Annotated in this window: 54 protein-coding genes and 1 tRNA gene (2 of these 55 cut by a window edge); 38 read left to right on the top strand and 17 right to left on the bottom strand. The window is 42.3% G+C overall.

What is annotated here, in order from left to right; genetic code table 11:
* The 9 genes from BuS5_RS10770 to BuS5_RS10730 all read right to left on the bottom strand — a co-directional run.
* Positions 1 to 693, bottom strand: partial view of an acyl-CoA dehydrogenase family protein gene (locus BuS5_RS10770; protein ID WP_027354476.1) — the 5' portion only. Its footprint begins 459 nt before the window's first position; 693 of the gene's 1,152 nt are visible here — the first part of the coding sequence; its start codon is at positions 691 to 693; its stop codon lies beyond the left edge, outside the window.
* A gap of 328 nt (positions 694 to 1,021) precedes the next feature.
* Positions 1,022 to 1,735, bottom strand: coding sequence for a dethiobiotin synthase (gene bioD / locus BuS5_RS10765; protein WP_027354475.1), 714 nt, complete (start codon positions 1,733 to 1,735; stop codon positions 1,022 to 1,024).
* 3 nt (positions 1,736 to 1,738) lie between these two features.
* A complete protein-coding gene (gene bioF, locus BuS5_RS10760) occupies positions 1,739 to 2,929 on the bottom strand; it encodes an 8-amino-7-oxononanoate synthase (protein ID WP_027354474.1) in 1,191 nt (396 codons plus the stop codon).
* A gap of 10 nt (positions 2,930 to 2,939) precedes the next feature.
* The gene (bioA, locus tag BuS5_RS10755; protein WP_027354473.1) at positions 2,940 to 4,301 is read right to left on the bottom strand and encodes an adenosylmethionine--8-amino-7-oxononanoate transaminase; all 1,362 of its coding nucleotides are present in this window, start codon (positions 4,299 to 4,301) and stop codon (positions 2,940 to 2,942) included.
* Positions 4,301 to 5,281, bottom strand: coding sequence for a biotin synthase BioB (gene bioB / locus BuS5_RS10750; RefSeq protein ID WP_027354472.1), 981 nt, complete (start codon positions 5,279 to 5,281; stop codon positions 4,301 to 4,303). Before bioB ends, bioA begins: the two co-directional genes overlap by 1 nt.
* A gap of 56 nt (positions 5,282 to 5,337) precedes the next feature.
* Entirely contained in the window at positions 5,338 to 6,117 is a 780-nt protein-coding gene (locus BuS5_RS10745; protein WP_084446131.1) for a Mut7-C RNAse domain-containing protein, read from the bottom strand.
* 24 nt (positions 6,118 to 6,141) lie between these two features.
* Positions 6,142 to 6,924: an ATP-binding protein gene (locus BuS5_RS10740; RefSeq protein ID WP_027354471.1), complete on the bottom strand. Its 783-nt coding sequence runs from the start codon at positions 6,922 to 6,924 to the stop codon at positions 6,142 to 6,144.
* Positions 6,921 to 8,468, bottom strand: a complete 1,548-nt coding sequence (locus BuS5_RS10735) for a class I adenylate-forming enzyme family protein (RefSeq protein ID WP_051374976.1) — start codon at positions 8,466 to 8,468, stop codon at positions 6,921 to 6,923. The genes BuS5_RS10740 and BuS5_RS10735 overlap by 4 nt, the downstream gene beginning before the upstream one ends.
* A 118-nt stretch (positions 8,469 to 8,586) precedes the next feature.
* Positions 8,587 to 9,597, bottom strand: coding sequence for an integron integrase (locus BuS5_RS10730; protein ID WP_051374975.1), 1,011 nt, complete (start codon positions 9,595 to 9,597; stop codon positions 8,587 to 8,589).
* Between the two features lie 428 nt (positions 9,598 to 10,025).
* On the opposite strand from BuS5_RS10730, the gene BuS5_RS10725 reads away from it, so the two are divergent.
* Together BuS5_RS10725 and BuS5_RS10720 are read left to right on the top strand one after the other, a co-directional pair.
* The gene (locus tag BuS5_RS10725; RefSeq protein ID WP_027354470.1) at positions 10,026 to 10,280 is read left to right on the top strand and encodes a type II toxin-antitoxin system HicA family toxin; all 255 of its coding nucleotides are present in this window, start codon (positions 10,026 to 10,028) and stop codon (positions 10,278 to 10,280) included.
* Positions 10,280 to 10,504 (top strand): type II toxin-antitoxin system HicB family antitoxin, encoded by a 225-nt coding sequence (locus BuS5_RS10720; RefSeq protein ID WP_027354469.1) that lies wholly within the window; start codon positions 10,280 to 10,282, stop codon positions 10,502 to 10,504. Before BuS5_RS10725 ends, BuS5_RS10720 begins: the two co-directional genes overlap by 1 nt.
* Positions 10,505 to 10,603: 99 nt before the next feature.
* Here BuS5_RS10720 and BuS5_RS10715 read toward each other — a convergent pair whose 3' ends face one another.
* The 3 genes from BuS5_RS10715 to hutH form a co-directional block, all read right to left on the bottom strand.
* Positions 10,604 to 11,608: a transposase gene (locus BuS5_RS10715; RefSeq protein WP_274427652.1), complete on the bottom strand. Its 1,005-nt coding sequence runs from the start codon at positions 11,606 to 11,608 to the stop codon at positions 10,604 to 10,606.
* A gap of 159 nt (positions 11,609 to 11,767) precedes the next feature.
* Positions 11,768 to 12,031: a transposase gene (locus tag BuS5_RS10710; RefSeq protein ID WP_274427651.1), complete on the bottom strand. Its 264-nt coding sequence runs from the start codon at positions 12,029 to 12,031 to the stop codon at positions 11,768 to 11,770.
* A 367-nt stretch (positions 12,032 to 12,398) separates the two neighbouring features.
* Positions 12,399 to 13,928 (bottom strand): histidine ammonia-lyase, encoded by a 1,530-nt coding sequence (gene hutH / locus BuS5_RS10705; RefSeq protein ID WP_027355083.1) that lies wholly within the window; start codon positions 13,926 to 13,928, stop codon positions 12,399 to 12,401.
* A gap of 1,163 nt (positions 13,929 to 15,091) precedes the next feature.
* Between hutH and BuS5_RS10700 the strand changes: the two genes are divergently transcribed.
* Positions 15,092 to 16,126: an IS1 family transposase gene (locus BuS5_RS10700; protein ID WP_274427650.1), complete on the top strand. Its 1,035-nt coding sequence runs from the start codon at positions 15,092 to 15,094 to the stop codon at positions 16,124 to 16,126.
* A gap of 146 nt (positions 16,127 to 16,272) precedes the next feature.
* Here the strand turns inward: BuS5_RS10700 and BuS5_RS10695 are convergent, their stop codons facing one another.
* Both BuS5_RS10695 and murJ read right to left on the bottom strand, forming a co-directional pair.
* Positions 16,273 to 16,554 (bottom strand): FtsB family cell division protein, encoded by a 282-nt coding sequence (locus BuS5_RS10695; protein WP_027353283.1) that lies wholly within the window; start codon positions 16,552 to 16,554, stop codon positions 16,273 to 16,275.
* Positions 16,551 to 18,149 carry a murein biosynthesis integral membrane protein MurJ gene (murJ, locus tag BuS5_RS10690; RefSeq protein WP_035264612.1) on the bottom strand — a complete coding sequence of 533 codons (1,599 nt, stop codon included), beginning with the start codon at positions 18,147 to 18,149 and terminating at the stop codon, positions 16,551 to 16,553. Before murJ ends, BuS5_RS10695 begins: the two co-directional genes overlap by 4 nt.
* A gap of 369 nt (positions 18,150 to 18,518) precedes the next feature.
* On the opposite strand from murJ, the gene BuS5_RS10685 reads away from it, so the two are divergent.
* The 11 genes from BuS5_RS10685 (at position 18,519) to BuS5_RS10635 (ending at position 29,520) form a co-directional block, all read left to right on the top strand.
* Positions 18,519 to 19,829 carry an aminotransferase class I/II-fold pyridoxal phosphate-dependent enzyme gene (locus BuS5_RS10685; protein ID WP_027353281.1) on the top strand — a complete coding sequence of 437 codons (1,311 nt, stop codon included), beginning with the start codon at positions 18,519 to 18,521 and terminating at the stop codon, positions 19,827 to 19,829.
* A 69-nt stretch (positions 19,830 to 19,898) separates the two neighbouring features.
* The gene (locus tag BuS5_RS10680; RefSeq protein ID WP_051374629.1) at positions 19,899 to 21,707 is read left to right on the top strand and encodes a chloride channel protein; all 1,809 of its coding nucleotides are present in this window, start codon (positions 19,899 to 19,901) and stop codon (positions 21,705 to 21,707) included.
* Positions 21,708 to 21,727: 20 nt separating this feature from the next.
* Entirely contained in the window at positions 21,728 to 22,744 is a 1,017-nt protein-coding gene (locus BuS5_RS10675; RefSeq protein ID WP_051374628.1) for a hemolysin family protein, read from the top strand.
* Positions 22,741 to 23,994: a hemolysin family protein gene (locus BuS5_RS10670; RefSeq protein WP_027353279.1), complete on the top strand. Its 1,254-nt coding sequence runs from the start codon at positions 22,741 to 22,743 to the stop codon at positions 23,992 to 23,994. The genes BuS5_RS10675 and BuS5_RS10670 overlap by 4 nt, the downstream gene beginning before the upstream one ends.
* Positions 23,951 to 24,967 carry a hypothetical protein gene (locus BuS5_RS10665; protein ID WP_157487333.1) on the top strand — a complete coding sequence of 339 codons (1,017 nt, stop codon included), beginning with the start codon at positions 23,951 to 23,953 and terminating at the stop codon, positions 24,965 to 24,967. Before BuS5_RS10670 ends, BuS5_RS10665 begins: the two co-directional genes overlap by 44 nt.
* Before the next feature lie 44 nt (positions 24,968 to 25,011).
* Positions 25,012 to 26,316 carry a hypothetical protein gene (locus tag BuS5_RS10660; RefSeq protein ID WP_027353278.1) on the top strand — a complete coding sequence of 435 codons (1,305 nt, stop codon included), beginning with the start codon at positions 25,012 to 25,014 and terminating at the stop codon, positions 26,314 to 26,316.
* Positions 26,313 to 27,701: a hypothetical protein gene (locus tag BuS5_RS10655; RefSeq protein WP_027353277.1), complete on the top strand. Its 1,389-nt coding sequence runs from the start codon at positions 26,313 to 26,315 to the stop codon at positions 27,699 to 27,701. Before BuS5_RS10660 ends, BuS5_RS10655 begins: the two co-directional genes overlap by 4 nt.
* A gap of 17 nt (positions 27,702 to 27,718) precedes the next feature.
* Complete coding sequence (locus BuS5_RS10650) at positions 27,719 to 28,087, top strand: hypothetical protein (protein ID WP_157487332.1); 369 nt, start codon at positions 27,719 to 27,721, stop codon at positions 28,085 to 28,087.
* A complete protein-coding gene (locus tag BuS5_RS10645; protein ID WP_027353275.1) occupies positions 28,062 to 28,532 on the top strand; it encodes a hypothetical protein in 471 nt (156 codons plus the stop codon). Before BuS5_RS10650 ends, BuS5_RS10645 begins: the two co-directional genes overlap by 26 nt.
* Positions 28,533 to 28,744: 212 nt before the next feature.
* Complete coding sequence (locus BuS5_RS10640) at positions 28,745 to 29,017, top strand: DUF1016 N-terminal domain-containing protein (protein WP_274427649.1); 273 nt, start codon at positions 28,745 to 28,747, stop codon at positions 29,015 to 29,017.
* Positions 29,018 to 29,088: 71 nt separating this feature from the next.
* Positions 29,089 to 29,520 (top strand): ATP-binding protein, encoded by a 432-nt coding sequence (locus tag BuS5_RS10635; protein WP_027353273.1) that lies wholly within the window; start codon positions 29,089 to 29,091, stop codon positions 29,518 to 29,520.
* Between the two features lie 142 nt (positions 29,521 to 29,662).
* Here BuS5_RS10635 and BuS5_RS10630 read toward each other — a convergent pair whose 3' ends face one another.
* Entirely contained in the window at positions 29,663 to 31,120 is a 1,458-nt protein-coding gene (locus tag BuS5_RS10630; protein WP_027353272.1) for a catalase, read from the bottom strand.
* 245 nt (positions 31,121 to 31,365) lie between these two features.
* Here BuS5_RS10630 and BuS5_RS10625 point away from each other — a divergent pair, with 245 nt between their 5' ends.
* The 9 genes from BuS5_RS10625 to BuS5_RS10585 all read left to right on the top strand — a co-directional run bounded on the left by BuS5_RS10625 (position 31,366) and on the right by BuS5_RS10585 (position 41,096).
* Entirely contained in the window at positions 31,366 to 31,959 is a 594-nt protein-coding gene (locus BuS5_RS10625) for a DUF1326 domain-containing protein (RefSeq protein WP_084445688.1), read from the top strand.
* 64 nt (positions 31,960 to 32,023) lie between these two features.
* Positions 32,024 to 33,760: an aldehyde ferredoxin oxidoreductase family protein gene (locus tag BuS5_RS10620; protein WP_027353270.1), complete on the top strand. Its 1,737-nt coding sequence runs from the start codon at positions 32,024 to 32,026 to the stop codon at positions 33,758 to 33,760.
* Positions 33,761 to 33,781: 21 nt separating this feature from the next.
* Positions 33,782 to 34,390 carry a hypothetical protein gene (locus tag BuS5_RS10615; protein WP_027353269.1) on the top strand — a complete coding sequence of 203 codons (609 nt, stop codon included), beginning with the start codon at positions 33,782 to 33,784 and terminating at the stop codon, positions 34,388 to 34,390.
* Between the two features lie 130 nt (positions 34,391 to 34,520).
* Positions 34,521 to 35,240 (top strand): EI24 domain-containing protein, encoded by a 720-nt coding sequence (locus BuS5_RS10610; RefSeq protein ID WP_027353268.1) that lies wholly within the window; start codon positions 34,521 to 34,523, stop codon positions 35,238 to 35,240.
* A 56-nt stretch (positions 35,241 to 35,296) separates the two neighbouring features.
* On the top strand, positions 35,297 to 35,917 hold the full coding sequence (locus tag BuS5_RS10605) for an RNA polymerase sigma factor (protein ID WP_051374626.1): 621 nt from the start codon (positions 35,297 to 35,299) through the stop codon (positions 35,915 to 35,917).
* Position 35,918: 1 nt separating this feature from the next.
* Positions 35,919 to 36,827, top strand: coding sequence for an anti-sigma factor family protein (locus BuS5_RS10600; protein WP_027353266.1), 909 nt, complete (start codon positions 35,919 to 35,921; stop codon positions 36,825 to 36,827).
* Between the two features lie 134 nt (positions 36,828 to 36,961).
* Positions 36,962 to 39,328, top strand: a complete 2,367-nt coding sequence (locus BuS5_RS10595) for a VIT domain-containing protein (protein WP_027353265.1) — start codon at positions 36,962 to 36,964, stop codon at positions 39,326 to 39,328.
* 81 nt (positions 39,329 to 39,409) lie between these two features.
* Positions 39,410 to 39,823 carry a YkgJ family cysteine cluster protein gene (locus tag BuS5_RS10590; RefSeq protein ID WP_051374625.1) on the top strand — a complete coding sequence of 138 codons (414 nt, stop codon included), beginning with the start codon at positions 39,410 to 39,412 and terminating at the stop codon, positions 39,821 to 39,823.
* Between the two features lie 181 nt (positions 39,824 to 40,004).
* Complete coding sequence (locus tag BuS5_RS10585; protein ID WP_084445685.1) at positions 40,005 to 41,096, top strand: aldehyde ferredoxin oxidoreductase N-terminal domain-containing protein; 1,092 nt, start codon at positions 40,005 to 40,007, stop codon at positions 41,094 to 41,096.
* A 173-nt stretch (positions 41,097 to 41,269) separates the two neighbouring features.
* Here the strand turns inward: BuS5_RS10585 and BuS5_RS10580 are convergent.
* Positions 41,270 to 41,345: transfer RNA gene (locus tag BuS5_RS10580), tRNA-Arg, on the bottom strand.
* A gap of 310 nt (positions 41,346 to 41,655) precedes the next feature.
* On the opposite strand from BuS5_RS10580, the gene BuS5_RS10575 reads away from it, so the two are divergent.
* The 12 genes from BuS5_RS10575 (at position 41,656) to clpA (ending at position 52,410) form a co-directional block, all read left to right on the top strand.
* Complete coding sequence (locus BuS5_RS10575) at positions 41,656 to 42,396, top strand: MotA/TolQ/ExbB proton channel family protein (RefSeq protein ID WP_027353264.1); 741 nt, start codon at positions 41,656 to 41,658, stop codon at positions 42,394 to 42,396.
* Positions 42,393 to 42,821 (top strand): protein TolR, encoded by a 429-nt coding sequence (tolR, locus tag BuS5_RS10570; protein ID WP_027353263.1) that lies wholly within the window; start codon positions 42,393 to 42,395, stop codon positions 42,819 to 42,821. Before BuS5_RS10575 ends, tolR begins: the two co-directional genes overlap by 4 nt.
* A gap of 73 nt (positions 42,822 to 42,894) precedes the next feature.
* On the top strand, positions 42,895 to 43,728 hold the full coding sequence (locus BuS5_RS10565; RefSeq protein WP_027353262.1) for an energy transducer TonB: 834 nt from the start codon (positions 42,895 to 42,897) through the stop codon (positions 43,726 to 43,728).
* 41 nt (positions 43,729 to 43,769) lie between these two features.
* The gene (gene tolB, locus BuS5_RS10560; protein WP_051374623.1) at positions 43,770 to 45,092 is read left to right on the top strand and encodes a Tol-Pal system beta propeller repeat protein TolB; all 1,323 of its coding nucleotides are present in this window, start codon (positions 43,770 to 43,772) and stop codon (positions 45,090 to 45,092) included.
* A 9-nt stretch (positions 45,093 to 45,101) separates the two neighbouring features.
* On the top strand, positions 45,102 to 45,686 hold the full coding sequence (gene pal, locus BuS5_RS10555; protein ID WP_027353260.1) for a peptidoglycan-associated lipoprotein Pal: 585 nt from the start codon (positions 45,102 to 45,104) through the stop codon (positions 45,684 to 45,686).
* Positions 45,687 to 45,870: 184 nt separating this feature from the next.
* The gene (gene ybgF, locus BuS5_RS10550) at positions 45,871 to 46,713 is read left to right on the top strand and encodes a tol-pal system protein YbgF (protein WP_051374622.1); all 843 of its coding nucleotides are present in this window, start codon (positions 45,871 to 45,873) and stop codon (positions 46,711 to 46,713) included.
* A 10-nt stretch (positions 46,714 to 46,723) separates the two neighbouring features.
* Positions 46,724 to 47,206, top strand: a complete 483-nt coding sequence (locus BuS5_RS10545; protein WP_027353259.1) for a crossover junction endodeoxyribonuclease RuvC — start codon at positions 46,724 to 46,726, stop codon at positions 47,204 to 47,206.
* Between the two features lie 18 nt (positions 47,207 to 47,224).
* The gene (gene ruvA / locus BuS5_RS10540) at positions 47,225 to 47,845 is read left to right on the top strand and encodes a Holliday junction branch migration protein RuvA (RefSeq protein ID WP_027353258.1); all 621 of its coding nucleotides are present in this window, start codon (positions 47,225 to 47,227) and stop codon (positions 47,843 to 47,845) included.
* Positions 47,842 to 48,858: a Holliday junction branch migration DNA helicase RuvB gene (gene ruvB, locus BuS5_RS10535; RefSeq protein WP_027353257.1), complete on the top strand. Its 1,017-nt coding sequence runs from the start codon at positions 47,842 to 47,844 to the stop codon at positions 48,856 to 48,858. Before ruvA ends, ruvB begins: the two co-directional genes overlap by 4 nt.
* A 90-nt stretch (positions 48,859 to 48,948) precedes the next feature.
* Entirely contained in the window at positions 48,949 to 49,755 is an 807-nt protein-coding gene (locus BuS5_RS10530; protein WP_027353256.1) for an SAM hydrolase/SAM-dependent halogenase family protein, read from the top strand.
* Positions 49,756 to 49,851: 96 nt separating this feature from the next.
* The gene (gene clpS / locus BuS5_RS10525; RefSeq protein ID WP_027353255.1) at positions 49,852 to 50,166 is read left to right on the top strand and encodes an ATP-dependent Clp protease adapter ClpS; all 315 of its coding nucleotides are present in this window, start codon (positions 49,852 to 49,854) and stop codon (positions 50,164 to 50,166) included.
* 3 nt (positions 50,167 to 50,169) lie between these two features.
* Positions 50,170 to 52,410 (top strand): ATP-dependent Clp protease ATP-binding subunit ClpA, encoded by a 2,241-nt coding sequence (gene clpA / locus BuS5_RS10520; protein ID WP_027353254.1) that lies wholly within the window; start codon positions 50,170 to 50,172, stop codon positions 52,408 to 52,410.
* 12 nt (positions 52,411 to 52,422) lie between these two features.
* Here the strand turns inward: clpA and BuS5_RS10515 are convergent, their stop codons facing one another.
* Positions 52,423 to 53,502 (bottom strand): KamA family radical SAM protein, encoded by a 1,080-nt coding sequence (locus BuS5_RS10515; RefSeq protein ID WP_027353253.1) that lies wholly within the window; start codon positions 53,500 to 53,502, stop codon positions 52,423 to 52,425.
* Positions 53,503 to 53,636: 134 nt separating this feature from the next.
* On the opposite strand from BuS5_RS10515, the gene BuS5_RS10510 reads away from it, so the two are divergent.
* The 3 genes from BuS5_RS10510 to BuS5_RS10500 form a co-directional block, all read left to right on the top strand.
* On the top strand, positions 53,637 to 54,863 hold the full coding sequence (locus tag BuS5_RS10510) for a DNA polymerase IV (protein WP_274427648.1): 1,227 nt from the start codon (positions 53,637 to 53,639) through the stop codon (positions 54,861 to 54,863).
* Between the two features lie 11 nt (positions 54,864 to 54,874).
* Positions 54,875 to 56,419, top strand: a complete 1,545-nt coding sequence (locus tag BuS5_RS10505) for a class I adenylate-forming enzyme family protein (protein WP_051374621.1) — start codon at positions 54,875 to 54,877, stop codon at positions 56,417 to 56,419.
* A gap of 230 nt (positions 56,420 to 56,649) precedes the next feature.
* On the top strand, positions 56,650 to 57,671 hold the 5' portion of the coding sequence (locus BuS5_RS10500; protein WP_027353251.1) for a DUF2786 domain-containing protein. The gene runs 109 nt beyond the window's last position; only the first 1,022 of its 1,131 coding nucleotides appear in the window; the start codon lies at positions 56,650 to 56,652; the stop codon falls past the right edge of the window.

The following is a 57,671-nucleotide window of genomic DNA, read 5'->3' as shown; positions in this document are numbered from 1 at the left end:
GATGGGTCCGACCAGATTATCTTTGGGAACCCGGCAGTCATCAAAATATAATTCATTAGTATTGGAAGAGCGCCACATCATCTTTCCATGCATAATCTTTGTAGTAAATCCTGGTGTGCCGTTCTCGACAATTATGCAGGAAAGCTCGGGCTTGCCATCATCACGGGTCCCGGTGCGGCATAATATCGTAGAACCCAAGGTAATATCCGTTCCGGCATTGGTAATGAAAATCTTGTTTCCATTTATTACCCATTCATTTCCATCCAGGACAGCCGTTGTTTCGGTATTCCCTGCATCAGATCCGGCGTTGGGTTCGGTTAAACCGAAACCCCAGAGAGCTTCTCCACTGCAAAGTTTGGGCAGGTACTTTTTTTTCTGTTCATCATTGGCAAAATAATAGAGCGGGCCGATGCCCAGGGAGTTTCCGGCAACAACCGTAGCTGCATGGGAAGCATCCACCCTGGCCAACTCTTCACATGCGATTATATATGAAATATAATCAATACCCTGTCCGCCGTATCCCGGAGAAACAAACATACCGAACAATCCCAGTTCGGCCATCATTTTCATTGTTTCATAGGAGAACTCCTCTTTTTCGTCAAGCTCTTGAACAAGCGGTTTGATAGCGGTTTCAGCAAAATCACGCACCGCTTTACGCAGCATCTTCTGTTCCGTTGTAAGCTTAAAATCCATAAAACTTCTCCTTTTTTTGGGTTGACAGTCATGATCAGCGGATTGGAACACTCAAATGACAGAATATAGAAGCCGCAAGATTTAGCCCATACATCCTTTATATAGTTTATTGCTGCAGATTGTCATATAATAACCCTATTTTAAAATTTGGCACAAGATCGTCGGAGTAGGGGTTCAAAATTTTGAACCCCTACTCCGACGACCGATAATGCAGTGAAATTATTTATGTGACAATTTATAAATTACGAAAGTACTTGAAGTTTATCAAGCATAAAAGGAGGAACGAGGAGGAAAAAAAAGGAATAAAAGTCAAAAATCATGATTTTCGTTAGCGCAGTATCTGTTCCAGATCCAAATGTTTTTCAGTTAATTCCACAATGTCTCCCATGACAAGTTTTTCCATATTTACTTTGGGATCAAAAGGAAGAATTCCAAGCAGAGTCTTGCCGGATATTTTTTTGATGATTTCAGGGTTTGCCTTTTCGGCATCTCCGGCCTGGTTAAAGTCCATTCCGTTTATAATAAACCCCTTAACTTCAATGCCTCTTTTTTCGGCTTCATTTATGGTCAAGAGTGTATGGTTGATTGTGCCTATGCCAGGCCTGGCAACAATAATCAGGGGAAGGCCCATATCTTTTATTAAATCTGCTATGGAATAGACCTCCGTCAGCGGGACCAGGATCCCTCCTATCCCTTCAACCAGAAGAAAATCATGTTTTTGACGCATTATATCAAAAGCTTTAAAAATTTTTTCCGGTTCAACCGGGATATTCTCCAGCATTGATGCAGCCAGCGGGGCCAGCGGGGGCTCAATTGTCAACGGAGCTGCAATGTTATGGTCATACTGAATGTTGATCGACTTTAAAAGAAAGGCCACATCATTCGATATGAGCCGGCCGGCATGCCTTGCGGCCCCTGAAGCTGCCGGCTTCATCACGCCCACATTGAAACCTCTGGCCTTGATTGCTCCTGCAAGCCCGGCAGTTACAACGGTTTTGCCTACATCCGTATCAGTGCCGGTTATGAATAAACCTTTAGTCATTTTCTAAATTATTTCCAACCGCTTACCTTCCTCCTCAAAAACAGAAAGCGCTGTGTCGATCTGGTCTCCCGTGTGTGATGACATCAGGCTTACCCTGATTCTGCTTTGATTTTCAGGAACAGTAGGCGGCCTTATACCGGGAGCATAGATCCCTTTTTTTAATAATGTATCCGCAAATTCCATGGTCAGATCCGCATCTCCGATTATAATCGGTATGATCGGAGTCTCTATTTCCACGGAACCGTATCCAATCTCTGTTATTCCTTTTTTGAATCTGTCGATGTTATGTTGCAGGGATTGCAGCAGCGCTTTGTCTTTTTCCAGAATATTTATGGCGGCAATTGAGGAAGCTGATACGCTGGGAGGCAGAGCGGTTGAGTATATAAAACTTCTGGCCCTGTTCCTGAGGAACTCTATAATTAATTCATGGCCGGCCACATAGCCGCCCAGGCTTCCCATGGCCTTGCTGAAAGTGCCGATCTGGATTAAATGTTCATTGTCGGCAAGATCGAAATATTCGGCTGTTCCGCCTCCATTTTTCCCGATTACACCGGTGGCATGGGCATCATCAAGGATTACAAAGGCATTGTACCGGTCTGCGATTTTCAACAGGTCAGGCAGGGGCGTGATATCACCGTCCATACTGAAAATACCGTCGGTAATAAAAAAAATGTTATTATACCCGCCCTTCTCATGACGGCTAAGGGCCTGCCTCAGGATTTTTTCAAGCGCTGCAAGATCCTTGTGGGGATATATTTTTGTTTCCGCCGTACTCAACCTGCATCCGTCGATAATACTGGCATGGTTGAGCTGATCGCTCAGGATAAGATCATTCTTACCTGCCAGAGAAGTAATGGCTCCTATATTTGCCATATAGCCTGTGGAAAAGATAATGGCAGCGCTGCATTTTTTAAAAGCTGCGATCCTTTGCTCCAGTTCCTCATGGATTTCCAGATTACCGGAAATCAGCCTGGAAGCGCCGGCGCCGGAACCATAATTTTGTAAAACAGAAACAGCCGCTTTTTTTAAAGCAGGATGATTTGCCAGCCCGAGATAATTATTTGAAGAAAAAAGAATTACTTCCCGGCCGTTTATAGTTACGGTGGTATCAACCGGGCTGGTTACTTTTTTTAGGGTTCGGTAGAGCCCTTTCTCTTTTAATCGGTTCAGTTCATTTTGAAAGTGTGCTAACATAATCAGGCGCTTACTCTCCGGTTACATTTCTGATCGATTCAAAGGTTATTTCCAGTAATTCATTCAGCTCTGCCGGACTTATGGCCAGGATCGGCATCAGGACGATAACATCTCCCAAAGGTCTTATGATCAAGCCGCGTTTTCTGGCTTCCCGGATTACCCTGACACCTGTCCTGGCTCCGGCAGGGAAGGGCGCTTTTCTCTTTTTGTCGGCCACCAGCTCTATTCCGGCCATAAATCCGAATTGCCTTATATCTCCCACATGGGACAGTTTTGAAAACCGTTTTAATCCTGCTTTTAAGACAGCGATTTTTTCCTGGAGATTATCCAGGGTTTCGTCTTTTTCAAAAATATCGAGGTTTGCCAGGGCGGCCGAGCATGCAAGGGGGTTTCCTGTATAGGTATGACCATGAAAAAAGGCCTTGAATTCATCAAATTGCCCTAAAAAAGCATTATATATTTTATCAGTGGTCATTGTAACCGCCAGTGGGAGGTAGCCTCCTGTAAGTCCTTTTCCCAGGGTGATAATATCCGGTTGGACATTTTCATGTTCACAGGCGAACATTTTGCCGGTTCTGCCAAAGCCCACCGCCACTTCATCGGCGATCATTAGAATATTATATTCAGTGCATAGCTCCCTGACCCTTTTTAAATAACCGGGCGGAGAGATAAGCATGCCGGCTGCTCCCTGAACAAGAGGTTCAATAATCAGCGCGGCAGTCTTATGGTGGCGTTTTTTGACAGTATCTTCCAGTTGCTCAAGACATTCAAGGCCACAGCCGGGCCAGGCTTTGCCATCACTGCACCTGTAACAATCAACCGCTGCAACCTTGTACGTGTCAAAAAGTAAGGGGTGATATATTTTATGGAAGAGGTCAATGCCGCCTACACTCACACTTCCTATTGTGTCGCCATGATAAGCATTGCTGAGAGAAATAAATTTTTGCTTCGAGGTATTGTCAATAGACTGCTGCCAGTATTGAAATGCTATTTTTAAAGCAATTTCTACTGCCGTTGAGCCGCTTTCCGAGTAAAAGACCTTATTGAGTCCCCCGGGTGTTATTTCCACCAGCCTTTTTGCCAGTTCAATTGCTTTTGGGTGTGACAGACCAAGCAGTGTGGAATGTGATACCATGGCCGCCTGGGCGGCAATCGCGTCGTCTATTTCTTTCCGGCCGTGCCCGTGAGTAGTAACCCATAAAGATGATATGCCGTCTATATATTTATTTCCATAAATATCCCACAGATATGAGCCCTTACCCTTTTCTATGATAAGGGGCTTTTCTTTTTCATAGTTCATCATCTGGGTAAAAGGGTGCCAGATATATTTTTTATCATCATGTTCAAATTGTAGATTTTTATTGGTATCCATTAAATCCTCTCCAGCATAAGGTCTTCGATCATCTGCATATCATCATTAACATTACTTCCTGCAGTTGTGAGGTAGTTGCCGGTCATGAGCCCGCTTGCGCCGGCAGCAAATATTAAAGACTGGACGCTCCTCAGGTTTTTATCTCTTCCGCCGCATACGCGGATTCCTTTGGTGGGGTTAACAAAACGGAACAGGGCTATTATTTTTAATATTTCCATGGGATGGAGAGGCTTGGCCTTCTCAAGGGGGGTGCCGGGAATTGGATTCAGGAAATTCAGAGGAATGGAATCGACGTCCAGCTCTTTTAAGGTAAAAGCCAATTCGATCCTATGGGCTCTTGTCTCGCCAAGGCCGAAAATACCGCCGCAGCATACGGACATACCGGCTTCTTTGGCCGCCTTTACTGTTTCTGCCCTGACTTCGTAAGAATGGGTTGTACATATAGATGGAAAGAAGCTTTCTGAAGTTTCAAGATTATGATGATACCTTTTGAGACCTGCCTTTTTTAAATCTCCTGCGGATTCCTTGGTAAGTGTACCGAGAGAAGCGCAGATATCCACCCCTGCAATGGAGCGCATTTCATCAATGGTTCCACAGATAGATTCCCATTCAGCGGAATTTTTGACATCCCTTCCGCTGACTACGATGCTGAATCTGTTGATACCGTATTCATCCGCCCGCCTTGCCCCGGCGATAATTTCATCTTTTTCGAGCAAAGGATATTTATCGATTGTCGTGCTGTAAAGGGAGGATTGGGAACAAAACCTGCAATCTTCACTGCATCGGCCGGATTTTGCATTTATAATCGCGCAAACATTAATAAGCGATCCCTTAAACTTATCCCGGATGCTGTTGGCAAAACCGGTTAAATGGATAATATCGCGCTGTTTATCAGTCTCCATCAGGCGTGAGGCTTCCTCACAAGTTATCTCACCGCCCCTGAGAACCCTGTCCGTTAATTCTTCGAAAAATTTTAACACGTTAAAAAAAACCTCCAATATTTTTGGCGGGAGCCTATAACTTTTGCAGATAAATGTCAACCATTATCAATTGTATGGTTGACCAATGAAGGGGTTGTTGAAATACCAATGCGGGAGAGTCTTTTTTTCATTTCTTCATGATGAGTTCCCTGCCAGTAAATACGCTCACAGCGAGGACATATTTTAAAATGATCGAAATATTTAATAGTAAGAGGCTCCAGTCGGTCAATAATATCTTCTTTATTTACTATTAATGTTTTCCTGTTGCAGAGCAGGCATAATGAAAAGAGGTCAAAAGGCCCTTTCAGACCAAAATGATCAAGAACTTCTTTTAACTGGTCATCAGGAAAGATCGCCCTGACATGCCTGCCGAATATAATATTCTTTCTTTTAAGGAGCCCTATGTCCTTGCTCAGAAGGATTCTCTTTTCTTTCTCAACCTTTAAAGCAATCTCCTTATCGTCAAGATCAGGGGCGGACTCCGTGTCAAGGCCCAGAATTCTCAATAAAAGAGCAAGCTTGCCCACATTAAGATCCACAAAAAAAGAAACCCTGCTCAATGGTTCAGGCCGGAGCAGGGAAGAGATGGTTACATCAAACGGCACATCTACAGGATATACTTTAACTGCATCACGGCTTTTTGGGATAAAAGTGAAATCCACCTCTTTATCTTGAACGGATATACGGCCTATTTCCGTGTGGGGGACTCCGAGGGATTCTATTATATCTTTGATGGAAGCATTCCTGTCTCCAGGATAATCTATACTCCTGTTACGGTTTCCGGGTGACAGGAAACAGAAAAAAGCTTCAGAGAGGTTTATTGAAATAAACGGCATATTGCCTTCTGCTTTGATCAACCGTTAACCGTGAGTTTCAACCCTTCTTTTTTCGATCAAACTGCATACCGGATCGATTTCCGGGATATGTTCGGTAAGTTCCCGGCCTTCAAGACTTTTCAGAAAAATGGATTTGTTTTGGGGTATTTTTGTAATCACCCTCTCCTGGTCAATACCCGCAGTCATGGCTTCAATTACATTATCATCCACTTTATTCAAAATAAAAAATAAATCTATCTCTGCCTGATCCGCCATATCCCCCATCTTTTTTGCCAGCATGAATGATTCAAAGGAAGGGTCAACAATACTTAGAATTAAATCGCACTTTAAATCTATACCCCGGCCGAAATGCTCGACCCCTGCACCCGTATCAATGAGAATTATATCATGATCGCCAAGGGCAAGTTTGGAAAGAATCATTTTGGACAACACCCCCATGGGACACGCACATCCTTCGCCTGAAGTGTGAATTTTCCCTATGGAGAGCAGTTTGATGCCGCCGCTGATGTCACTCCTTTGTGTAACGCAATCAGCGGGAATTTCGTCTATTTTCATGTTATCCCTGAATAATTCACCAATACCCCCTGAAAGCGGGCTGTTCATCTTCTTTTTAAACTCTTTTTTCCCTCCAAGATTGTCCATAATGTTAACGGGCGCAGAAATGCCCATCAGCCGGTGCAAACCAAGATTTGATTCATCTGCATCAATCAGAACAACGTTAAACTTTCTCTCCTGAAGCGCCTGTGCAAGCAAAGCTGTTATTGTGCTTTTGCCGCTTCCGCCTTTGCCGCAAATTATAATTTTCATATTTTTTTACTCCTTGCGTATATTTTTTTTATTTCTTCTTTCATAATTTTTCCCATGGCATTTTTAGGCAGTTCTTTTAAAAAAAATATCTCCTTGGGGCATTTCCAGTCATGGAAATGTTTCCTGCAAAATTGCTGAATCGTTCCGGCATCAAGGCTTGTGTCGGATTTTACGACAACCGCAGCCATTACTCTTTCACCCCATTTTTCATCCGGCATGCCGATTACCGAGGACTCCAGGACATCCTCCAGCAGGTTTATAATTCCTTCTATCTCTTTGGGAGAGATATTTTCCCCTCCGGATATGATAATATGTTTGCATCGATCTGTTAGATAATAGTACCCGTTTTTATCAATTCTACCCAAATCACCTGTTCTGAACCAGCCTTTTTCAAATGCTTGTGCTGTTTCGTCGGGTTTGCGCCAGTAACCAGGGGTGATTGAAGGACCCTTAAGCCAGATTTCGCCCTCTTCACCAGGTGAAACATCTTTAAATGTTTCAAGATTTACAATCCTTACTTCAAGCCCCGGCATGGGCAACCCTATAGATCCAGGCTTCCTGGTACCGTGCAGGGGATTGGAAAAATTCATGCCGGTTTCAGACATACCCTCACGCTCAACCGGCTCCTGACCGAACAAAGCTTTTATCCTCTCAAAATCTTTTGCCGGCAGCGGCGCTGAACCTGATGTCCATAATCGCATATGGCTGAAATCGTATCTCTTGTTTCTTATAAAGTCCATCATTTTCACGTACATGGAAGGAACGGCCATAAAAATCGAGCAAACATGCCGGCCCTCTTTTTTGGAGAGCAGATTAATGACATTGTCGGGAGAGAATTCGTCCGGAATCAGCACATGTGAGCCTGCGACCAGTGCGGTATGAAGCGCGAAACAGAGACCATGCACATGAAAAAGGGGCAGGGCATGACAAAGAACATCGGTTTCGGATATTTCCCATTTTTTGATGATATTGCAGGCATCATGAATAAGGTTGCGCTGGGTGAGCAGGGCCCCCTTGGGTTTGCCGGTTGTTCCCGAAGTATAGATTATAAGCCCGTGATCATCCGGCCCTGGTTCAGGTTTCGGATCTGTAAGCATTATGGATGCCGGCCGGAACAGATCCAGATCCTGGTAAGGAATGGCAGTGTTTAGGAGCAGGGTTTTTATTTCATGATCTATCTCCTTGATCATTTTTTCATGCCTGATACCGCACAGAATCAGTTTGGTCTCTGTATCTTTAATAAAATAATAGAGTTCATTTTTTTTAAAACCCGGATTAAGGGGCACCGTAACGGCTCCAAGCCTTTGGAGCGCAAGATGCGCAACAACGAAAACTATTGATTTATCAAGATAAATGATGACCCGGTCCCCTTTTTCAATCCCCAGGTTAATCAAAGCGCCGGCCATACTGCTTGAATCCTGAATTAATTCCTTATAGGAAATTACGGTCTCAACAGAATTGCCCCTGAAAAAAGTCAGGGCGGTTTTGTTTCCGTGCTTGGAGAAATTATCTAAAAAAAAGCTGTTAAGCGAGTTATTTTTCATTTTGCTTTATTCAATTGCCCTTCGTACTGCAATGCTGATATTTATCAATTTTTAGATAAATAGTGCCTGAACCTGGTTTTCGTTCGGGCACTGCTCTGTGGAAATCTATATACTCGGTTCAATCGTTATCCAGATTATCCAGCGGACTTCCCAGGGTTTCGAAATTTGTAATCATCACATTGGTATAGATCATGGTTGTCCGCACGTCCGCGTGCCCTAAGAGTTCCTGCACTCGCCGAATATCCTTGCCAGCTTCCAGCATATGGGTTGCAAACGAATGACGGAGAACATGCGGGCCCACCCGCTTATTAATGCCTGCCTTTTTCGCGGCATTTGCAACCGCTTTCTGTAAACCGGTTTCATGGGCATGGTGTCGACGAATTTTTTTAGTCCTTGGATCTTTTGAATAATTCTTCGCGGGGAAAACCCATTGCCACAGCCACGACTTTCCAGCCCCCGAATATTTCTTTGCCAATGCATGCGGCATATATACATCCGCCCGTCCCTCCGCCAGGTCTTGCTCAAAAAGCTTTCGGACCCCTTTTAGATGCAACCGCAAGTCTTCCCGGATAGGCTTTGGCAAAACGGTTGCCCTGTCTTTTCCTCCCTTTCCGTCCCGCGCAATAATCTGATGATTTTCAAAATCTACATCCTTTACTCGAAGCCGTATACATTCCATCAGGCGCAAGCCTGAACCGTACAAGAGCTTTGCCATCAATTCCTTGGTTCCGCTGATGTGTTTAAAAAATTCACTGATCTCCGACTGACTCAACACCCTCGGCAGTCTTTTCTGCTTTTTCGAACGGGTCGCGTCGATGTAATCGTTAAGCGGCATGTCCAAAACATATTTGTAAAGAAAAATAATTGCATGAAGCGCCTGATTCTGTGTTGAAGGCGCCAGCTTTCTGTTAACAGCAAGATGACTTAAAAACCGCTCGATCTCCGGTTTACCCATTTCCCGAGGGTGCCGGGTCCCATTAAAACGGATATAATCCAATATCCATTTTATATACGTTTTTTCTGTCCGGATTGCGTAATGATGATAGTGCATTACCTCACGCACTTGATCTAAAAGCTTACCTGGTTTTGGGCGAAACCTCTCCTTTACATGTTCTTTCTTATATGCCATAATATATTCCTGTTAAATCTGTATTAATCAACAATATATCACATTATAAAGAGAATATATAGTGTTAACTCAACTTTCGGACTTGATGCAGATATATAATTTTATATAACTTCAAGATGTTATGTAGAAATATCTCTAAAATATAGTTTATAAAAACTCTTTTTAATGCTATAAAATTTGCGATTTTAGATATCTAACATATTGAAATTATTGAAGCACATTTTAACCCCGAAAGTTGAGTTTATAAAAGCTTTTTAGCCTTGAAAGGGCACAATATAATATTTCCCAGGGCGTTGCCCTGGGCTGGTATATTTAACCCCTTCAGGGTTTTGACTACCGAATTAACCGCAAACCAGAAAGTTGAAGTGTTAATATACAGATTTTTTTCTGCATATTACAATAGTTCGGTTTGGAAAAGTTCAAAATAAATGAACAGGAAAAAAATACTTCAAAAAATACTTTCTGGATCGAAAAACATAAAATTTTCTGATATGGTAAATCTTGTTAAAGGTTTTGGCTTCAATCTTTCAAGAACTGATGGAAGCCACCACATTTTCGTTCGACCAGGCATCCCGGAGCTTATTAATCTTCAAAATTTAAAAGGTCAGGCAAAACCATATCAAATTCGTCAATTTTTGAAACTTATCGAAAAGCATAATCTGAAATTGAAGGAGAATGAATAATGCGTGACTATCATATCAACATTTTCTATTCTGATGATGACGGTGGTTATATTGCTGACATCCCTGATCTTGAAGCATGTTCAGCATTCGGAGATACACCTGATGAGGCACTATGTGAAGTCCAAAAGGCCAAATCGCTATGGCTTGAGGCTGCCAAATCAAAGGGTAAGTCAATTCCACAACCTAAATATCGCCCGATTATTTATCAGGCACTATCTGCTTAATGATATAAAAGTAATTGATAAAATAAAATAACCGAACCAAGGCATAGAGAGGGACTGGGAAAAGGGCAGGTATGGGGACGTCTATGATATTATGTGTTTTTACCCTATCAACTCAAATCTGTTTTCTCTTTCAATTTTTTCACCCCTTATGGATGAACGACTTACCGCTGATTGGCATATATTCAGCTTTTTTCCAATTTCAATGGTTGTCATGCCGAGCTTTCGATGAGCCCAAAAACATAAAAGACTTCGCGCTTTAACTGTTGGCGGTGATTTCCCGAAAGCCGTTACCTGCTCAATCTCCATGCCCATCACTTCGGCAACCCGCTGTATTACCCGATTGAAATCATAACCTTTGGCTCTTAATTCATATTTCTGCTCAAATTCTTCTTCGGCGGCCTTTAAAACATTTTCAACAAAATCACTGTCACCTAAAATGCGTTCATCTCCCTTAACACGTATGCCTGCTTTGCGAAAATCTTTGAGAACCGACCAGCCGCCTATACTCCTTAATAATCCACCACCGGTAAGATCCTGCCGTTTACCTGCGCTTATACCTTTTTCCACAAACGCTCGATACCCTTTTATTGCCAATCTTTTTTTGCCGGAAAACAGTTTATAAACATAATCGATATTCTGCCATTCCTCACTGGCTTTATTCATCAGAACACTGTGACCGCACCACTTATATTTATCCAGGCTTTTCATATCTTCCACAAGACCCGCCCTCAACGGGTTTAAGTGGATATAACGCACCAATTCCTTTAGATATATATCTTCCTGGCATAAAATCGACTTGTACCTGTTTTGAAAAAGTTGACCGTGGCGACGGTATTTCTTATTGAACCATACCGCGTATCCGGTGAGCAAACGACTCATTAACACAGAAACCGGAATCAATCCGGTTTTTAATAATAAGTGGACGTGGTTTGGAATCAATACCCATGCAAAACACTCGGTTTGTGTTTCAGGAATCAAATTATTGAGCCGATTTAAAAAGTTTCTCCGATCATAATCTGATCTGAAAATTTTCTTACGTTCTATCCCCCTGACAATTATATGATGCAGTGCTCCAGGTGCATCTATTCTCGCTTTTCGTGCCATGTTTAAGATGTATCATATAATTATTTCTAAGTAAAGCATAATATCATAGACGTCCCTATACTTGTCCCTTAGACACCTGCAACAACTCACATTGCTTGTTGATACTGATATCGGGGTGACCCATATCTATCAGGTGTCTATGGTCAGGAACGGATTGTTTCAACCTTTTTTTAGCCAGTCATTCTCTACTTCGAGTTGACTGATCTTTTGGTATAGGACTTCTATCAATTTTTGATCATCATTTCCCTTCTTCTTTGTTGTCGAAAGGATTCCTGGTAATCTTTCTATGGCCTCCTTTTTCCATCTTGTGAGCAGTGAGCGATGAATCTCATACTTAGATGATAATTCTGCTACTGTCTCCTGTTCTTTCATAACATCAACGACAACTTTGGTTTTAAATTTTCCACTGTAATTTTTTCTCATGGACCTCCTTTTCTGGTGTCAAATTGAACCTGCCTTTACCACTTGTTTTGTAGCTTAGCAACTGGTTCAAATTTTGGGGTCCATTATAAATCATAACAACTTATCAACAATATACAAAGAACGTTATTGGCCTCCGATTTATGAATTAACGACAAAATAAAACTATAAATAACAAGTATATATCAATAAGTAGTGCCTGAAAGTATATGACTGGTTTTCCAATCCATATTCCTACTGCTGTTTATCTTTTCCCTCGGTATAGGATCTGCGTTTGGGCTTTCCAACATTGATCGGCTGGAGGTAAAGGCGGAAAATGCGATCTCCTAAAGTGCTTTCAGACCGCACCTCAGCCTTTTTTGAGCGAACCCTAAGCAATTGCCCCCACCTCTGCTTCCACAGCTTCCAGAATCTTTTCATTCTGTATAAGCTGTTTTAATGCTTCAATATCCTTGTATAGAATACGATCGTTATCCAGATGTTTTACCGTACTCCTGATTGCTCTGTATGCGGCCATAGTGCCTTTACCTGGTTTTATATTTGTAAAAAGGTCCATCGCCTGAGCGCCGCACAGCAATTCAATAGCAACGACATGCTCAGCATTCTTAACTATTTCCCTGCATTTTCTGGCTGCAATGGTTCCCATGGAAACATGATCTTCCTTATTGGCAGAGGTTGGAATGGAATCCACACTTGCAGGATGCGACAACACCTTGTTTTCGGAAACAAGCGCTGCAGCGGTATATTGAGCGATCATAAAACCGGAATTAAGTCCTCCGTCATTTACAAGAAACGCCGGCAGGCCGCTCAGCTTGGGGTTTACAAGACGTTCTATCCGCCGCTCTGATATATTCGCCAGTTCGGAAACGGCGATACCGAGAAAATCCATTGCAAGGGCTACCGGCTGACCGTGGAAATTTCCGCCCAGCAGAAAATCGCCGGATTCAGGAAAGATAAGGGGATTGTTTGTGGAAGAATTTATTTCTGTCTCAATTGTTTTCATCGCATATTCAATCGCATCCCGGCTGGCGCCATGCACTTGTGGCGAGCATCGTAATGTATATGCATCCTGGATACGCCCGCAGTCTTTGTGCGAGCTGATTATTTCACTATCATGAATAATTCGATCCATATTGCCGGCAGCCGTAATCTGCCCGGGATGGGGCCTGAGCTTATGTATTCTGGCGTCGAATTCCGTTCTGCTGCCCAGGAGTACTTCCAGGCTCATGGCCGCAGCAATATCTATAATCTTTGCCAGTCTCAGGGAGTCGTATACAGTCAGGCCCCCAATCCCGGTCATGACTTGAGTTCCGTTTAGAAGTGCAAGGCCTTCGCCTGCTTCAAGACTTAACGGCGACAGGCCGCATAACCGGAGGGCTTCTTTCCCCGACATACTGCAGTTTTTGTATCTTGCTTCTCCCAGGCCGATCAATACAAGTCCGAGATGTGCCAGGGGCGCAAGGTCGCCGCTGGCGCCCACTGACCCTTTTTCAGGAATCAAAGGGCAAACACCGCGGTTCAGAATCTCAACCAGAAAATTGACGGTTTCAAGCCGGATGCCTGAATTCCCCCGGGCCAGGTCTTTGATACGAAGTGCCAGCACAGCCCGGACAATCTCTTCATCAAACGGATTCCCTACACCGCATGCATGGCTCATAAGAATATTTTTTTGGAGCTTGCGGGTATCCAGACGTGATATCCTCACATCACTCAGGGCACCGAATCCGGTGGTAATTCCGTATACCGCCTTTTCTTCTTTTAACCATTGTTCCACCAGGTTGCGGGATGCAAGAATCCGTTTTTTTGAACCTTCAGTCAGTTTTACCTTAACCTGGTCCCTCGCGATGGATGCGAGTTCTTGTAATGACATCCCTTCCAAACCTATAAATTTTTTTTTCATATCCCCGCCGTCATATTATTTGTCGATCAATCATATTAAAACAAGTTAAATTTGCAGTTAAATCCAGCATATGATAAATTGATTAAACTTAATTATATTCCTTTATGTCAACAATTTTGAAGGTTGAAAAATGATTAATCATATTGATATATCAAGCGCAATGTTAATTCAACTGGAAGAAATTTTCAATAAACTGCCTGATCTCCCTGAATTTTCAATATCTTTGTTATTGCCGTTTTGAAAAGGAGGCTCATCTTTGCGATGAAACTCTTACCACTTGATCAACTGTGCCTTCATGAATTACCCATCTGCCCAAAGCATGGATTGACGAGAATAAAACCAAAACCGGTTATGAAATCAATTTCACCAAATATTTTTATGAGTTCAAGCCCCTGCGCTCGCTGGCGGAAATCAAGGCTGATATTCTGGCACTGGAAGAGAGTTTTCTGGTACTGAAAAAAACCGTTCTGGAGGATTGATAATGGATAATAGCATTAGCTATACACTATGCAGACAATTGAAATGGTATGATCGCGATTAATCGCGTCTCTATGGTGGGTTTAATGATGAAAAAATTCAAAAACCAGTAGGGAATGTTATTTCGGTGCAATAGAAAATGGAAATATGATAATTTCCGAAATCGGTCATATTGCCGGTAAATATTGGGCAGAAATCCCTAATCATTTTCCGTTTGTTCAATTGGGTAAATTTATCATTATGCCCAATCATGTTCATGGGATAATAATAATTGATAAATTGGATAATGATGGAAACGCTGTAGAGACGCAAAATTTTGCGTCTCTACCCCGACGACCGATAAGGCAGTGAAATTATTTATGTGACAATCTATGAATTTATTGATCCTTTTGTCTAAAAAAATGGGTAGTCCCTACAAAACAATGCAGGTGATTAAAAAGTGTCTCTGAAAACATGAATAAAAAAGATTTTTACTAAAAATTAAGATTGCTATAGACTAAAAAAGGGTGTTGCAAAGATTGCTATTATCGGTAGTTAAAACAAATAGTTACGCCATAATGGAAAAATGGGGTTTTTCTGGGTTAACTAATTGATTTTATTATCAAAGTTTTTTTATTTTGCAACACCCTTTAAAAGCAATATATTTTGTAGAGCACGGTTAAAACTCTATTCAAAGGATCGCAACCATGCAAAATACAGCAAATACAGCCCTAACACTTTTTTGTCCCAGGAAAAGCTGCAAATGTTATCAATCAACCGAGAACAAAATCACCAAGGATGGAGTTTACATAACAAAATCCGATTTTGAGCCAAGACAAATGTTTTACTGCAATGGTGGCAAACATAGATTCTCAGAAACAGGATATTCCGATCTTTTTGGAAAGCATGGCAGTTTTAAAGAATATGAGCAAACGGCAAAGCTAAACTCTTACGGCCTTGGCACTGATGCAATTGCCGATGTACTTCAAAAAGATCGAAGGACAATTGAACAACGGCAAAAAGCTATTGGGCAAAAAGGCCAGCAATTTCACCTATTTCTTTGTTTTACTATCGGACTTACCATTGTATTTCTCCAGATGGATGAACTATGGTCTTACCTTAAAAATAAAAGTCAACAATTATGGGTTTTTATCGCTCTTGAATCCACAACAAAATTCTGGATCGGTTTCGAGTTGGGTTCAAGAACAACTTACACTGCAAACCGTTTAGTAAAGGGCATTAAAAAGTTGGGCAAATGGGGAAAAGATAATATATTAAAGGTCGCTACAGATAAATTAGCGGCTTACAAAAATGCGCTCGAAAACATTATGTCTGAAATTCCTTATGCTTACCTGCAAATTGTTAAGCGCCGAATAAAGCGTCGGCTTGTAACAGTTAAAAAATATTTTGTAAAAGGTACTGTAAAAGATTTCCCTGGAAAAAGCCAAAACACCTCATTTATTGAGAGACTGAACCTTACCCTGAGGCAACATATCTCCTATCTTCAGAGAAAAACCCTGGGGTATTGCAAGAACAAGCTGAATTTTAGTAATGTAATGTGGATTAACTTATTCAACTATAATTACATACAATTTCATAAGAGCTTACGAATACGAATTAACAATGAAAACGAGAAATTTATAAAAAAGTATAACCATAATACACCGGCAATGCAGATGGGACTTACGAATTCTCCACTAAACTGGAGATATCTCATTACAGTCCCAATACCTTGTAAGTAGCTGATTTTTCGAACCTGCATTGTTTTGTAGGGACTACCGAATACTTCGAGTATTCAACCTTTAATGCGCCTTGCAGATGAACCAAAATCCTTCATAATCTTTGTCCAATTTATTTAATCTCCGATCCTAAGTTAATGACGGTTTTTTTAAGGTTTTACTTTTAATATGATATCATCTTTTCCTATCAGGCCCAATTCGTGTCTGGCCACAGATTCAATATAATCCTTGTCATACTTTAAGCGTTCAATTTCGCGGTAAAGGGCCAGGTTCCGGTTTTGAATTATATTATTTTTTTTAATAATCGTGTCCCGCTCTTGTTTAAGCAGGTTTAGCTCAAGCAGTCCGTTACTTCCAAATATGGCGGCCAGCATCAATACAAGGAGAAAACATATTATTAAAGGTAAAAAGATTTTTTTTGTTCCGTTCAATTTTTTCCATACCTTTGTTTTACTATTTCGAATACGGAAGCAAGTTCCCGGCTTTTAAGAAAAAAGGCTGATAATCCAAAGACAATAGCGCCCATTGTCACGGATACCGCAATTCCAGACAGAAGTTCTGTCAAGGTACTGTCTTGGGCTGATATAAGATGGATAGAAACATACCATACAATAGCTCCCATTATTATGGAAGATAGAGTTGTTTTGCAGGCTGAAACAGAAATGCTGCGCCAACCCAATGAACCGAGTTTTCTTTTTAATATTAGCAAGAGCAGACCGAGATTCAGCATTGATGATAGAGCTGTGGCCAGAGCCAGTCCTCCATGGGCAAGAGGTCCCATAAGAATGATTCCTAAAACAAGATTTGCAATAATCGAATAAACAGCCATTTTTGCAGGAGTTTTAGTATCCTGCAGAGCATAAAATGTGGAAACAACAATTCTTACCGAAGAAAAGGCCCATAATCCGGTGGAATAACATAAAAGAGCGAAGGCGGTTAATCGAACCGCCTCCGGACTGAAAGCCCCTCTTTTAAAAAGCAGCGCTACTATTGGCTCTCTTAAAACAATAAGACCGATCATAGACGGAATCGTTATAAAAAGTACCAGTTTCATGGCAAAGGTAAATGTTTTTTTAAAGTCCTTCATATCATTTGCAGCAGCCTGCCGGGAGAGACTGGGCAGTACGGCGGTGGCGGTGGCGATTGCAAAAATTCCAAGGGGAAACTGTACCAGACGGTCGGCATAATAGAGATAAGATACACTCCCTTCGGGAAGCAGTGATGCAAGAAGAGTTCCAATAAGAATGTTAATCTGGTAAACTGCCGCACCGAAGATGGCAGGCAGCATGAGCAGACCGATTTTTTTAAGCCCGGGATGAAAAAAGGTAGTTTTTTTCCAGAAATAGAATTTTTTTTTAATAAGAAACGGAATCTGGAGAGAGAGCTGTAGAATTCCACCTGCGATTACCCCTATGGCAAGTCCGACTACCGGATTTTCAAGATGGGGTGAAAGTATAAAAACAGAGCATATCATTGCAAAATTTAAAAAAACAGGGGCCAGTGCCGGGGCCGCGAAGTGATCAAGCACATTGAGTATGCCCATTGCAAGAGCAACCAGACCGATAAAGAAAATATAGGGAAACATTATCCGTGTAAGCAGGATGGTAAGGGAGAGTTTTTCAGGAGAATCGATAAATCCGGGCGCTATGAGACGTATGATTATGGGAGAGAGTAATATCCCGGTCATGGCGACGAGAACAAGTATAACAGAAAGGAGCCGCATGGCTGATCTTGCCATTTTAAAGGCTTCCTCGCTGCCCCGTTTGGCAAGATACTCACTGAATACAGGGATAAAGGCTATACTTAATGACCCTTCGGCGAAAAGTCTTCTGAGGAGATTCGGTATCCTGAAAGCCACAAAAAAAGCATCTGAACTGAGTCCTGCGCCAAAAAAATATGCTATCACAACGTCTCTGGCAAAGCCGAAAATTCGGCTTAAAAGTGTAGCGGCACCCACAACACCGGCTGCTTTGGCAACTCTCCTGTTTTCAGAAACAGGCTGCAATGAAAAATCTGTTTTTTGCATGAATCTATATCTGCCTATACAGCAATTAATCCTATAAATCTATAATTTTGAAATGTTTATTTTTTATGCGGCCTTAAGTCAAGCACTCAAATTTCTCCTTGACTTTTTTCAATTGAAAACATTAAGAAATCGCGTTATTATAATTTATTAACTAATGTCCATTTACGGACGACAACTTATATATAGATCGTCAGATAATTACCCGATTTTAAAATTGGGCACAAGGCCGGAGGAAGTAGGGGTTCAAAATCTTGAACCCCTACTCCGACGACCGATAACGCAGTGAAATTATTTATGTGGCAATCTATAATGTCCATTCACTGACGACAACTTATATAGATTGAAATAGTCTTGAGGAGTATTATATTAATGAATCCTATTGCAAAAGAGTTAAATCAGGTCATTCAAAACGGAAATCCCTTTTTGATGGAGATGCTGTCTGAAATCGGAAAAAATCTTTTTTTCCCTAAAGGTATTTTACTGCAGAGCGCCGAGGCTAAAGAAAAAGCGCATAAATTAAATGCTACCATAGGAATCGCCACGGAAGAGGGCAGCACTATGCATTTCCATTCAATTATGCATAATATTAAAAGTTTCCGTCCAAGAGAATCATTAACCTATGCGCCATCCTTGGGGATTTCCGAATTAAGGGAAGAGTGGCGGATGTCCCAGTTTAACAAGAATCCTTCCCTGGCAGGCAAGATGCTCAGTCTCCCGGTTGTCACATGCGGTATAACCCATGCAATCAGTGTTTTTGCAGATCTTTGGGTCGATCCCGGCGATGCAATTATTTTTCCTGATATGATGTGGGGTAACTATAATCTTATATTAAGTACAAGAAAAGGAGCCAGAATATCAAAATATGTCATGTTTGATGATAATGGCGGATTTAATCTAAAAGGTTTTGAAAAAAAGGTTAATGAAGAGGCTGAAAAAAACAGCAAAATTATTGTTATGCTGAATTTTCCAAACAATCCCACAGGGTATACCATTACCGAACAAGAGTGTGACGGTATAGTCAAAATTCTTGTAAAGACCGCGCAAAACGGAACCAACGTGATTGCCGTAGCGGATGATGCCTATTTCGGTCTTTTTTATGAGGAGAATATTCTAAAAGAATCGATTTTTGCTCATCTCGCAGACATACATCCAAGGCTGCTGGCTGTTAAGCTGGACGGAGCCACAAAGGAAAATTTTGTATGGGGCTTAAGGATCGGCTTTATTACATACGGGGGTAAGATAGAAAATAATGCCGAATCGGTTTATGATGCCCTGGTCAGGAAGACGGGAGGCACAGTAAGAGGTTCAATTTCCAATGCGTCGCATCTGGGCCAGTCTGTTGTATTGAGATCAATGAGAGATAAAGACTATCCTGCGGAAAAACAGGAGAAGTTTGATATACTTTGCAGGAGAGCCATACGCGTAAAAGAGGTACTTGGGTTTCCTAAATATCAGGAGGCATGGGACGTTTATCCTTTTAATTCGGGATATTTTATGTGTATAAGGCTTAAATCAACTGATGCTGAGGCTCTAAGAGTTCATATCCTCGATAAATACGGAGTCGGACTTATCTCGATGGGTCCCAGTAATCTCAGGGTTGCTTTTTCATGCCTTGAAGAGAAGGACATAGAAGAATTGTTTGATACTGTTCTTAAGGGAGTGGAAGACCTTGAAACTTGAAATTAGAAATTTGAAAAATTTTTATGATCATATCCGATTATATCCGATTATAACTGATTATAAAAAAAAATGATTAAAAAATGGTATAATTCAGCGGCCGGCAAAGGTAAGTGGTTGGATCTTGCCCTGGCCGGGAAATGGTCGTTTTATTTTATACTTATCGGTCTTATAGCGGGCCTGGGGGCTATTGCCTTTCATTATCTCTGCCAGATAGGTATCCATTTTTGTATGGATATGATGGCAGGATATCAGCCCCCTGCTCCGGCCGGTGAACATCATCTTTTCCAGCCCTCAGGCGCGAGCTTTAATCGAATAATTCTTCTTTTACTCCCTGCTTTCGGCGGGATATTAAGTGGATGGCTTGTTTATACTTTTGCTCCGGAAGCGGAAGGGCATGGAACTGATGCGGCCATCGACGCTTATCACAGGCGCGCGGGCTTTATCCGGGGAAGGGTGCCGTTTATTAAAACCCTGGCATCGGCCATTACCTTGACAAGCGGAGGTTCAGGGGGAAGAGAAGGGCCGATTGCACAGATCGGCGCCGGGTTCGGTTCTTTCCTGGCCACGACCCTGAAGTTGTCCGACCGACAGCGCCGGATTATGATGGCCGCCGGGATCGGCGCTGGTGTCGGCAGTATATTCCGAGCTCCGCTGGCAGGTGCCCTCTTTGCCGCTGAAGTCCTTTACCGGGATCCGGAATTCGAATCAGAAGTAATAATACCGGCAGGTATGTCATCGGTCGTTGCGTATTGTGTTTTTTGCCTCCAGTTCGGCTGGGGTTCTCTTTTTGATTCCCCTGATTTTGTATTCCGCAACCCTCTCGAACTTGGACCTTATGTGGTTTTAGCCTTTGTGCTTGCCATTACAGGCTTATTTTACATTAAAATTTTTTATGGTATTACAAAAATTTTTAAAGCCTTTAAAATTCCTAATCATATCAAACCTGCCATCGGCGGACTCTGTACCGGTATAATCGGTTATTTTTTGCCCCAGACCCTTGCATTCGGCTATGGTTTTGCACAAAAAACCCTTTATAATGAACTTGCAGTCGGCTTCCTTTTATGTTTGGCAATCGGCAAAATTTTTACAACTTCATTTTCCATAGGATCAGGAGGCAGCGGGGGCGTGTTCGGCCCTTCGATAGTGATAGGCGGAGCCATGGGCGGGGTGGTCGGCAAGCTTTTTCATCAAATTATGCCCGGAGTCGTGACCCATCCCGGAGCCTTTGTGGTTGTTGGGATGGCCGGTTTTTTTACTTCTGTTTCCAATACTCCCATTTCAACCATTATATTTGTAAGTGAAATGACAAATTCTTATCATCTGCTCTTGCCCAGCATGCTGGTATGTTCCGTAGCCTATTTGATTTCTAAAAAATGGACGATTTACGAAAAACAGGTTAAGAACAAGATTGATTCTCCGGCCCATACAGGTGAATTTTTTGTGGATGTGTTGCAGACCATAAAGATTAAAGACCTTATGCATCTCGTGCCAAAAGTAAGCCTTATCCCCCAGGATATGCCTTTCCTGGAATTTAAGAAATACTTTTCAAATACAAAGCAGCACTATTTTCCCATAATGGATAATGATAAAAGACTAATAGGAATATTTTCCAGCACGGATATCAGGGGCGTGCTCTTTTCACCCGACATTGAACACCTTGTTGTGATGAAGGATATTGCTGTTTCCGAAATAATCTTTACTACCCCGCAGGATGACCTGAATTCAGCCCTCCGTAAATTTACAACCAAGAATATCAACAGCCTGCCGGTTGTTCAGGAAGATGACCACGGAATCCTGTTAGGAATGCTTAACAGGAGGGAGGTTATTGCCTTTTACAACCAGAGAATAGAAAAAATGAAGAACAGGGCGGGCAAATAAAAAAATATTAAAGGCAAATTTTGGAAATTTCACTATATACTAATATAGCTATAATAATTTTTCTCCTGATCTTTTCGGGGTTTTTTTCAGGTTCGGAAGCGGCTCTTTTCTCTCTTACCACAATTCAACGTGGGCGTATCAAAAAAGGCGGCGGTAAACGAGCGATTATCATAGAAAAGCTTCTAAAGAATCCAAGAAGGCTTATAGTAACAATTCTGATCGGCAATGATATGGTTAATATTGCCGCTTCGGTTGTGGCTGCATATCTCTGTGTATCCCTTTTCGGCAGCCATGGCAAATGGGTTGCCATGGCTGCCATGACGCCCCTTACACTTGTATTTGCCGAAGTTATTCCTAAAACAGTTTCCATAAATAATAATGAGCGCCTGGTTCCCTTTATGTCCGGAATTATATACTCTTTTGCGGCTGTTATTGCGCCTTTGAGGTGGGCTTTTGACAGTATGGCGCAAATTTTTATAATATTAACAGGATCCGCAGGAGCAGGCCGCAGTTCGGCCATTATGGAAGATGATTTTCTTGATATGGTCAACCTTAGTCACGAAGGTGGTGAACTTAAGGGGGTGGAAAGAGATCTTATTCATAATGTATTTGAGTTCAGTGATGCCCATGTGTTTGAGGTCATGACTCCTTTGGATAAGATACTCTCTCTTTCCCATGATACCGAAGGTGATATAATAATAAGATGCGTGAAGAACAATCCTTTTTCACGCATTCCGGTTTATGAGCATAGTATCGACAACATTACAGGGGTACTCTATGTCAAGGACCTTTTAAGGTTTGATCTGAAAAAAATAAAGGGTAGGCGCAACATTTTGCAGAAGATAAGCAGGCGCCCCCTTTTTGTGCAGGAGACACAAAAGGTTGATGAACTCTTCCATACATTAAAGAATAGGCGTAAACATATGGCGATCTGTCTTAATGAACATGGGCATATTTCCGGGCTGGTTACCATGGAGGATCTGCTGGAAGAGCTGTTTGGTGAAATTTATGATGAATATGACAAGGTCGAGTTATGAGTTCCTGGCTTAACATATTGATAATATGCTGTTGTGTCATAATCCAGGGATTTTTTTCCGGCTCTGAAATGGTGTTGCTCTCTTCCAATAAGTTGAGGCTCAGGAGAGGGGTTGCCCAAGGTTCTAAAGGGGCCGTGCTGGCCCTTGAAATGATAAACAATCCACGCTGGTTCCTTTCCACCACCAGCACCGGCACCAATATGTTCGTTATTATATCATCGGTTGTAGCAGCAGTATGGTTTGAGTCTTTTTTCAAAACATACGGTGAGCTTTTAACTGTTATTATTATTTCCCCGGTTCTTTTAATGTTTGGGGAAATAATTCCCAGAACCATCTTTCAGCAGAAAGCAACGGAATTTGCTCCGCGGATCGCATATCCCCTTTGGATAGCTTCACGAATAATATCACCTGTTACACTGCTGGTTTTTCAGATCAGCAGGCTTTTTTACACAAGCCTCGGCAAGGAATCACTTAATAGGGAAGATTCCATTACAAGAGAAGAACTCGAACATATGCTGGTTACTCCAGGGCATGGAAGCGACCTTAAAAAAAAGGAACAGAAGCTTATAAAAAGGGTTTTTCATCTTGCAAAGTCGAAGGTCTCCGATGTGATGATTCCCCTTGTCCATGTGACCGCTGTTTCGGAAACCGGGTCGATTAAGGATGTGGTAAAAACAGTAAGACGCACAGGTTATTCCAGAATCCCTGTTTTTAAAGATAGAATCGATAATCTAATCGGTATTGTATATGCTTTTGATTTGCTGGATGCAACGGATGACCCGGCCATTATCAGTCGGTTTATAAGAAAGGTGCCTTTTGTGCCGGAGTCGAAGAGAGCTGATGAACTTATGCTTTTTATGCAGAAAACCGGGAATTCGATTGTCATTGTTGTTGATGAATATGGCGGATCAACAGGGATTATTACAATAGAAGACATCCTTGAAGAGGTGGTCGGGGAAATTAGTGACGAGTATGATCATGAAGTAAAGCAGTGGGTCAGGCTTTCTAAAAACAGGTTCCTTGTTAATGCGCGCATTGAAATAGAGGAGCTCAATGAGCGGCTTGGCCTTGATCTTCCGAAAGAAGGGTATGAAACAGCAGGCGGCTTTTTGCTGAAACAGATGGGCCGGATACCGCAAAGAGGAGAAACCTTTATGCACCAGGGTATAAGATTTACTGTCGCAAAATCGAGTTCAAGGTCGATTCATGAAATCGTTATTTCGCTGCCTGAAAAAGGGGCTGACACGTAGGGCAGGAATAGTAAACAGCAATATGGCGGATAAGATAAAAACAGGGCACAGACAAAGACTCAGAGACCGCTTCCTGGCGGGCGATACAGAGTCGCGTTCTGACGAAGTGTTGCTGGAACTGCTTCTCTCCTTTGCTATCGGACGCAAGGATGTCAAGCCGCTCGCTGAAGAGCTTATTCGGATTTTTGGCAATCTCTCCCAAGTATTTTCCGCTACAAAAGATGACCTGGGCAAGGTGAAAGGCATAGGGCAATCGTCAATCGCCCTGCTTAAGCTGGTTGAGTTCATTCGAGTCGAAAACAGGTCTATTGAAACAATGCCTTTACGCTCAAAAGTGGCGCCGGAAGCTACTCAACAGAAATTGTTTGAGAACCTGCCGGATGAACAAATCACGGATGATGCATCGATAACGGGAGATAGTGTTTCCAAGACTCCAAACATGGCAGATGGCTCTATAATACCATTAGATTCAGCACGAACTTCAAATAAAAAAACCACAGCCGGAAAAAGTATACGACGTAAATTTCAGGTTAGTCGGAGTCATGTTTTAGAATTTAATCACTTTGCACGCATCCTTAGCTTTCTCTATGACAATAGGAGAGAAAAAAGGATAAGTAGGCATCTCCTTATTAAAAATTCCGGCCTCCCGGATGGACAGGTAGCAAGTTTAATCAGCATAGGGGCCTCCATGGGTTTGATTCAGGCTGGTGGCCAGATTCTTACGCCAACAGGTTTGATGATCGCGGAACATGATATTTTTTTTGAGAATCAGGGTACTCTTGAGTGGTGTCATTACAAAGGCGCGGGCTCATATCAAAATTTGGTCTGGTTTGAGATATTTAATCACCTTTTGGTAGAGGAGGCCGCCGCTACACCAAATTTGCCCCTCTATTTCTCAGCTTCAGCGAATCGAGACGCAATGCGTCTTGAATCCGGAGCCGTCAAAAAGATTCCGCAGTGCGGAGTGAATTAACATGGACACATTATTGAAGGAAACTATGCGGAGGGAGGGCATTCATGACCAAAGCCGCTGTAAAAACATCCTTTTTGCCATCCAGAAAGTTCTATTTTCTGGACTATTTCTTTATTTTTCTTAGCAGCGTTGAAAAAAACATAATCCAGGACGACGTATTTAATGCTTTTAAAATTCTTAAGCAAGAATACCGACTTGGTGAGTCAAAATATAAGAAACTGGAAGAGGTTGAGAATCCTACTTTGCATCAACAACGGCGTTATCGCTATACGTTTAATAAGGTAATGGACGAGTGTAAGGAGTATGGCCTCCTTATCGAGAAGGAGGATAATACAACTCATCTAACAGAAAAGGGCAAAAAACTCTTGCTTCAACATCGTACAGAAGGTGCTCACGCATTTAATCTCTCTCTCTTCAGACTGATGGAAGGTGCGCATAACGCATTTAGAGCACTTGTTGAATTTTTATACGAAGCGAATTCAAAAGGTTCTGGAGTGCTGGTGTTTCCACATTATTCCCCACTGGAATTGCATTTTGACAGGGGAAATATCCAAACAACAAAAGATATGACTCGTTACACTGAGTCCCTTGTAAAAAAACTCCAGGGAGACATTGAACGATACCTGAAACGCAATGTCGATTTGACCCAAAAAAATCAGGAAATTTTAAAAAAAATTACTCACGATGGTCTTTTGCCTAAAAGTTCATCTGGACGATTTGACCCCAAAGATTACAACAAGATAACAAAACGTATCCGTGACTTTTGGCTTACCTATTTTCTCCAGGAACTTTATAAATGCCCTTATTCTATGACCTCCTTCGATATGTGGGGATATCGGGCCAGACAGATCGGCATAATCCAGGTAACGGAATCTTATCCATTTATCAACGGGAAGTTGGTTTATCCAACATCTGTGGTTCTTGATGCTGTCCATTCGGATGATTTCTCAGAGATATACCATTATTCGGATGGTAAACGTCTTTTCGTTCATAAGCCAATCCTTGCAGATGATGAAAAAAGCCCCAATAAAAATAAGTTCGTTGCTACCCTTGTTGAAGGTTATTTTGATTTGAAGCGTCAAGTAAGATACAATTTTGTCAACTTGGTATCATTACGGGAAATTGTTTGCTTCAGGTTAAAAGTATCCATGCAAACATTTGAAGAAACACTTAATGAGATATATCGTTTGAATATTTCCGGACAGCTTAATATTCACATTTCGCTTGAGGTAGATAAACTACCGGAAGAAACAAGTGCGATGTATATGAAACGTGAACCAGTTATGGTGGATGGCAGTTATCGGAATATTATTGCCATTGACGTTACTAAAGGAGGCATAGAGCAGTGAGCAAATTACAACGAAAACCCAGGCAGCAACAGAGTGTTGACCTGGAAGCCAAATATAAACGCTTTGAATTAATGGAGAACCCGTTTCCAACGAGTCCTGTAAATAAGGATTCAACAGACCGTCGTATAAATGGAACGATATATGAGGCGGATATCAGAACTAAGGAATATGAGAAAATTGAAACAGATTTTCTAAAAAAAGCCCAGACAGATCCTTCACATCTTCGCCTTGGATATATTGTAGATACCTCATATATTGGACGAGGAAATGGTAAATCGGCATTTCTTGTAAACCTTATCAATAGGATGAACCAGGAATACTGCCTGGACATTTCCGATGAACTCAACAAATGTTTTGCATTGTATGTGGCGCCTGAGCTAGGGGGGAGGACAAAAACATTTGATAGTTTCGTTGATCTAATATTTGGAGCAATTTATTCTTCCGGCATTATCGCCTCATCCCTTGCAAGCATGAGACTCGATGCGATTGCCGAGGTTTATCCGGATTTAAAGATAGATGAAGATGACGAGCAAAAGCTGATTGAATCTCTAAACTCAGAAGAATGGCTCAAAAAACAAGGTGTTGAATCTCGGAAACTGATGGAAGTTATCTTAAAAAATAAGTTTTTACAGAAGCTCCCCAACGAATTTCCGCTACTTTCATTTCGCCATGGATTTTTTGATTCATTCATTTCAAAAGAGTCTTTCCGGGAGACTTATCAAAATTTGAAGAAAGGACGGGAAAAACTTGATTTCGTTTTTTCCCATCTTGTTCAGATGTTCATGGCATCAGGTTTTAATGGTGCATACATTTTTGTCGATGATTTTGAAAGAGTACCGGATTTTCAAAGCGCACGTCAAAGACGGGATTTTTCGGCGGAGCTTAGATCTGTGTTACTGGATGGCCCATATGAGAACGCTCGATATGGATTTTTCAATATGTTTCTTGTCTTGCATGCCGGTGTGCCGGCGCTTATTTCGGAAGCTTGGTCAAGTTCCGGATTGGACCAGCGATATCCATTATCTCCAAAAGTTGCATCACCTCACCTTATTCCTTTTGAAAAACTTAATCGAGAGCATGTTAGCCTGCTGATAAATAAATATCTTGCTGAGTACAGGAGTGACTCGTTTGTAGGCGACAATCTGGCTCCGTTTACGTTGGGTGCAATAAATATCATTGCCGAGTCAAGTGAGTATAATGCAGCAATAATTCTTAGAACTTGTTCTGCGCTAATCGAGAAGTCTTTAGCTGATGATAGAAAGGATATAGACGAGGATTTTGTTCGTTCTGAAATTGAAAAACGTGAAGGTGTGGTGCCGGGGAAAGAACCATCCTTGGATGATTCAAATGCAACAGACCTCTTGAAAAAAGCGACCGACGGGTGATAAGTATGAGTTATTGTTTGAATAGCACTGAATTAGAAAATCTCTTACTGTTACATTTGGAAGATAAGGCTATTGAAGATGTAACTCTTAATTCACTTCTTGATAATGCCGTTCAATGGCAAGATAAACTTCTATGTCTGACCTTTTCCTTTGCGAGAATTCTTGAAAGACGGCATAGTTCAACGGCATCGACAAAAAAAATGATATCAGAACTGTTTTCCATGCCGGACAAGATGTTTATCGACATACAAGAATGCGGTGAAGATTTTGTGGATTATATGCTACGGCATGAACATTCCGGTGAGATTGATTTGGAAATATCGCTTCTGACGGTTGCAAGGAAATTATCGGAATATTGCTATGGACAAGAAACGTTACGTGATTGATACAAACGGACTCATCTCGTTTTTTTCGAGAGTATTTGAAGATGCGCCTGAGTTCGATGGGGCACCGGCCATATCACAAAGAACAAGAAGTGCTATTGAACTGGCAGTGTCTCCGTATGAAGGTGGTGTATTATTGAGTGTGCCATCAACTGTATTTATTGAGATATATGAAAAATGGCTCCGATCAGGAGAGTTTTTTCGCAAATTTTTCTATGAAGTTTTTATACAGCTAAAGCAGTCTCCAAATGTTGAAATTCGTGCAATAGACCAAGAAGTATTGGAAAATTTGCTTACTGTTGGCGGGTGTCTTGCAAAACATGATCTGCACGATAAAATCGTTGTGGCTTCAGCTATTACATTAGAATGTCCAATAATTACAGTTGACCACAAGATTATAGAATTTGTAGGAAACGGAGAAGGTAAAATTCCAGAAGTGCTGAATTAGCAATTAAGGATTATGAGCGCTCAATGATGATTGATGCTAATACATTCCGCATTCATCCTTCATAATTCATCATTCCAAAGGGGATGAAAGATGAATAAAAAGGACATAGAAAACTGAAAATTCAGGCGACAATTAGCGACGGACTGTTTAACCGGGTGGTGTCCATACTGGAACAGGCAAGGTCAAGGGTTGTTCAAGCGGTTAACAGCGAAATGATCATTGCTTATTGGCTGATAGGGCGGGAAATTGTAAAAGCGATCCAGGGCGGTGAAAAGCGGGCTAAATACGGGAAGCAGATCATCAAAGATTTATCAGCCAGGTTGAAAAAAGTTACGGCAAAGGGTTTTCAACAACAAATCTATGCTATTTCAGGCAGTTTTATCTGGTTTATTCCAATCGGAAGCCCGAGATTCTCCATAAAGCTTGTGGAGAATCTGATTCAAAGGAAAAACTCCACAATCCTTGTGGAGTTTTGGACGACATGAGTCTTGCTGTCGAAAAAAGTGATTCTATTCAAGGGTTTTTCCCTGTAAGTAGCTGATTTTTCGAACCTGCATTGTTTTGTAGGGACTACCTGGAATTCACAAGGAGAAACACTGAAGTTTCTGCCGGCCTTGCGGATGGTGCAAGGCGCGAAGAACGATGGCTGTATCCGGAAGAAGCGATTAGGGAAGCCATTGTCAACGCACTTGTTCATCGGGACTACCTTTTGTCCGGAACGACTGTGGAGTTGTCCATTTATAAAGATCGATTAGAGGTGATCTCCCCTGGACGGCTTCCGAACGGCATCACTCCACAACATATGATAACGGGCTGCCGTTCAGCCCGGAATCAACTGCTTAAAGATGTCATGAGAGACTACGGTTATATTGAGCACATGGGCATGGGAGTACCTCGAAAAATTGTTAAAGAGATGCAGAGACACAATGGCACCTCGCCGGATTTAATCGAAGACGAAGAACTTTTTATGGTAAGGCTCTGGAAATAGATATTACGTTGTGGGAAATAGGGGGGCGGAATGTTTATATGAATATTATTTCTGCATGGGGGTGTAAATCAAGGCCGCCGGCAAATAATAACCAACGCTGTTTATTTACACCCTCTGCATGTTTTTCCTCCCAAGTAACTTTTTATTCTTCTCTTGGTATTTTACTCAACGGGATGCCAAGAGCCTCAGCCACCCCCTTGCCGTAATCAGGATCGGCCTTCAGGCAGTTACCGATGTGGCGAAGCTGAATTTCCCTCGTTGCATCACTGATAGCGCGGGCGGTGTTGGCAAAGAGCAGCGCCTGCTGGTTTTTGCTCATCAGGCGGAAAAGAAGGCCGGGCTGGGAGTAGTAATCCTCGTCCTCGCGATGATTCCAGTGGTCGGCGGCTCCTTCCAGGCTCAGGGGCGGTTCGGTAAATTTCGGTTGTTGCTGCCACTGACCGTAACTGTTCGGCTCGTAACCAAGAGTTGAACCATGGTTGCCGTCAACCCGCATGGTGCCGTCGCGATGGAAGCTGTGAAACGGGCAGCGGGGGGCATTGACAGGGATCAGGTGATTGTTGACTCCGAGCCGGTAACGCTGGGCATCGCCATAGGAGAAGAGACGCCCCTGCAGCATCTTATCGGGTGAAAAACCAATGCCGGGCACGATATTCGCGGGGTTGAAGGCGGACTGTTCGACCTCGGCGAAATAGTTTTCAGGGTTACGGTTCAGTTCAAGGACCCCCACTTCGATCAAAGGATAATCCTTGTGGAACCAGACCTTGGTCAGATCAAAGGGATTGTAGGCACATGTGGCCGCTTCTTTTTCAGGCATCACCTGGATAAACATGGTCCAGCGGGGAAAGTCGCCCCGTTCGATGCTCTCATACAGGTCGCGTTGATGGCTCTCACGGCATTTACCAATGATCGCCTCGGCTTCTTCATCGCTCAGATTACGGATACCCTGCTGGGTGCGGAAGTGAAATTTGACCCAGTACCGTTCATTGTCAGCGTTTATGAGGCTGAAGGTATGGCTGCCAAAGCCGTGCATATTGCGGTAGGAAGCGGGAATACCCCGGTCGCTCATGACAATGGTGACCTGGTGCAGCGCTTCGGGCAGCGAGGTCCAGAAGTCCCAGTTGTTGAGTGCGCTGCGCATGTTGGTACGGGGATCCCGCTTGACGGCATGGTTGAGATCGGGAAACTTCAGTGGGTCCCGCAGGAAAAAGACCGGGGTGTTGTTACCCACCAGATCCCAGTTTCCCTCTTCGGTATAGAATTTGAGTGCAAAGCCCCGGATGTCGCGTTCGGCATCGGCGGCGCCACGTTCGCCGGCCACGGTGGACAACCGGATGAAAAGATCGGTCTTCTTTCCCTTTTCCGAGAAAATTTTGGCCTTGGTATAGCGGGTTATATCATGGGTGACGGTAAAAGTACCGTATGCTCCCGAACCTTTGGCATGCATTCGCCGCTCTGGGATTACTTCCCTGTCGAAGTGGGCGAGCTTTTCCAGAAACCAGGCATTTTGCAGCAGCATCGGGCCCCGGGGACCGGCGGTCATTACGTTCTGGTTGTCGGCAACGGGGGCGCCGGCATTGTTGGTCAGTTTTTTTTGTATTGATTGTTTTTGATCGTATTGGTTGAGCACGCGAACCCTTCAGTATTAATTATGAGTTAATTCTTAAATAGGAACATTACGCATTAAGGCAGAAGTGTCAAGCTTTTTTATGGATTTTGCCTTGAAATTTCGAAAAATTGGTGAAAGGGTTATTAGTTGAAATCAGCATAAAGGATATCGCCGAGTTTGTTGCAGGGGCGATGTGTTAATTTTTTTTGTGTAACCACCAATCAAGGAGTGATAGTATGATAGAATTAAAACCAGGCTGGCAGTTAAAAGGAATCTATAATGAGGCCTGCGCCTCGGAAGGTCCCTGCCCTTATTATTTCGGCAGGGATAAGGAAGGAGGATGCAGATATTTTATGGTCTTTCGTATTATGGAGGGGAAAGTCAATGATGTTGACCTTTCCGGTATTACTATCCTGTATATGGGTGATATTCTACATTCCACATTTGAAGAATTAATGGATGACGGATCAGAGGGGGGAATATATATAAGCGACAACGCCACCCTGCAACAGCGTGAGATCCTTGACACCCTGGCTGTTATTAATATAGGGTCGGTTTTTATGAAGAAGAACTTCGGCGTTAAATATATAAACTTGGAAATTCAAGAAGAAAAAGATAGCATACATTTTAAAATGCCATATGGAGAGATGCAGCAGAGCATGACCAGAGGACTCGACGGAACCCCGGTACGCCTTGAAAATCAGGTGTTCCCTATTCTTTCAAATGCTAAGGCCTGCCACACTCCGTTTTGGTGGTTTAATGATTACGGACGACATTTTGATTATAAAGATCGTTGCGGTGTTTGGGCTGACTTTATATTTGAAGGGTAGATTGCATTTATTAACCTTAAGCAAAATGTCTAAAACCTAAATTTGAATTACAAGGAGGCGATTTATGGACAAAATTTTAAGAATAGATATGGGCGCCAAGGGGGGTCCCAAAGCCCACGAAAAACCTCTGGGTGAATATGCAGGCATCGGCGGACGCGCCATGACATCGGCAATTATCGCCAAAGAGGTGCCGCCCATGTGCCATCCCCTAGGGGAAGATAATAAGCTGGTTTTTGCTCCGGGACTTTTAAGCGGTTCGGTGGCGGCCATGTCGGGACGAATTTCGGTTGGCTTCAAGAGTCCTCTTACAGGCGGAATAAAAGAGTCGAATGCAGGCGGCCAGCCCTCCCAGATGATCGGCAGACTGGGATATGCCGCGATTGTGCTGGAAGGCAAACCGAAGGACGATACCATATATAAAATTATAATTAACAAGGACGGCGCGGATATAGTGACTGATAACAGTCTTAATATGCTGGGCAATTATGATCTGGTCGCAAAGATCAAAAAAGAATGCGGCGACAAGGTCGCCTGTATCTCAATCGGGCCGGCCGGAGAAATGAAAATGGCGGCTGCTTCGGTGGCTTTCACGGACATGGAAATGAGACCCACCCGGCATGCCGGCCGCGGCGGGGCAGGGGCTGTCATGGGGTCCAAGGGTGTCAAGGTCATTATCGTGGATGATACCGGAACAAGTATGAGAACTCCTGCAGATCCTGAGAAGTTCAAAAAAGCCAATAAGAATTTTGTGCAGGGATTAAAAAAACATCCTGTTACAGGCGAAGGACTGCCTGCTTACGGAACCAATGTTTTGACCAACGTTGTTAATGAAGCCGGCGCTTATCCTACTCGTAATTTTACGTCCGGAAGGTTTGAAACCTGCTCCAGAATCAGCGGTGAAACCCAGGCGGAAACAGAGACCGCCCGCGGCGGCCTTGCCACTCACGGCTGCCATAAAGGCTGCGTAATACGATGTTCAGGTGTTTATAATGATAAAGACGGCAACTTTCTTACCAAACAACCGGAATATGAAACAGTCTGGGCCCACGGCGGGAATTGCGAGATAGACGATCTGGATGCCATCGCAATGCTTGACCGGCTGGATGATGATTTCGGCCTGGATACGATCGAGATGGGTGCCACAATTGGAGTTGCCATGGAAGCAGGGTTGGCAAAATTCGGGGATGCCGAAGCCGCCATCAATCTTCTTAAAGAGGTAGGCAAAGGCACGCCTTTAGGCCGCATTCTTGGCAACGGTGCTGCAATTACCGGCAAGGTGTTCGGTGTGGAGCGGGTGCCTGTTGTAAAAGGCCAGTCAATGCCTGCTTATGATCCCCGCGCGGTTCAGGGCCAGGGGGTAACATATGCCACCAGCCCAATGGGTGCTGATCATACCGCCGGATATGCCGTGGCCACCAATCTTCTTGGCGTTGGAGGGAACGTTGATGCCTTAAAGCCGGAAGGACAGGTCGAGCTTTCCAGGAATCTTCAAATCGCCACAGCCGCTATTGACTCAACCGGGATGTGTCTTTTTATTGCTTTTGCAATTCTTGATCAGCCGGAAACATTCCAGGCTCTTATTGATTTGATAAACGGTTTTACAGGACAAAAGCTGACAGCAGATGATATTACAGCCCTGGGCAAATCGATTCTGAATAATGAGAGAGATTTTAATGCAAGGGCGGGATTCACCTCCAAGGATGACCGGCTGCCCGATTATTTCAGAAAAGAGAAATTTGCTCCCCATGATGTAAGATTTGAAGTTACCGACGAGGAACTTGACCAGGTTTTTAACTGGTAATAGGCGTCGGAGACTGACAGAATGGCCAAAGAGATTGACCGCACCCTTTATTTTATTCTTCGGGATGAATTGATCCCAGGATTTTTTCCCCTACTCGAGCAGGGATTCAGCCTAAGGGTGCTTGTGGGGTGCAGCATCAGAGATTTCCTTTGTGGACAGCTCGGTTTACAGGGCGAATACCTTGATAACAGGATCCAGACACTTTTTCTCAATGGCAAGGCAGTGGATGATGTTGATTCTACATTGGTCAATGATGGCGCCGTGCTTGCTCTTTCCGCCGCTATGCCTGGTATTATGGGTGCCTGCTTAAGAAAGGGCGGCTTATATGCGCCGATGCGAAGTAATATTTCCCGGGAAAAGAGAGCGAGCGATATTACCAGACAATATGGGGAAGTGGTTATTAAGCTCTTTAACCTGGTCCTCAAAGAACTCGGCCCTGTTTTTTTTGAATATGGTATTCTGACGTGTGGTGATAAGGTGCGGGAACTATTGAGTAAAAGGCAGGATGAATTTCGCACCGGGATCAGTTCTGCAAGACTGGCAGATGAAGATATCGATTTTGACGACCTGCTTAAAAAGGACTGGGGGGGCAGAATAGTTTTTTTTAAACTGGCTAAGGAATCCATATGATTGTGTCGTAGAAAATGACGGATTAAGACAAAACATATTCCGAATTTGTACCCAATCGTTGCTTTTAGGCGGCCTTGTTTCTTCATCCATTTGTATGGTAAAAGGATTGCCTTAGAAAAGAGGAGTTAAAATGGGGCTATCAGAGGGTTTAAAATATAATTTACGTGGTCTATGGTTCGGGATAAAGAAACCGAAGCTTTTGTTCCTGGGGATTATCCGCTTTCTGGCAATCATTATTATTACCATTCTGGCGGCAAGCCTGATTCTTGTGTATCATAAAGAATTGCTTGGTCTTGTCTGGAATCAACCAGAAAGTTATTGGATTCTCTGGCTCTGGTACCTGTTATCCTGGCTTGTTACCTTCTTTTTGGTGGTTGTGTCGGGAGTCCTTTCATATCTTTTAGCACAAATTTTGTTCAGTGTTATCATTATGGACTATATGTCCAGGATAACGGAAAAAATATTAACCGGTAATTCACACGAAGAGGCAAAGCTGCCGGTAGCTCAGTTGTTGCTCTATCTGATCAAACAGGAAATTCCTAGAACATTTTTGCCGGTTCTGCTTTCCTTGGCGCTCATGATTTTGGGCTGGCTGACTCCGGCGGGGCCTTTAATTGCGATTCTTTCATCTTGTCTGGCGGTAATATTTCTTGCCTGGGATAATACCGATTTAGTGCCTGCCAGACGTATGGTTTCTTTCAGGGAGCGGTTTAGATTTTTATTTAGGAATATTCTCTTTCATTTCGGTTTCGGGCTGCCCTTTTTGATCCCTGGCCTGAATATCCTCTTTCTATCCTTTGCGCCTGTCGGCGCTACTATCCATTATTATGAAAAGCATGACCAGTCTTGAAATCAGTCCTGAAATTAATTTTCAGGAACTTTTCTGCGCAGGTATTGTCTAAGTAAATGATAGAGATTAATAGATCAAGACGTTCCTATCTTTCCGATGTTGAGCTTATAAAAGCATTCCAGGCCGGGGATAAAGATGTCTTTGATGAACTTGTAATCAGGTATAAGGATAGAATCGTCAACCTCTGTTACAGGTTTCTTGGTGATTATCAGGATGCCTGCGATACGGCCCAGGATGTTTTCATTAAGGCCTTTGAGGCGTTGGTGAAGTTTCGTTTTAAATCTTCATTCTATACATGGATTTACCGAATATCTGTTAATACCTGTAATAACAGGCTCAAGTCTTTGGAGTTCAGGTTCAAAAAAATGATTAAGCGATCCCGATCCTACAATATAGGCAATCCAGGCTTTTCAAATACAGGGAATGCTTACTTATCCTGCTCGGATGAATCTTTTTCGCCGGCAGTAAGACTTGAAAAGAAAGAGCGTTCAATCTTGATTGCCAGGGCAGTCGATTCTTTATCCGGCTTGAAAAAGACAGTTGTTATTCTTCGTGATATTGAAGGGCTTGCTTATGATGAGATTTCTAAAATAACAGGTTTAAAACCAGGAACGGTTAAGTCAAAACTGGCAAGAGCAAGGGCGGATTTAAGAAAAAAGCTTAAGAGTGTATTATAAGATGGGATGTGCAAAAATAAGACGGAACTTGTCAGGATATATTGAAAATGAGCTTGATGCGAATACTATGAACATAGTGGAACAGCATCTATTGTCCTGCAATAAATGCAAAGAGGCCCTTAATTCTCTGCATATTATTGTTCAGGATTTGTCGGTTATGGAAAGTGTCAAGGCCCCGGATGATTTTCTCGACAGGCTGCACGACCGCATAAAAAAAGATTCCGGCTTTAACCGACTGATCCGAAAGATGTTTCTCCCTCCCATGATTAAGGTTCCATTTCAGTTTGCAGCAGCCGCCGCAATGGCTGTTTTAATTTTTTTCATTGTCCATACACCGGCAATAAAGCACGAAATGGAATCCGTTCCGACTGTTATGCATGCCGAAAGAAAAGCTGCTGTTGTAAAACATAAATTTGATAAAGACGGGCCGGTGGCCGGGCAGACTGCTATACCTGTCGAATCGGAGGCGGTGGATGAGAAATCGGCATTAACTATTGAATTTGCCTTGCTGCTGGATAAACAGACCCCGCCGGCCCGTAATGTTTTGCAGTCTTTTATGGAACGTAAGGCTGAGCCTGGAAAAGAAGACCTGAAATCCGGCAAACGCATTTCTTCAGATACTGATGCGGCAGCCCCTGCGGCTTTGCACAGTATCCCGACTTCGGCTATATCTGCCGGAGATATAAATAGAATAGTCCACAGAGTTCAGGGAAGGGTCCTTGCTATTGAATACAGCAGCCGGAACAACAGCCCTGAGCTGCTTATGGCTGAAATTCCTGCAAACGAGTATAGTTCTTTTTTAAAGGAGCTTCGAAATTTAGGTGAGTTCCGTTCCCCCCCTCCTTCCATTCCCGCCAAGAAACCGTCGCTTATTCAAGTGCAGGTCAGATTTGTCCAAAAAGCCGAGTAAGGACTCGCTCAAAAATAACTTCACATTTTGAGCGAGTCCTAAAACAAAAAAATGGAACTTTTTTCCTCTTGGTTTGTCTAAAGAGTTAAAATCTTAGTTATACAAACAACAAACCAAAACAGGAGGATTTAAAAATGGGGAAAATAAAAACAATAGCATTGATACTTTTTTTTGCTCTGCCTGGAATAATTACGGCCCATCCTGCGGCTATGGCCGCCGAGGAGGCGGACAAAACATTGTCCCCATATTTTTTTGTTAATACGGATGAACCAGGAATAGATCGTCTTCCTTTAAAATCCACATCAGTAGATGTGAATATCTCCGGAGTGATAGCCGACGTTAAAGTAACCCAGGTTTATAAAAACGAAGGCCGCCGGCCTATTGAAGCTGTTTATGTTTTTCCGGCATCTACAAGGGTTGCGGTATACGGTATGAAGATGACCATAGGGGAGCGGACGATTGTCGCCAGGATCAGTGAACGGGATGAGGCCAGGCGGAAGTACGAGGCTGCCAAAAAATCGGGCCGGTCTGCTTCTCTGCTGGAGCAGCAGAGACCCAACGTTTTCCAGATGAATGTGGCCAATATTCTACCTTCCGATATTATAAAGGTTGAACTCAGATATACCGAACTCCTGATTCCGGTTGACCGGATATACGAGTTTGTTTATCCTACGGTAGTCGGGCCGCGATACTCTGATAAAAGGGCAGGTGAGATGAGTCCCTCGGAGCAATGGGTGGAAAATCCTTATCTCCGCGAAGGGGAAGCCCCTGCAGAATTGTTTAATATAGATCTGACTCTGAACGCAGGGCTTCCGATAGATGAAATAGTCTGTAACTCCCATAAGGTTGATATAGGCTATAATGGTTTAAATTCCGCATCGATCAATCTGTCTGCCACCGAAAAACATGCTTCAAACAGGGATTTTATTTTAAAATATCGGCTTGCAGGGGGTAAAATCGAATCCGGTATGCTTCTTTATGAAGGTGAAAAGGAAAATTTTTTCCTGGTAATGCTCCAGCCCCCCAAAAAAGTTCAGGCTTCCCTTATTCCCCCGCGGGAATATATTTTTATTGTAGATGTCTCCGGTTCCATGCATGGATTTCCTCTGGATATATCAAAAAAACTTCTTAAAGATCTTATAAGCGGCCTGCGGGCTGAGGATAGATTTAATCTGCTGCTCTTTGCCGGAGGTTCATCCGTTATGTCGGAAAAGTCTCTGCCTGCAACCCAGGATAATATCAGGAAGGCAATTGATATTATCGAGCGGCAGCGCGGGGGAGGGGGGACCAATCTTTTGCCGGCGCTGAAAAAGGGCCTGGCAATGCCTGGAACCGAAGGCTCTTCACGCAGCATTATTATAGCTACGGATGGATATGTGACGGTTAAGGAAGAGGCTTTTGATCTTATACGTAACAGCCTGGGAGATGCCAACTTTTTTTCTTTTGGCATAGGATCGAGTGTGAACCGTCATCTTATCGAAGGAATGGCAAGGGTGGGGATGGGACAGCCTTTTATCATAACCCGACCGGAAGAAGCGGCTGAAAAAGCGGAAAAGTTCAGGAATATGATAATGACCCCGGTACTGACTAATATTAAGATCGATTTTGGAAAATTCAAAGTATTTGACGTGGAACCTCCCTGTATTACGGATCTGCTGACAGACCGGCCGGTTATAATCTTCGGCAAGTATCGCGGCAAACCTAAAGGGATTATCAAATTAAAAGGTGTCACAGGTGAGGGGCTGTTCAACAGAAATATTGCTTTATCCGGAATAAAGCCGATCAAGGCCGGCGCAGCGCTTCGATATTTGTGGGCCCGGCATCGCATAGCCCTGCTTGCCGATTATAACCTCCTCAGGCCGAATGATGAGCGGATCAAAGAGGTTACAAGCCTGGGCCTATCATATAACCTGTTGACAGCATATACATCATTTCTTGCCGTTGATTCCCATAAACGTTTAAAGAATGGAAAAGCAACCATTGTAAAACAGCCTCTTCCGCTGCCTCGGGGGGTTTCGAATTATGCTGTGGGGAAAATGAATTTTTCTAATAAAATGTTTTCAGCGCAACCTGCCATACCAAGTTCCGGCGGATTTTTAGTACGTCAAAAAGCAGTGGGGAGAAAAGAAGCTAAGGGGGATCTCTCTGTTGAGTCTGAACTCGTATCTGACTCTGAAGATATGAATGACATACGGATTAAGAATGTAGCCGTCACAGGAAAATTGGTAAAGCAGGCGGCTTTGAAGGTTTTGGAAAAGGGGATTTTAAAAATTAATTTATGTTATAACAAGTTTTCAAAAAAAAGAAGCGGCGCATATAAAGAAACGATAGTTATTTTATCGGTCGATTCCAGCGGACGCGTTACCAGGGTGCGAACAGAAAGCAAGGATCTCGGAAACAGCAGGCTTGAAGGTTGCATTATCAATAATCTTGAAGGCTTGCTTTTCCCACCCGTTAAAGGGGGATGCAGAATAAAATTGACGGTTATATTTCCTGTTTAAATTTCAAAATATACCGAGGTATAATATGTCAAACAATTCGTTGAAATTATTGGTGACCCGGCATGAGAGGATTATAAACTAATGGATAATCAAAACAATTCCCCCTATCATTTTGATAGCAATACTTGCAAAACATGTGGCGGAAAATGCTGTCGGGGTTTTGGAGGTTATGTTTGGATCAGTATGGAAGAGCTGGAGAAAATGGCAGGCGCAAGAAAAATGGATGTGGCCTTATTTTCTAAGCAATATGTACGGCAGGTTCAAGGTAGGCTTTCATTGCAAGAGCGCGTTATCAATGGCGAACATTTCTGCTGCTTTTTTGACCTCATCGATTGTCAATGTGCCATCTATCAAAGCAGGCCCAAGCAGTGTAGAACGTTCCCGTTCTGGGATCATCTTAAGAAAGATCCCCGGAAACTCTTAGATGAGTATCCTGGGGTTTCTCTTCCGATTAATTTCAAGCTTCCAAAATCACCAGCGCCAGTCACCGGGTAATGCCATTGAAATCTCCACTTTTTTTCGTGGATGCAGTTTGTCAAATGCATTTACCATGCGAAAAAGACTGGCATCAATTGACGTGATATAGTATGAAGCTTACAACTATCGAAAAATGTATAAAGGGTTAACTTTTCAGCTTAAACGGAGTATTTACTGTATGAATATATTGAAGTAAAATATTTATGAACCTGCAGAAGTCACCGGAGGATATACGGACAGGATCCTTAAGATAGACTTGAGCAGGCGGGATATTAATATTGTAAAATTGGCTGCCGATTTTAAGGACAAGTATATAGGAGGCCGTGGTTATGCCCTAAAGCTTATATGGGATGAAACGACAAAAGAAACGGTTTATGACAGCCGGGAGAACATACTGGTCATGGCCGGGGGGCCGCTTTGTAATGAACCTGGGTTTCCCGGAACAGGTAAATTCATTGTGGGCACAATTTCTGCTTTGACGGATACATTTATAGATTCAAATGTGGGCGGCCACTTTGCTTTCCTGATGAAGCTGGCCGGTTTTGACGCTCTGGCCGTTAAGGGGATATCCGAGCAGGAGGTCGTTATAATAATTGATGCTGATTCAGGGACTATCAGCATTGTTTCGGCTCCGGTTTACGAGCAAGATATTGACGACGGCTCCATTTTTTTTGGAGAGGCTCTTCTGCAGGAGTTTTGCGAAGGTCAGTACAATGCTTCTGTCGCGGCGGTTACGGCAGGGAAGGGGGCCTGTAACGCAAGATTCGGTATAATCAACAGTCTTTATTATGATAAAATACGTAATCGCATCCGCTCCAAGCAGGCGGGGCGGGGCGGCACCGGAACTGTAATGCGCTGCAAAGGTTTAAGTGGCATCATTATCCGCTCAAGCCTTTCCAAGGCGAATGGTAACAATGCTGTCGATCCCAAGGGCGTTCGCGGGGCAGGAACCGAATTTAGAAAAATTTTGAGAAGCAATGACCCGGATCAACTGCACCTGTCTGCCTGGGGTACTACTGTTTTATCCGAATATATGGATAAATTTCATATATTTCCAATCAAAAATTATCAGTTCGGGCAGCACCCGGAATCTCACAGGCTGTTTTCTGATGTTTTTCTGGAAAAATATTTCAGTAAAAAAATCCCTGACGGCTGTTATTTCGGATGCAATCTGGGATGCGCCAAAGGCGCGAAACATACATTATCCACATATTTTTCAAAGAGTAAATATGAATGGCTAAAAAGTTCACATGCTCCCTCGTCCAATGGGGGAGGACCGGAGCGATGGTGAATGAAAAATATCCTTGCATGTTCCTTTCGCCAAATACTATTTACATTCCATCGGAGAAGCTGAGCGAGATGCGATTGATGTGCTGAAAAATGAAACTTCCTAAAATTCTCACACAGATTCTCACACAGCATAAAAAAAGGGTTACCCGTATTCGGATAACCCATTGAAATTGTTGGTGCCCCCGGCATGAATCGAACATGCGGCACATGGATTAGGAATCCATTGCTCTATCCACTGAGCTACGGGGGCTTTATATGAAACGTCACATAAATAATTTCACTGCGTTATCGGTCGGAGATATACTATTTTGTATTATCTCCTCACTATAGCCTTGTGAAATTAATTATGTGAAGCTCTATATGGGTAACATTTTTTTAAAAAAATCAAAAAGACTGAATCAAAAAGACTGAAGCATCGTTTAAATAAATTTCCACTAAAAGTCAAGCTCAAATCAAATTCCTTGACACTGCTATATATTTCAGTATAGTTCAAATTTTTGATACAGCTTTTAAAGCAAAGCGGTACTATACAATTTCCAATAAACTTTACGGAGTTATTTATGTCCGGTTCAGATATTGACTTATTACACATGGTAACCAATGCAGGGCTCATGGTTCAGTTTGTGCTTTTGCTGTTGCTTTTTTTTTCGATAACCTCATGGGCAATCATCATTATTAAATATAGATACTTGAGAAAAGCAATAAAAGAATCGATCCTTTTTACAGACTTTTTCTGGACGAGCAGGGATTTTTCAAATGCCTTTAAAAAAGCCAAGGAGCTTTCCGGAAGCCCTGTTGCCAGAACTTTTCGTGTCGGATATCTTGAATTAAAGAAGTTGAGCTTGTCAGGGGTTTCCGTAAACCCGGAGACGCAAAAAAAACAGGAATCCGATATACCATCTTTGAGCTCAAAATTTGCAGGAACAGATAATCTGCAAAGGGCGCTAAGACGGGCTATCAACACAGAGACAACCAGAATGATACAAATGGTCCCCTTTCTGGCTACGACAGGGAATACAACTCCTTTTATCGGACTTTTCGGCACTGTATGGGGGATAATGAATTCTTTTCATGGAATCGGTTTGCGTGGCTCTGCCACTCTGGCTGTTGTGGCGCCCGGTATCTCAGAGGCTCTTGTCGCTACCGCCGCGGGCTTAGCCGCAGCAATACCGGCAGTGATAGCCTTTAATTATTTCATGCAGAAGATCAGGAGGATAGAGTCCGAACTGCAGAGTTTTTCTGCTGATTTTTTAAATATAATAGAAAGAGACGTTCTAAGCGCGGACAGGAGCGCCAAATGATATATAAAGGAAATAATGATAACCTTATGTCCGACATCAATGTGACTCCCTTTGTTGATGTTATGCTTGTTCTCCTTATTATTTTTATGGTTACAGCGCCTATGATGGTTCAAGGGGTTAATGTATCCCTGCCTGAGGCGGCTGCCAAATCTCTCCCTGCGCAGGCCGAGAACCTGGTCATTACTATCGCTAAAAACGGTGGGATTTATATCAACGATTATCAAGTGGAATTCAATTTCCTGCAGGAAAAATTGTCCAAAATTATGGGTGGACGCAAGGATCGAGAGGTTTTTCTAAAAGCTGATAAAGAGATATCTTATGGGATGGTTGTTCGGGTAATGTCGGAAATTAAGAACGCTGGAGTTGAAAAGATCGGGATGGTTACAGAGCCTGCCAGCACTAAAAAAAACAGAAAAAAAGCATAATATAGATTTTCCAATAACCAGTGAAAGTATTTATGTGGAAATTGATAGAATCTGAATCAGGCTTTGATAAAACATGTATTCTACTGTTCAATTATATAAAGGGATAGATAACGATCCCAAAACAGTCTTCATCGTTTATTTAATTTCAATTCTTTGTCATCTTTGTATTATATGTTTATTTATATTTACGCCAAGATTTACATCACATAGCAACCCCTTAACATCTGTAATAGATGTCAGTATTGTTTCATTACCTGAAAAAAAAATTTTGCCGGAACAGGTTCAGCAGGAAAAGACAAATTTAAAACCTATCCCAAAAGTAGCCGAAAATACTACAAAAAAATCAATAAAAACTGTTTCGATAGTAAAAAAGAAAAAAAAAGTTAAAAGGTCTCTTAAAAAGAGGACTTATAAATCGGCTTTGGTACGAAAAAATGCAATCAAGCATATAGAACCAAAAGTTAAACAGGAAAAAGCCGACCCACTTGCCGAGGCTTTTGAGCGTCTAAGACGGGAAATCAAAAAGGCGGAGACCGGCAAACAGGGTAATAAAAAATCTGAAAATAATATCAGGTCAGAGAACTTTAGCGGAATTGCAGAAAAAAAGAGACTTGAGTTAATCAATATTTATAGAGTTGAGGTTGCTTATCAGGTTCAAAAAAACTGGGCATTCTCCGAACAACTGGCGGGGGGGCGTAACGATTTGATGGCTGAAATTGCGTTTAAAATTATGCCGGATGGTCAAATCCATGATATATGGTTTGATAAAAGGTCAGGTAATATTTATCTGGACGAATCCGCCAGAAAAGCAATTATGAAGGCCAATCCTGTTAGACCGCATCCGAAAGGGATAAAGAAATCTTATGTTATTGTCGGTTTGAGATTTACTCCTGAGGGTATCAGGTAGCGGGATATGATGAAGGAGTTTCCAAATTTCCGGGTGCATACATGCTAAGAGCTTTATTTGTAAGAATAATATGTTATTTCGCGGTGATATTTTTTTTTACCGGATCGCAAATCTCATTTGCGGGATATGATTATATAGATATAACAAATCCTTTTTTACGAAAAATTCCTGTTGCAGTCTCTTATTTTAAAACATTTTCAGGAAATCCGGCAGAGAGGCAAGCCGCCCTGAAAACATCAGATCTGTTTTCTTCAATGCTGGAGTTTACCGGCTATTTCAAAATGCTGGACAGGGCGGCATTTTTGGAAGATCCTCATCAGTCAGGCATTACTGCGTCAAATATTAAATTTCATAATTGGACATCTATAGGTGCGGAGCTGTTGATAACAGGCATGATCCTTAAAAACGCAGATCTGCTTGAAATGGAACTGAGATTGTATGATACATTTAAGTGCAAACTGATAGTGGGCAAGCGTTATAAAAGCAAGCGGGGAGACCAGAGGCGGATAGTACGTCGGTTTTGCAGCGAAATTATATATCATCTCACAGGCAACAGGGGCATATTTAACAGCAGGATTGCATTTGTATCAAAGGCTTCAGGTCATAAGGAGATCTATATCTGTGACTTTGACGGTTACAATCTTAAACGATTTACCTTTAATAATAACATAACCCTGTCCCCTGCCTGGTCATCCGATGGCCGATGGTTGGCTTTTACTTCATACTTAAAAGGCCATCCTGATCTTTATATAAAAAATTTAACACAAAAAAGAGGTTCCATTGTCGCTAAAAAAGGAATCAACATTACTCCTGCATGGGTTCCAGGCAAATTTGAGCTTGCAGCGACATTTTCATTTTCCGGTGACCAGGAAATTTATATGTTGACCGGAAACGGTAAAATAACTAAAAGATTAACTGTAAACAAGGGAATAGATTCATCCCCATCATTCTCTCCGGGTGGGAGAAGGATGGCATTTGTTTCAAAAAGATCAGGAACTCCGCAAATTTATATTAAGGATTTTAGATCAGGGAATGTAAACAGACTTACATTTCAAGGACAATATAATACCGAGCCGAATTGGTCGCCTATGGGTGATAAAATAGCTTATTCATCTATGGGCGGGGGTGAAATAAATATATTTGTTATTGGTGTTGACGGTGGGAATCTTACGCAGTTGACAGGTTCTTCCGCCGATAATGAATCTCCCTCCTGGTCTCCGGACGGCAGCCTGATTTTATTCAGCTCAACTCGCGAAGGCCATGCCGGGATATATGTAATGACTGCTTATGGAACTGACCAGAGGCGTTTACTGTCCATGCCAGGCGTTCAGACTGATCCCGCATGGTCAGCTAATATTAATTAAGGAGGAAAAATGCAAAAAAGATTATGGATTAACCTAATGTTCTGTTTTATTTTGCCAGCAATGCTTTTTACTGCTTCGTGCGCTAAAAAAGTTGTCAGTACTGAACCGACAACTGATCAGATGATCGAGGGTGATACAGATCAACTCTCTGAAGTAACCGACGTAGTTGTGGATGAAAGCAGTATCACAGAGTCTGACCTGATGAAGGCGGAGGCTTTAGCTGCCCAGGAAAAAGCTGCCCAGGAAAAAGCTGCCAGAGAAATGTTTGTCAGTGCAGATATACATTTTGAGTTTGACAGCGCTGTTCTTTCATCATCGGCACAGGACATCCTTAAACTTAAAGGAGCATGGATGCTGAACAATCCCGGGGTTTCGGTTATTGTTGAAGGGCATTGTGATGAACGCGGCACCAGTGAATATAATATAGCTTTGGGCGACAGACGCGCAGATAGCGCAAAGCAATTCATAGTAGACCTTGGTGTTGCCCCCGAACGATTAACAACAATCAGTTACGGAGAAGAACGTCCATTAGACCCGGCAAAGAATGAAGCGGCCTGGGCTATAAACAGGCGGGCTCATTTTACACTGGAATAGTGTTTTGGGTTATAGACCGTCAGATAATAACCCGATTTTAAAATTTGGCACAAGGCCAGATGGAGGAAGGCGTATTATAATATTCCGACGACCGATAACACAGTGAAATTATTATTTATGTGATGGTCTATAGAAGTCTGAAGGGCATCACAGCTTTGTTCCAGGTTTAAAAAAATAATCACTTATGAAATCGATTCTTTTATTTTTTATAGTTTGTTTTATCTTAATATCGGGGTGTGCCTTAAGAGAGGATGTTTATAATCTTGATAACAGGCTTGCCTCGCTTGAAAGACGTTATTCAAAAGCTGAGAACAGAAATAAACAACTGGCTGCAACGGTTCATGGTTTTAGCAAAATAAGTACGAATGAAGACAGTAAGCTAAAAGATAATTTTGCAAGGATGCGTGCCGAGCTTGACAGTCTCAGGGATGAAGTCCGGCTTCTCTCCGGCCGTTTTGAAGAGACCGAATATTTATTGGATAGCAGGATAAAGGCTTTTGAAGAATCGATTAATAAGATGCAGGCAGGCTTTGACGGGCTGGAAAAGAATGTACGTTCAAATAAAAGTCGTGTTGTCCGGCCGGCATGGTATCCTGCTGTTAAATCACCACCGGTAACCGACAAAAAAGTAATAGACAGAAAGACAAAAAAGCAAAATCCTGCTAATCTGATATATGAAAAGGCCAAAGAGGCGTTTGACAAGGGCAATTTTAAGTCAGCGCGGGAGGGCTTTTCATCTTTATTAAAGCTGTATCCTAATTCGAACAATGCGGATAATGCGCAGTTCTGGATCGGTGAAATCTATTATAGGGAGAAGTGGTTTCAAAAGGCTATTCTTGAGTATCAAAAAGTCATTGAAAAATATCCTGAAGGGAATAAAGCTAAATCTGCCCTTTTAAAGCAGAGTTTTGCTTTTTTAAGGCTGGGAGATACTGCCAATGCTCGTTTAATTTTTAAGAAATTGATAAAAAAATACCCCAAATCGAGTGAATCTGAAATTGCTAGAAATAAGTTAAAGGCTTTTTAGTTAGCGTCGTATGGTGAAAATTGTCGGTATAGATCCGGGTCTGGCCGCCACAGGTGTAGGTGTGGTTTGCGGAATAGATATTAAAGTCAAATCTTTTTCTTACGGCAGTATTAATACTTCAAAAAAAAAGTCCCTTCCCCAGCGCCTCCATCATATTTTTTCCAAAATTACCCTTGTATTAGAAGATGAAAAACCGGATTTAATGGTTGTTGAAGATGTGTTTTCTCTTGAAAAGTATCCGAAGTCGGGGATTATTTTAGGGAAAGTTGCTGGTGTTATACTGCTTGCAGGCTGCCGGGCTGATATCTCAATAGTGGAGATTCCCGTTCGTGAAGCAAAACTGATTTTGACTGGAAATGGTAATGCAGACAAGGCGCAATTGGAAAAAGCGGTGCGGGAGTTTTTAAATCTTGCAAAACCCATAAGGCCTTTTCATGCTTCAGATGCGCTTGGGATGGCGCTTATTGGTCTGTTTCGGTATGGAGCTATATAAAGAGGGTTATAGAGGGGTATGATCGGTTATTTAGAAGGCAGATTGTTAAAAAAAGAAGACGACAGAATTCTCCTTCTTGCAAACCAGATCGGATACGAGGTTCTGGTTCCTGCGGTTGTAATGGATAGACTGAAAATAAAGGATATCGGCAGTGAAGTATCACTCTATATTTATTACCAGCAGACCGAACGACAGCCAAAGCCTGTATTAATAGGTTTTAATCATGAGGTTGAGAAAGAATTTTTTCAGTATTTTATTTCAGTTGAAGATATTGGCCCATTAAAGGCCGTAAAAGCTCTTAGTATCCCTGTCAGGGAGATAGCACGCGCCATAGAAACAAAGGATGCCGCCGGATTAACACAGTTAAAAGGGATAGGAAAAAGAACGGCTCAAAAAATAATTGCATCCCTTGCCGGCAGGATGAATAAATTTGCCTTAATCCATAAAGCCGACGAAGAAAAAACAGTTACGGTTCAGAAAGACTTTGAACAGCAGGTACTCGATGTTCTTGTTAACCAGCTCGGGCATAAACATGCTGATGCCGTAAAAATGATAGCAGGGGCTATGAGCAATAACAGCTCTATTTCTACACCGGAGGAATTGTTTGAAGAAGTATACCGTAACGAGAAGACAGCATGACTGATGATGTATTGACATATTCTTCCAAAGATAACGAACTTATGGAAGGTTCCGGACAACCGGTCGATCAGGAACCTGAAATCCTTTCACTGCGGCCTGAACGTCTTTTAGAATATGTGGGACAGCCGGAAGTTGTTGAAACTCTAAAAATTGCCATAGAAGCTGCCTTATTACGCCGGGAACCGCTGGAGCATCTTCTCTTTTATGGACCACCCGGACTTGGCAAAACGACCCTTGCCCATATTATTGTGAATGAGATGGGTAACAATTTAACTGTTACGTCAGGACCTGCGCTTGAAAAAGGTGGAGATCTGCTAGGCATACTGACCCATCTTAAAGAGGGGGATGTCCTTTTTGTGGACGAAATACACCGCACCCCTAAAGTTGTAGAGGAATTCCTCTATCCTGCAATGGAGGATTTTGCAGTAGATTTTATTTTTGACAAAGGCGTTCATGCCAGAAGCCATAGATACCGTTTAAAACGTTTTACACTTGTGGGAGCAACTACCAGAGTTGGGTTGATTTCATCTCCTTTAAGGGACAGGTTCGGAATTTTGCGTAATCTTGATTTTTACAGCAATGATGATCTGATCAAGATTACAAAACGGTCTTCCTATCTCCTTGATGTAAAAATCGATGATGCCGGCGCTGTGGAACTCGCAAAAAGGTCAAGGGGTACTCCTAGAATAGTAAACAGGCTTCTTAAACGTGTCCGTGATTATACACAGGTACGAGCAAACGGCTTTATTACCAAAGATATAGTGGAAGCCGCTCTCTTTCTTGAAGGAGTTGATAAAAAGGGATTAACAAGCCTGGACAGACGTTATCTTAAAACAATTATCGATTTTTATAATGGTGGACCTGTAGGAATTGAGGCAATATCCGCAACACTTCAGGAAGAGACAGACACGCTTGTTGATCTGGTTGAACCATACCTGTTAAAAATAGGTATGGTTATGAGAACATCATCAGGCCGGGTGGCGCCTGAAGCTGCATATAAACATTTAAAATAAAGTGCAAAATTGTGTGTTCAATAACCGGTACTAGTGTTTAATGTGAGTGGTAATGCTATATATGGTGGCTATTTTTTACAGGATATCTCGATGTCTGTAATTACTCTTCTTACTGATTTCGGCATTGAAGATGAGTATGTCGGAATTATGAAAGGAGTTATCCTTTCCATAAATCCCTCTTCGACAATTGTTGATATTACGCATAAGATCGCTCCCCAGGATATCATAGATGCAGCTTACAGAATAAAATTTTCCTATAAATATTTTCCCGAAAAGACAGTCCATCTTGTTATAGTCGATCCTGGTGTGGGAAGCGCAAGACCTATTCTTGCAGCAAAAATACAGGGCCATTATTTTTTGGCTCCTGATAACGGTATACTTACCCCTTTGTTGGACGATGGGGATATCGATGCTCTTGTTTTTGTTGAGAATTCCGAATATTTCCTTGAATCCGTCAGCCAGACTTTCCATGGCAGGGATATTTTCGCTCCGGTTGCGGCCCACATATCAAAAGGGATCGGAATAATGGGGTTAGGCAGACCGGGAGATATAAAAAGTCTGGCGCGATTATCTGTGGAAAAGCCGTTTATTGCAGATAATGGTGAGCTTTCAGGAATTATAGTCTCCATAGACCGTTTTGGCAATTTGATAACAAATATTGATTGTGCGATACTGAAAAAAATTAGTTGCGCAGCTTGCGGCCTTAAAAAGATTAAGTTTATTATTGGAGACAGAACAGTTACAGGTTTATCGAAAAGTTATAATAGTGTAAAATCAAAAATACCGCTTGCCATTATTGGAAGCCGTGGATGTCTTGAAATAGCGGTTAATTGCGGCAGCGCTAAAGATTTTTTTAATGCTTCCAAATATGATAAAATAAAGGTAAGGAAATTATAGAGAAATTAAATGAACATTAGCCGAATTGTAATAAAAATTTACAGGGAAACCTAGGCAAGAATATGAGACTTTTTAATTTTATAATTAACTTTTATTATGAATAATTATAATTCAGAAACAAATGAGAGTGTAGACTCCAAAATAGAAGAAAAGCTCCATGAGCCTTCCATGTATAAAGTATTGCTCCATAATGATGACTACACTACAATGGAGTTTGTTGTGCATATCCTTGTCTCTGTTTTCAACAAATCTCCTGAAAATGCTGTAATCATTATGCTGAATGTTCACAGGCAAGGGATCGGTTTATGCGGAATATATACTTATGATGTAGCTGAAACAAAAGTGAAAACCGTTCAAGCCATGGCCAGAGAACAAGATTTCCCGCTTAAATGTACCATGGAGAAGGATTAGATCATGATAAATAAGGAACTTAGCGCTACGCTGGGCTTTGCAGTTAGAGATGCCAAGAAAAGGCGCCATGAATATGTTTGTATTGAACATTTGCTTTTTGCAATTCTTCACGATTCTGCAGGTATCGATATTATCGAAAATTGCGGCGGGAGTGTTGACCATCTGAAAGAGACTCTGGAAAAATTTTTTAAAACCAGGCTGGATCCTCTTCCCGAAGATATTGATTATCTCCTGCAGCAGACTATAGGTTTTCAGCGGGTTATACAAAGAGCTGTGAATCATGCGCGTTCATCAGAGAAACAGGATGTTTGCGTATCGGATATCCTGGTGTCGATCTTGTCTGAAAAGGATTCTCATGCTGCATATTTCTTAAAATCAGAGGGTCTGAGTCGTATCAATATTTTATATTACCTCTCCCACGGGACAACTAAAGATTTTACCAAAGCCGTACATCCCGATTTTGCTAAAACCGAAAAGGGTAAAACAAAGCAAAAGAAGAGAGATCCTCTTGAGCTGTTTACAATTGATCTTGTAAGCAGAGCGGCCCTTGGTAAACTGGACCCCTTAATAGGCCGTGACGCTGAACTGGGACGAACCATCCAGGTACTATGCAGAAGGCGCAAGAACAATCCGGTTTTTGTGGGAGATCCCGGGGTAGGAAAAACAGCAATGGCTGAAGGCCTGGCCCTTAAAATATCTTCAGGCAGAGTTCCCGATTTACTGGAGGATATGAGTATATATTCTCTTGACCTTGGAGCATTGCTGGCTGGAACCAAATTCAGGGGTGATTTTGAGAAACGTTTGAAAGACATTCTCGATTCGCTTGAAAAAAAGAACAATGCGATCCTTTTTATAGATGAAATACATACTATAGTCGGAGCAGGCGCTACAAGCAGCGGTTCAATGGATGCATCGAATATACTGAAACCGTCTCTTTCAACAGGTGAGTTGCGTTGTATCGGATCAACAACCTATGAGGAGTATAAAAATCATTTTGAAAAAGACCGTGCTCTCTCGAGGCGTTTTGAAAAAATAGAGATTGCTGAACCGTCTGTGAATCAGACTTTCAAGATATTAAAAGGTTTACGCAAAGTATATGAGGAACATCACGGGATATCTTATACCGACTCGTCTCTTAAGGCGGCCTCAGAGCTTTCCGCCAAATATCTGAATGATCGCTATTTACCTGATAAGGCCATAGATGTTATCGATGAAGCCGGAGCTTATTTAAGGCTTAAGGGATCTTCCAGAAGAAAAAGGATACATACCAAAGATATAGAAAATATTATTGTCAAAATGGCCAGGATTCCGTCTTTAAGTGTTTCTACTTCGGATAAGACAGACCTTGAAAGTTTAGAAGACCGCTTGACCGGGGTTGTGTTTGGACAGAATGAGGCTGTTAAACTCCTTGTAACTTCCATAAAACGTTCACGCGCCGGCCTTGGCAGGCCGAACAGCCCTACAGGATCATTTCTATTCACCGGCCCTACCGGAGTCGGTAAAACCGAAATGGCCAGGCAGCTTGCAATTATGCTGGGTGTTAAATTTTTGCGTTTCGACATGAGCGAATATATGGAGAAGCATGCTGTAGCACGGCTTATAGGCGCGCCTCCCGGTTACATAGGATTTGATCAGGGCGGTCTCTTAACCGACGGCATAAGAAAACAGCCTTACAGCGTTCTGCTTCTTGATGAAATGGAAAAGGCCCATCCGGATCTTTTTAACATTATGCTTCAAGTTCTGGATCATGCCACGCTTACAGATAACAACGGCAAGGAAGCAGATTTCAGAAAAGTCATAATTATTATGACCTCCAATGTGGGCTCCAGGGAAATGGCCTCACACACAATAGGTTTCGGTGACTCAAAGTTCGATATTGAAGGTAAGGGTAAAAAGGCGATTGAAGGTTTTTTCACCCCCGAGTTCAGGAACCGCCTTGATGGTATCATTAATTTTAATCCTCTGGACGTGGAAATAATGGAAAGAGTCGTGGATAAATTTATTGCCGAGATCAAGGATCAGCTTGCGGCCAAAAAAGTTTCCATAAGTCTCTCCAACAGCGCCAGAAGGTGGCTTGCGAAAAATGGCCATAACCCGCGCTACGGAGCCAGACCTCTTGACAGGCTGCTTCAGACCGAAATCAAGGATATCCTATCAGATCAGATTCTTTTCGGCAGGTTGGAAAAAGGCGGCGAAGTTCATATAGATCTCAATGATAACAAGCTCATCTTTGCTTATCACTGATACTTTACCCTTTTAAAGGTCCAACCAGGCATCATCTTTGTGGAGTTTTTTGTGGAATAGTTTGCCTGAAAGAAGTTTATCTTTGGCTTGATGGTATTTGAAGTATAAGTGATCATCCATGCAACCGATCATTTCAATTTTGCCGGTTTCATGGGACATAACAAATCGGAATCTCTTACTAAGTCCATCAAGCATTGACCTTGTCCCTTCTATAATTTTAAAGGCTTTGTACAAGGGGACTTGAAAAATATTTTTTACTTTTTTTACCGGGCGACATTGAAAAATATAGTATGGCACGACACCGATCTTTGTTATTAAACTTTGTAATTCAGCCATTACAGCAGGATTATCATTGACGCCTTTTAATAATACAGTCTGATTGTTAACTATGATCTGTGCGTCAAGCAATTTGTGTATAGCTTCAATGCTATCGGGAGTGATTTCTTTCGGATGATTAAAATGCGTTGTAACGTATAATCGTTTATTGTTGCAAGAATACTTTTTTAGCACGTTTATTAGTTCATCGTCATTTATTATTCTTTCGGGAAAAACCACAGGAATTCGTGTTCCGAATCGAATAAACCTCAGATGTTGAATACCCGAGAGCTTTTGCAAAATGTTTACTATCCTGTCGGTTGGTAATGTAAATGGATCACCTCCGCTTAAAAGGACGTTTGTGATTTCCCTATGTTCGCAAATGTATTCAACTACTTTATCCCAGTCTTTTACTATTTCGTCGGTAGATATGCCTACAAATCTTTTTCTAAAACAGTAACGGCAATAGGTTGCGCAGTGATTTGTGCATAATATCAAGGCTGTTTGCGAATACTTATGTTGTAAGCCACAAACTTTGGTGGATTCATGTTCTCCACTGGTATCAAAACTCCCCTCAAGGTTTTTTTCTTCTATCGAAGGAATTGCCATTTTACGAATCGGATCATTCGGATCATTCCAGTTAATTAAATCCATATAATATTGATTGACCGACATCAGATGGCTTCCGATGATCTCTTTAGTTTTACGTCTTTCATGCGGAGTTAACGAAATATACTGCTCGAGTTGTTCTATTGTTTTTATGTTGTTTTTATTCATAATGTTATAAGAATTTTATAATTATTCTACAAAAAATTTTGATTTTTAATTTTGATTTTTAAAAGTCACGCCGGATTAGTCAGGTGGAATGGGGTAGGTCTGCATTTTTGCCGAATTTTTATTTTATACATCAAATGAACTTATCTGTCAAGAATGCTGAACACTTGCAAAAACAGATTAAAGTTGTTAAAATTTCAAAAATGGGTGAGAAACCTGTAAAAAGAAATATCCTGCATGTTGACATGGATGCCTTTTATGCCTCTGTTGAACGTGTTGACAGGCCGGAACTGGCAGGCAAACCGGTAATTGTCGGGGGTGGCGGTAACAGGAGCGTTGTATCGGCTGCGTCTTATGAAGCCAGGGATTATGGGGTTCATTCAGCCATGCCGATTTTTAAAGCCAGGCAATTGTGCCCTGACGGGATATATCTGCCGGTACGCATGCAGCGCTACAAACAGGTATCCCGACAGATTATGAAAATCCTGATGCGCTATTCCCCCCTTGTGGAGCAGGCCTCAGTAGATGAGGCTTACCTTGATATCACCGGAACAGCCAATCTGCTTGGCTGTCCGAAAACAGTCGCAAAAAAGATCAAACGTAACATTTTAAAAAAAACCGGCCTGACCTGCTCGGTCGGTATTGCTCCCAACAAATTTCTGGCCAAGATTGCCTCTGATCTTCAAAAACCGAGTGGTCTGGTAATTATCGCTGAAAATGAAGTTCAGAAATTTATGCGCCTGCTGCCGGCTAAGAAGATTCCGGGGGTAGGTGCTAAAACACTTAATATTCTGCAAACTTATGGAATCAGGACCGCATCGGATATTTTGAACTTTTCGGAAAAATTCTGGACTGACCGGTTCGGCAAGGCGGGAAAAGACTTTTTTGACCATGCCGGGGGCATTGATCATTCCCCTGTGCTCTCCGGCTCCGAGCCGAAATCCTTTAGCGCTGAAAAAACATTCTCTCATGACGTCGGCGATATAACGGAACTTAAAAAATATCTGTTTGACCAGGTGGAAAGAGTGGGGAGAGAATTAAGAAAACGTAAATACATGGGGCGTACCATTACTCTTAAAATTAAATTTGCGGATTTTAAAATAATAACCCGCAGCCGCACTCTTCAGGTTTCCACATTTACTACAGGAACCATTTTCGAGACAGCATCAAGTCTGCTGGATGAACTTGGAATAAACCGGAAAATTCGGCTGGTGGGAGTGGGCGTATCAAATTTAACCCGGGGCGTCCGACAACTTGCGCTGTTTACCGATAAAAAAGACGAAAAGCAGGCAAGGCTTGATCAAACAATCGACAGAATAAGGGATGCTTTCGGCAAGGAAATTATAAGACGGGGACCACTCTGAAGCATATTACGATGAATCTTGCAGAAATATTAAAACTAAAATTTAAAAAGTATTCGGAAAAAGAGGCTGTTATATTTGAAGGCCGCAGGTTGACGTATGGTCAACTTGAAAAAATAACAAGCGGTATTGCCTGTTTATTAGATAAAATTGGTATCAAAAAGGGTGACCGCGTGGCTGTGCAGCTTGCCAAATGTCCGGAAATCGCATGCTTTCATATAGGATGCCTGGCAGCGGACGCTGTGGTTATCCATATAAATGATGCGTACAAGCAGGATGAAGTTGCATACCTGCTCAAGGATTCCGGGGCCGCTCTGTTTATTACGGATTATCCGAACTATATCAAATCAAAAGAAGCTCTTCATCAGGCTGCGAACCTGCAAATAATGACCATCGACAACCGGATTGAAGACCTGCTTTTTTATCCTGAAGAGCTGGATAGAGTCGATATATCTACCCCGGTTTTTGCTGCCGGGGATGACGACCCTGCAGTTATTTTATATACATCCGGCACAACCGGAGAATCAAAAGGCGCTGTAATCAGTCACAGTGCGCTTATCGCCAACATGAAAGACCTGCACAATCTCTGGAGGTTATCCTCCCGTGATATTTCTCTTCACACTTTGCCACTTGTGCATGGACATGGTTTGCTTCTTGCATTTCAGGGGGCCTTGTATGCCGGCGCAACCACTATTATGCATAAAAAATTTGATCCTGAACAGGTCTGGAAAACCATTGCAGATAAAAAGTGTACTCTTTTTATGGGCGTGCCGACCATGTACCAAAGGTTACTGGACACATGGAAGGAAATGCCCCAAAACCCGGATATCGGTTCCATGCGGCTTTTTACCTGCGGTTCAGCGCCCTTATCCAAGGATCTGTTTTACGGCTTCAGGGATAGCACCGGATATACAATCCTGGAAAGATACGGACTTACCGAAACACTTGTGATTGCCTCGAATCCGTATGAATCAGGATTAAGAAAACCCGGGAGTGTCGGATTCCCTCTCCCGCGAATTGCAGTCCGAATTATCGGATCAAAAAATCGGGCCGTAAATCCGGGAGAAACCGGCGAAGTCTGCGTGAAAGGCGATTATCTCTTTAATGGTTACCGGCATGATCCGGAAAAAACAGAAGAATCATTTACAGGGGAGTGGTTTAAATCCGGGGATCTCGGGTATCAGGACCCTGACGATAATTGCAGGTTGTTCCTGGTGGGAAGGGCAGGGGAGATGATAATCAGCGGCGGTTATAATGTATATCCCAAAGAAGTGGAAACAAGGCTGGAAAGGCATAATGGGGTTATGGAGGCGGCTGTGATACCATCTCCTGACAGGGACTTGGGTGAAATGGTTGTTGCGGCTGTTGTAAAAAAAACAGGCTCTGAAGTTGATGAACATGATTTGAAGGAATTCTGCAAAAAAGATCTGGCCGGCTATAAATGCCCAAAAAAAATTATTTTTTTAAGCAGCCTGCCGCGCAACAATATGGGCAAAATTTTAAAAGAAAAAATCAAAAAAATGACTACAGGGGGGCAGATCTCCATTGTTGACAGATAAGTTTATTGTATGCATAAAATCCATAAACCTGTCAATAATGAAGACCTGACCCTTTCTCGTTTTAAAAAATGTTCAATTTCGTTCAAGTTCAAGGAAGGGGAAAAATTTAACCGCAGGAATACATTGAGTATTTTGAGGATTAAAATTTAAGCCTGACGCCGAAATTGGGCGAAAGGGGGCATTTTGCAAAGGTCTCAGGAAGTGAGCCTGGCCGGGTTTGATTTTTACGCATGTCTTTAGCAAAACCTAAAAAAATTCTTATTCAAGAGGAACTGGAACATTGTATCCTGCATGGGCTTGTATGTGAATGGGAAAACGCCTTGTCGATTCTAAGCTCTTTTGACAGGGAGAAGATGCGGAAGCCCTTGTTCAGCATCCGGGATATGAATGGCAGGTGGGGATACTGGTCCGAAGAAAAAAATGAGATAGCCGTAAGTCGCAATCTTGTTCTTAACCATTCATGGGACGCTGTGCGTGAGATTCTTTTGCATGAAATGGCCCATCAGTTTGCCGGGCAAGTTCTTGGTGCACGCAATGAACCTCCTCACGGTCCAAAGTTCAAAAGGGCCTGTTACTTGCTGATTGCCGATCCAAAGGCTTCAGGGAATTACAAGCCATTGGATGAACTGATATCGCAAGATTCGGCAGGTACTGAAGATAAAATTCTGCTGCGGGTCAAGAAGCTCATGGCGCTGGCCCAGAGCCGGAATCAACATGAAGCAGAAGCAGCCATGGCAAAGGCCCATGAATTCATAGCAAAATATAATCTGGATCTTTTGACCAGGCATGAACACCGTAAGTTTGTCAGCGTTTTTGTCGGCAGCCCTGCTCTGCGCCATTTCCGCGAAGACTACCATCTTTCTCGTTTAATACAGGATTTTTATTTTGTGTATGGAATATGGGTTTCCGCTTATGTAATGGAAAAAGGTAAAATGGGACGCGTATTGGAGATCAGCGGAACTCTCCAGAATCTAAGAATAGCAAGTTATGTATACGATTTCGTTAAACATTTTATTGACTCCCAATGGGATATATACAACCAGGAAAAAGGCTTGAATAGATATCGTAAGACAGATTTTGCACTTGGTGTAATAGAGGGGTTTAGTTTAAAACTGCAATTGCAAACCCAAAAGCAAAACAAGCAGCAAAACAATATTAAAAGCAATCTTTCGCTTATCAAAATCCGGGATCCTTTATTGCAAGAACATATTGATTATAGGTATCCGTACATTTCCAAGGTCAGGGGCAAGAT

The organism is Desulfosarcina sp. BuS5 (genome assembly GCF_028752835.1).
Lineage (GTDB): Bacteria > Desulfobacterota > Desulfobacteria > Desulfobacterales > BuS5 > BuS5.
The sequence above is the reverse complement of the archived record's forward strand: the minus strand, read 5'-3'. Positions and strand labels throughout refer to the sequence as shown.

Coding starts and splice junctions, on each gene's coding strand:
- bioD (WP_027354475.1), bottom strand. CDS start 1,735: ATGACTAAAGGTTTATTCATAACCGGCACTGATACGGATGTAGGCAAA.
- bioF (WP_027354474.1), bottom strand. CDS start 2,929: ATGTTAGCACACTTTCAAAATGAACTGAACCGATTAAAAGAGAAAGGG.
- bioA (WP_027354473.1), bottom strand. CDS start 4,301: ATGGATACCAATAAAAATCTACAATTTGAACATGATGATAAAAAATAT.
- BuS5_RS10745 (WP_084446131.1), bottom strand. CDS start 6,117: ATGCCGTTTATTTCAATAAACCTCTCTGAAGCTTTTTTCTGTTTCCTG.
- BuS5_RS10740 (WP_027354471.1), bottom strand. CDS start 6,924: ATGAAAATTATAATTTGCGGCAAAGGCGGAAGCGGCAAAAGCACAATA.
- BuS5_RS10735 (WP_051374976.1), bottom strand. CDS start 8,468: ATGAAAAATAACTCGCTTAACAGCTTTTTTTTAGATAATTTCTCCAAG.
- BuS5_RS10730 (WP_051374975.1), bottom strand. CDS start 9,597: ATGGCATATAAGAAAGAACATGTAAAGGAGAGGTTTCGCCCAAAACCA.
- BuS5_RS10725 (WP_027354470.1), top strand. CDS start 10,026: ATGAACAGGAAAAAAATACTTCAAAAAATACTTTCTGGATCGAAAAAC.
- BuS5_RS10720 (WP_027354469.1), top strand. CDS start 10,280: ATGCGTGACTATCATATCAACATTTTCTATTCTGATGATGACGGTGGT.
- BuS5_RS10715 (WP_274427652.1), bottom strand. CDS start 11,608: ATGGCACGAAAAGCGAGAATAGATGCACCTGGAGCACTGCATCATATA.
- BuS5_RS10710 (WP_274427651.1), bottom strand. CDS start 12,031: ATGAGAAAAAATTACAGTGGAAAATTTAAAACCAAAGTTGTCGTTGAT.
- hutH (WP_027355083.1), bottom strand. CDS start 13,928: ATGAAAAAAAAATTTATAGGTTTGGAAGGGATGTCATTACAAGAACTC.
- BuS5_RS10700 (WP_274427650.1), top strand. CDS start 15,092: ATGCAAAATACAGCAAATACAGCCCTAACACTTTTTTGTCCCAGGAAA.
- murJ (WP_035264612.1), bottom strand. CDS start 18,149: ATGCAAAAAACAGATTTTTCATTGCAGCCTGTTTCTGAAAACAGGAGA.
- BuS5_RS10685 (WP_027353281.1), top strand. CDS start 18,519: ATGAATCCTATTGCAAAAGAGTTAAATCAGGTCATTCAAAACGGAAAT.
- BuS5_RS10680 (WP_051374629.1), top strand. CDS start 19,899: ATGATTAAAAAATGGTATAATTCAGCGGCCGGCAAAGGTAAGTGGTTG.
- BuS5_RS10670 (WP_027353279.1), top strand. CDS start 22,741: ATGAGTTCCTGGCTTAACATATTGATAATATGCTGTTGTGTCATAATC.
- BuS5_RS10665 (WP_157487333.1), top strand. CDS start 23,951: ATGAAATCGTTATTTCGCTGCCTGAAAAAGGGGCTGACACGTAGGGCA.
- BuS5_RS10660 (WP_027353278.1), top strand. CDS start 25,012: ATGACCAAAGCCGCTGTAAAAACATCCTTTTTGCCATCCAGAAAGTTC.
- BuS5_RS10645 (WP_027353275.1), top strand. CDS start 28,062: ATGGACAAGAAACGTTACGTGATTGATACAAACGGACTCATCTCGTTT.
- BuS5_RS10640 (WP_274427649.1), top strand. CDS start 28,745: ATGATCATTGCTTATTGGCTGATAGGGCGGGAAATTGTAAAAGCGATC.
- BuS5_RS10625 (WP_084445688.1), top strand. CDS start 31,366: ATGATAGAATTAAAACCAGGCTGGCAGTTAAAAGGAATCTATAATGAG.
- BuS5_RS10620 (WP_027353270.1), top strand. CDS start 32,024: ATGGACAAAATTTTAAGAATAGATATGGGCGCCAAGGGGGGTCCCAAA.
- BuS5_RS10615 (WP_027353269.1), top strand. CDS start 33,782: ATGGCCAAAGAGATTGACCGCACCCTTTATTTTATTCTTCGGGATGAA.
- BuS5_RS10610 (WP_027353268.1), top strand. CDS start 34,521: ATGGGGCTATCAGAGGGTTTAAAATATAATTTACGTGGTCTATGGTTC.
- BuS5_RS10605 (WP_051374626.1), top strand. CDS start 35,297: ATGATAGAGATTAATAGATCAAGACGTTCCTATCTTTCCGATGTTGAG.
- BuS5_RS10600 (WP_027353266.1), top strand. CDS start 35,919: ATGGGATGTGCAAAAATAAGACGGAACTTGTCAGGATATATTGAAAAT.
- BuS5_RS10595 (WP_027353265.1), top strand. CDS start 36,962: ATGGGGAAAATAAAAACAATAGCATTGATACTTTTTTTTGCTCTGCCT.
- BuS5_RS10590 (WP_051374625.1), top strand. CDS start 39,410: ATGGATAATCAAAACAATTCCCCCTATCATTTTGATAGCAATACTTGC.
- BuS5_RS10575 (WP_027353264.1), top strand. CDS start 41,656: ATGTCCGGTTCAGATATTGACTTATTACACATGGTAACCAATGCAGGG.
- tolR (WP_027353263.1), top strand. CDS start 42,393: ATGATATATAAAGGAAATAATGATAACCTTATGTCCGACATCAATGTG.
- BuS5_RS10565 (WP_027353262.1), top strand. CDS start 42,895: ATGTATTCTACTGTTCAATTATATAAAGGGATAGATAACGATCCCAAA.
- tolB (WP_051374623.1), top strand. CDS start 43,770: ATGCTAAGAGCTTTATTTGTAAGAATAATATGTTATTTCGCGGTGATA.
- pal (WP_027353260.1), top strand. CDS start 45,102: ATGCAAAAAAGATTATGGATTAACCTAATGTTCTGTTTTATTTTGCCA.
- ybgF (WP_051374622.1), top strand. CDS start 45,871: ATGAAATCGATTCTTTTATTTTTTATAGTTTGTTTTATCTTAATATCG.
- BuS5_RS10545 (WP_027353259.1), top strand. CDS start 46,724: ATGGTGAAAATTGTCGGTATAGATCCGGGTCTGGCCGCCACAGGTGTA.
- ruvA (WP_027353258.1), top strand. CDS start 47,225: ATGATCGGTTATTTAGAAGGCAGATTGTTAAAAAAAGAAGACGACAGA.
- ruvB (WP_027353257.1), top strand. CDS start 47,842: ATGACTGATGATGTATTGACATATTCTTCCAAAGATAACGAACTTATG.
- BuS5_RS10530 (WP_027353256.1), top strand. CDS start 48,949: ATGTCTGTAATTACTCTTCTTACTGATTTCGGCATTGAAGATGAGTAT.
- clpS (WP_027353255.1), top strand. CDS start 49,852: ATGAATAATTATAATTCAGAAACAAATGAGAGTGTAGACTCCAAAATA.
- clpA (WP_027353254.1), top strand. CDS start 50,170: ATGATAAATAAGGAACTTAGCGCTACGCTGGGCTTTGCAGTTAGAGAT.
- BuS5_RS10515 (WP_027353253.1), bottom strand. CDS start 53,502: ATGAATAAAAACAACATAAAAACAATAGAACAACTCGAGCAGTATATT.
- BuS5_RS10510 (WP_274427648.1), top strand. CDS start 53,637: ATGAACTTATCTGTCAAGAATGCTGAACACTTGCAAAAACAGATTAAA.
- BuS5_RS10505 (WP_051374621.1), top strand. CDS start 54,875: ATGAATCTTGCAGAAATATTAAAACTAAAATTTAAAAAGTATTCGGAA.